Source organism: Pseudobacteriovorax antillogorgiicola, from assembly GCF_900177345.1.
GTDB lineage: Bacteria > Bdellovibrionota_B > Oligoflexia > Oligoflexales > Oligoflexaceae > Pseudobacteriovorax > Pseudobacteriovorax antillogorgiicola.
Genome location: NZ_FWZT01000019.1, coordinates 1 through 57,671, shown reverse-complemented (window position 1 = coordinate 57,671; position 57,671 = coordinate 1). Strand labels below are relative to the sequence as shown.

The 57,671-nt window shown below is 44.8% G+C and carries 47 protein-coding genes (1 of these 47 running past the window's edge); 26 read left to right on the top strand and 21 right to left on the bottom strand.

The window, feature by feature from the left end:
- Positions 1-507, bottom strand: the 5' portion of a protein-coding gene (locus tag B9N89_RS21735) for a prepilin-type N-terminal cleavage/methylation domain-containing protein (RefSeq protein WP_132322591.1). It extends 222 nt beyond the left edge of the window; the window shows 507 of its 729 coding nt (coding positions 1-507); the start codon lies at positions 505-507; the stop codon falls past the left edge of the window.
- On the bottom strand, positions 488-1,063 hold the full coding sequence (locus B9N89_RS21730; protein ID WP_234996145.1) for a type II secretion system protein: 576 nt from the start codon (positions 1,061-1,063) through the stop codon (positions 488-490). The genes B9N89_RS21735 and B9N89_RS21730 overlap by 20 nt, the downstream gene beginning before the upstream one ends.
- A 249-nt stretch (positions 1,064-1,312) precedes the next feature.
- On the opposite strand from B9N89_RS21730, the gene B9N89_RS21725 reads away from it, so the two are divergent.
- Together B9N89_RS21725 and B9N89_RS21720 are read left to right on the top strand one after the other, a co-directional pair.
- Positions 1,313-2,881, top strand: coding sequence for a Hint domain-containing protein (locus tag B9N89_RS21725; RefSeq protein WP_132322587.1), 1,569 nt, complete (start codon positions 1,313-1,315; stop codon positions 2,879-2,881).
- Positions 2,882-3,219: 338 nt separating this feature from the next.
- Positions 3,220-4,788, top strand: a complete 1,569-nt coding sequence (locus B9N89_RS21720) for a DUF427 domain-containing protein (protein WP_132322585.1) — start codon at positions 3,220-3,222, stop codon at positions 4,786-4,788.
- Between the two features lie 38 nt (positions 4,789-4,826).
- Here the strand turns inward: B9N89_RS21720 and B9N89_RS21715 are convergent, their stop codons facing one another.
- Positions 4,827-5,264 carry a hypothetical protein gene (locus B9N89_RS21715; RefSeq protein ID WP_132322583.1) on the bottom strand — a complete coding sequence of 146 codons (438 nt, stop codon included), beginning with the start codon at positions 5,262-5,264 and terminating at the stop codon, positions 4,827-4,829.
- 277 nt (positions 5,265-5,541) lie between these two features.
- Between B9N89_RS21715 and B9N89_RS21710 the strand changes: the two genes are divergently transcribed.
- On the top strand, positions 5,542-6,159 hold the full coding sequence (locus tag B9N89_RS21710) for a glutathione S-transferase family protein (RefSeq protein WP_132322581.1): 618 nt from the start codon (positions 5,542-5,544) through the stop codon (positions 6,157-6,159).
- 271 nt (positions 6,160-6,430) lie between these two features.
- Positions 6,431-7,867 carry an alanine/glycine:cation symporter family protein gene (locus tag B9N89_RS21705; RefSeq protein WP_200820762.1) on the top strand — a complete coding sequence of 479 codons (1,437 nt, stop codon included), beginning with the start codon at positions 6,431-6,433 and terminating at the stop codon, positions 7,865-7,867.
- A gap of 88 nt (positions 7,868-7,955) precedes the next feature.
- On the opposite strand, the gene B9N89_RS21700 is transcribed toward B9N89_RS21705, so the two are convergent.
- From B9N89_RS21700 to B9N89_RS21685, 4 genes are all read right to left on the bottom strand, one after another.
- Complete coding sequence (locus tag B9N89_RS21700) at positions 7,956-9,296, bottom strand: DUF1552 domain-containing protein (RefSeq protein ID WP_132322577.1); 1,341 nt, start codon at positions 9,294-9,296, stop codon at positions 7,956-7,958.
- Positions 9,297-9,299: 3 nt separating this feature from the next.
- On the bottom strand, positions 9,300-11,165 hold the full coding sequence (locus B9N89_RS21695) for a DUF1592 domain-containing protein (protein ID WP_132322575.1): 1,866 nt from the start codon (positions 11,163-11,165) through the stop codon (positions 9,300-9,302).
- A 9-nt stretch (positions 11,166-11,174) separates the two neighbouring features.
- Entirely contained in the window at positions 11,175-11,885 is a 711-nt protein-coding gene (locus B9N89_RS21690; protein ID WP_159455544.1) for a c-type cytochrome, read from the bottom strand.
- A gap of 543 nt (positions 11,886-12,428) precedes the next feature.
- On the bottom strand, positions 12,429-15,674 hold the full coding sequence (locus B9N89_RS21685) for an ATP-binding protein (protein WP_132322571.1): 3,246 nt from the start codon (positions 15,672-15,674) through the stop codon (positions 12,429-12,431).
- Positions 15,675-15,967: 293 nt separating this feature from the next.
- Between B9N89_RS21685 and B9N89_RS21680 the strand changes: the two genes are divergently transcribed.
- Positions 15,968-16,348 carry a Cif family virulence factor gene (locus B9N89_RS21680; protein ID WP_132322569.1) on the top strand — a complete coding sequence of 127 codons (381 nt, stop codon included), beginning with the start codon at positions 15,968-15,970 and terminating at the stop codon, positions 16,346-16,348.
- Between the two features lie 120 nt (positions 16,349-16,468).
- Here the strand turns inward: B9N89_RS21680 and B9N89_RS21675 are convergent, their stop codons facing one another.
- The 9 genes from B9N89_RS21675 to B9N89_RS21635 form a co-directional block, all read right to left on the bottom strand.
- Complete coding sequence (locus B9N89_RS21675; protein ID WP_132322567.1) at positions 16,469-16,786, bottom strand: hypothetical protein; 318 nt, start codon at positions 16,784-16,786, stop codon at positions 16,469-16,471.
- A gap of 433 nt (positions 16,787-17,219) precedes the next feature.
- Positions 17,220-17,675, bottom strand: coding sequence for a YaiI/YqxD family protein (locus B9N89_RS21670; protein WP_132322565.1), 456 nt, complete (start codon positions 17,673-17,675; stop codon positions 17,220-17,222).
- Positions 17,676-17,736: 61 nt separating this feature from the next.
- Entirely contained in the window at positions 17,737-18,486 is a 750-nt protein-coding gene (locus B9N89_RS21665) for an amino acid ABC transporter ATP-binding protein (protein ID WP_132322563.1), read from the bottom strand.
- Positions 18,483-19,205, bottom strand: coding sequence for an amino acid ABC transporter permease (locus B9N89_RS21660; protein ID WP_234996143.1), 723 nt, complete (start codon positions 19,203-19,205; stop codon positions 18,483-18,485). Before B9N89_RS21660 ends, B9N89_RS21665 begins: the two co-directional genes overlap by 4 nt.
- Before the next feature lie 59 nt (positions 19,206-19,264).
- Positions 19,265-20,068, bottom strand: coding sequence for a transporter substrate-binding domain-containing protein (locus B9N89_RS21655; protein ID WP_159455543.1), 804 nt, complete (start codon positions 20,066-20,068; stop codon positions 19,265-19,267).
- 169 nt (positions 20,069-20,237) lie between these two features.
- Complete coding sequence (locus B9N89_RS21650) at positions 20,238-21,011, bottom strand: delta-class carbonic anhydrase (protein ID WP_132322557.1); 774 nt, start codon at positions 21,009-21,011, stop codon at positions 20,238-20,240.
- 36 nt (positions 21,012-21,047) lie between these two features.
- Positions 21,048-21,587, bottom strand: a complete 540-nt coding sequence (locus B9N89_RS21645; protein ID WP_132322555.1) for a hypothetical protein — start codon at positions 21,585-21,587, stop codon at positions 21,048-21,050.
- A 3-nt stretch (positions 21,588-21,590) separates the two neighbouring features.
- A complete protein-coding gene (locus tag B9N89_RS21640; RefSeq protein ID WP_132322553.1) occupies positions 21,591-22,748 on the bottom strand; it encodes a PP2C family protein-serine/threonine phosphatase in 1,158 nt (385 codons plus the stop codon).
- 10 nt (positions 22,749-22,758) lie between these two features.
- Positions 22,759-25,407 carry a 7TM diverse intracellular signaling domain-containing protein gene (locus tag B9N89_RS21635; RefSeq protein ID WP_132322551.1) on the bottom strand — a complete coding sequence of 883 codons (2,649 nt, stop codon included), beginning with the start codon at positions 25,405-25,407 and terminating at the stop codon, positions 22,759-22,761.
- Between the two features lie 166 nt (positions 25,408-25,573).
- Here B9N89_RS21635 and B9N89_RS21630 point away from each other — a divergent pair, with 166 nt between their 5' ends.
- From B9N89_RS21630 to B9N89_RS21605, 6 genes are all read left to right on the top strand, one after another.
- Positions 25,574-25,942, top strand: coding sequence for a response regulator (locus B9N89_RS21630; protein WP_132322549.1), 369 nt, complete (start codon positions 25,574-25,576; stop codon positions 25,940-25,942).
- A gap of 14 nt (positions 25,943-25,956) precedes the next feature.
- Entirely contained in the window at positions 25,957-26,442 is a 486-nt protein-coding gene (locus B9N89_RS21625) for a chemotaxis protein CheX (protein WP_132322547.1), read from the top strand.
- An 11-nt stretch (positions 26,443-26,453) separates the two neighbouring features.
- A complete protein-coding gene (locus B9N89_RS21620) occupies positions 26,454-27,065 on the top strand; it encodes a hypothetical protein (RefSeq protein WP_132322545.1) in 612 nt (203 codons plus the stop codon).
- Positions 27,066-27,275: 210 nt separating this feature from the next.
- Positions 27,276-28,526: a response regulator gene (locus tag B9N89_RS21615; RefSeq protein ID WP_132322543.1), complete on the top strand. Its 1,251-nt coding sequence runs from the start codon at positions 27,276-27,278 to the stop codon at positions 28,524-28,526.
- Between the two features lie 159 nt (positions 28,527-28,685).
- Positions 28,686-31,766, top strand: a complete 3,081-nt coding sequence (locus B9N89_RS21610; protein WP_159455542.1) for an efflux RND transporter permease subunit — start codon at positions 28,686-28,688, stop codon at positions 31,764-31,766.
- 3 nt (positions 31,767-31,769) lie between these two features.
- Positions 31,770-33,089: a TolC family protein gene (locus B9N89_RS21605; protein WP_132322539.1), complete on the top strand. Its 1,320-nt coding sequence runs from the start codon at positions 31,770-31,772 to the stop codon at positions 33,087-33,089.
- 119 nt (positions 33,090-33,208) lie between these two features.
- Here B9N89_RS21605 and B9N89_RS21600 read toward each other — a convergent pair whose 3' ends face one another.
- Together B9N89_RS21600 and B9N89_RS21595 are read right to left on the bottom strand one after the other, a co-directional pair.
- On the bottom strand, positions 33,209-33,784 hold the full coding sequence (locus B9N89_RS21600) for a hypothetical protein (protein ID WP_132322537.1): 576 nt from the start codon (positions 33,782-33,784) through the stop codon (positions 33,209-33,211).
- Positions 33,785-33,873: 89 nt separating this feature from the next.
- Positions 33,874-38,532, bottom strand: a complete 4,659-nt coding sequence (locus B9N89_RS21595) for a phospholipase D-like domain-containing protein (RefSeq protein WP_159455541.1) — start codon at positions 38,530-38,532, stop codon at positions 33,874-33,876.
- Between the two features lie 706 nt (positions 38,533-39,238).
- On the opposite strand from B9N89_RS21595, the gene B9N89_RS21590 reads away from it, so the two are divergent.
- The 7 genes from B9N89_RS21590 (at position 39,239) to B9N89_RS21560 (ending at position 47,070) form a co-directional block, all read left to right on the top strand.
- The gene (locus B9N89_RS21590) at positions 39,239-41,461 is read left to right on the top strand and encodes an Ig-like domain-containing protein (protein WP_132322533.1); all 2,223 of its coding nucleotides are present in this window, start codon (positions 39,239-39,241) and stop codon (positions 41,459-41,461) included.
- Positions 41,462-41,607: 146 nt separating this feature from the next.
- Positions 41,608-42,648: a coproporphyrinogen III oxidase gene (locus tag B9N89_RS21585; RefSeq protein ID WP_132322531.1), complete on the top strand. Its 1,041-nt coding sequence runs from the start codon at positions 41,608-41,610 to the stop codon at positions 42,646-42,648.
- Between the two features lie 85 nt (positions 42,649-42,733).
- Positions 42,734-43,729 (top strand): alpha/beta fold hydrolase, encoded by a 996-nt coding sequence (locus B9N89_RS21580; RefSeq protein WP_159455540.1) that lies wholly within the window; start codon positions 42,734-42,736, stop codon positions 43,727-43,729.
- 93 nt (positions 43,730-43,822) lie between these two features.
- On the top strand, positions 43,823-44,104 hold the full coding sequence (locus B9N89_RS21575; RefSeq protein WP_132322527.1) for a peptidylprolyl isomerase: 282 nt from the start codon (positions 43,823-43,825) through the stop codon (positions 44,102-44,104).
- Positions 44,105-44,330: 226 nt separating this feature from the next.
- Positions 44,331-45,509 (top strand): amidohydrolase family protein, encoded by a 1,179-nt coding sequence (locus tag B9N89_RS21570; RefSeq protein ID WP_159455539.1) that lies wholly within the window; start codon positions 44,331-44,333, stop codon positions 45,507-45,509.
- Positions 45,510-45,945: 436 nt separating this feature from the next.
- Complete coding sequence (locus B9N89_RS21565; protein ID WP_132322523.1) at positions 45,946-46,449, top strand: hypothetical protein; 504 nt, start codon at positions 45,946-45,948, stop codon at positions 46,447-46,449.
- Positions 46,450-46,572: 123 nt separating this feature from the next.
- Positions 46,573-47,070, top strand: coding sequence for a hypothetical protein (locus tag B9N89_RS21560; RefSeq protein WP_132322521.1), 498 nt, complete (start codon positions 46,573-46,575; stop codon positions 47,068-47,070).
- A gap of 34 nt (positions 47,071-47,104) precedes the next feature.
- Here B9N89_RS21560 and B9N89_RS21555 read toward each other — a convergent pair whose 3' ends face one another.
- Positions 47,105-48,211 (bottom strand): S1 family peptidase, encoded by a 1,107-nt coding sequence (locus B9N89_RS21555; protein WP_132322519.1) that lies wholly within the window; start codon positions 48,209-48,211, stop codon positions 47,105-47,107.
- A 694-nt stretch (positions 48,212-48,905) separates the two neighbouring features.
- Here B9N89_RS21555 and B9N89_RS21550 point away from each other — a divergent pair.
- From B9N89_RS21550 to B9N89_RS21530, 5 genes are all read left to right on the top strand, one after another.
- Entirely contained in the window at positions 48,906-49,556 is a 651-nt protein-coding gene (locus B9N89_RS21550; RefSeq protein ID WP_132322517.1) for a DUF6985 domain-containing protein, read from the top strand.
- 156 nt (positions 49,557-49,712) lie between these two features.
- Positions 49,713-50,240 (top strand): hypothetical protein, encoded by a 528-nt coding sequence (locus tag B9N89_RS21545; RefSeq protein ID WP_132322515.1) that lies wholly within the window; start codon positions 49,713-49,715, stop codon positions 50,238-50,240.
- A 175-nt stretch (positions 50,241-50,415) separates the two neighbouring features.
- Entirely contained in the window at positions 50,416-51,621 is a 1,206-nt protein-coding gene (locus B9N89_RS21540; RefSeq protein WP_132322513.1) for a leucine-rich repeat domain-containing protein, read from the top strand.
- A gap of 213 nt (positions 51,622-51,834) precedes the next feature.
- Positions 51,835-52,200 (top strand): cupin domain-containing protein, encoded by a 366-nt coding sequence (locus B9N89_RS21535; RefSeq protein WP_132322511.1) that lies wholly within the window; start codon positions 51,835-51,837, stop codon positions 52,198-52,200.
- 76 nt (positions 52,201-52,276) lie between these two features.
- Positions 52,277-53,239, top strand: a complete 963-nt coding sequence (locus B9N89_RS21530; protein WP_132322499.1) for a threonine dehydratase — start codon at positions 52,277-52,279, stop codon at positions 53,237-53,239.
- A gap of 198 nt (positions 53,240-53,437) precedes the next feature.
- Here B9N89_RS21530 and B9N89_RS21525 read toward each other — a convergent pair whose 3' ends face one another.
- Entirely contained in the window at positions 53,438-54,172 is a 735-nt protein-coding gene (locus B9N89_RS21525) for a pyridoxine 5'-phosphate synthase (protein WP_159455538.1), read from the bottom strand.
- A gap of 1,513 nt (positions 54,173-55,685) precedes the next feature.
- Between B9N89_RS21525 and B9N89_RS21520 the strand changes: the two genes are divergently transcribed.
- From B9N89_RS21520 to B9N89_RS21510, 3 genes are all read left to right on the top strand, one after another.
- Positions 55,686-55,868, top strand: a complete 183-nt coding sequence (locus B9N89_RS21520) for a hypothetical protein (protein ID WP_132322495.1) — start codon at positions 55,686-55,688, stop codon at positions 55,866-55,868.
- 368 nt (positions 55,869-56,236) lie between these two features.
- The gene (locus tag B9N89_RS21515) at positions 56,237-56,674 is read left to right on the top strand and encodes a hypothetical protein (RefSeq protein ID WP_132322493.1); all 438 of its coding nucleotides are present in this window, start codon (positions 56,237-56,239) and stop codon (positions 56,672-56,674) included.
- A 292-nt stretch (positions 56,675-56,966) separates the two neighbouring features.
- A complete protein-coding gene (locus B9N89_RS21510) occupies positions 56,967-57,347 on the top strand; it encodes a hypothetical protein (RefSeq protein ID WP_132322491.1) in 381 nt (126 codons plus the stop codon).
- A 16-nt stretch (positions 57,348-57,363) separates the two neighbouring features.
- Here B9N89_RS21510 and B9N89_RS32475 read toward each other — a convergent pair.
- A partial coding sequence (locus tag B9N89_RS32475; protein WP_143478128.1) for an integrase core domain-containing protein occupies positions 57,364-57,671 on the bottom strand: 308 nt, incomplete at its 5' end.

Sequence of the window (57,671 nt, the reverse complement as noted above, 5' to 3'; positions counted from 1 at the left end):
GTCCTGAGCACTTGCTTGTGGAATTACTAGCTCTCCACAGAAAAGCAATCGTTTGGCATTCAATCGATTTTCAAGACGCTGTCCCTGCCAGGACTCAGGACTGGAGCGGGAACGCCGGCAACGGCGAATTGATTCACTGGCAAGTTTGGAAGCATTGGACCCGAAATCGATATTTATATCTCCACCCTTCATGGCTGGTCGACTCCAGCGCACTCTTATACCATCTCCAATTTGGATATCATCATTCAAAAGTCCCGATATCTTGGCCGGCTCAGAGTTGGCCGCTAGAAAAATCTGCCTAAGTTTTTTGCCAGTTCGGTTCTTGATCGCCGAAATATATTGGGAGTGAGCATCTCGGCTTGTGGTCTTAAATAAGGCATTTTGAATCATATCCCGAGCATTATACCCTACTAACGCTACAACGCCGAGCAGAACACTAGCGACAAGAACTTCTACTAAAGTTATACCCTTATTGCAGCCTTTCTGTTCAGCGAAAAAAGTTAACATTATTCAGGTCACCTACCAATATTGTTTCCGAAGACACTCGTTTATGCCCAGACTTTTTAACTGGATCTACCAAAATAGTCTCCATTGTCACCGCAACTTCGCTTGCGTCCGCTCCTGGTTCGAAACACATCATGGTAGCCGCCGGATGGTCGACTCGTGATTCTTTCGAGGGGAAGTAGTGGACTGCATCTTGATAACCAATACGCACAATATGCCTGTTACCGACCTCACATTCTAGACAGCGGTCGAGGATACTGCTTGAGTCGTGATAATCAAGAGATGTAGGGGAGCAGATCGTTTCAATTGTCACATCACCATCAGGTAGCTGAAGTCTCAATTGTGATGAAGACACAATATCGATGGCTATCTGTCTTCGGAAGTAATGATTTACACGCTTCGTTATGCGCTGAGACATGTCGCGATAATTACGCTTTAGATCGCTACGTAGCTCCGCTTGACTCTGATTGCTTATCATTCGAGCAATACCAATCGTAATCATTGCCACCACTCCAACTGCAATCATAAGCTCAATGATCGAGAATCCAGCCTGTTTCATTTTCACACAAACTTCCTCAATTAACTGCTAAAGTCCTTATCGTCTGTAATCAGGTGAGACTTGAAAAGGCTCACGTAATTGTGAAATAGAGAGGTAGCCCCCTCTTTCGAATGACAGCAACATACTAATATATATAGCTATTTTTCTTCTCAGTGAAGAATTCAAGTTAAGCCTATAGACGCTAGTAGGGGCCTACCGATAACAGAGGAAACAATTCGAGTTTGTCAAACATGGTTTAGGTATAAGAATATGGTAGTAAGCCTCAAAGACCAGTCTGGTGTAGGTGTACTAGGGCTAGTACTCATTTTAGCTGGGGGTGTAGGACTCTATGCAGGGGTATCCTCACTTAAGGCCAAGAATAGTCTAAAAGCATCAGATTTGCAGAATGCTAGTCAGGAAGGCAAAGACATCAATTTCAACTCTCTTACCCTGGCTAAAGCCCTTGCCTCGGGAGAAAATCCTGCCATATACCCAGAGCCATACCTTCCGATTGTCAGATCCAACATGGAAGTCAACCCAAGCGCTAAATCGAAAAATAAGCTCTGGAGGGGCGGTAAGAATCGAGTCAACGTATACTCAAAGTCATATAACGGTGATCCCAAGGGCTCTAAATCCACAACCAATATAAAGTTTGGTAGACTGATCACTGGCAACAGCGATCTCCCCTATTTGATAACAGGTGTAGCGACCAAGGCTAGAACCAGAGTTAGCCAAGGCCTAGCCGACAAGAAAACCTCGATTATATCGGCAGCCGGCATTGCCATTCCTCCTCCTCCAGCTCCTGGCTGTAAAATTGAAGTAGATGGCAGAGAGACGTCACAACCTTTTAGTTGTAAAAAGAAAGATGCAGAGCAAAAAGTAGCAGTTAATGAAAAGACTGGAACTCCTATTGTCGATGAGGCAGGGAACCCCATTGTCATAACAGTTCCACCGGTTTACGGAGGATGTGCTGGGGCGGGTAAACCGTGGACATTTGAGACTGATGTTGGTCAAACTGTTACCTTAAAATTTATAGCAGATGGGGTTGTTGTAGACGCTAGAACGGGAAAGATGCCTGGTATGGAGTCCGAAGGAGCGATGGACTTCCCTACTGGTATGCTGGAAAAAACAAGTACTGAGCTTCCCTATCCCGAAGCCAATAGCATCTATGCGAAGAACGTTGAGTTACAGCAGCTTACATATACCGCCCAAAATAGCAATTGGGTTGAAATGAAAGTGCAAGGCCCTGATGGTAATGTGGGAACTTGCTTTGCGGGGATACACGTTAACAAAGGGCCTGAAGAAAATACTGAAGCCGACTCTTGGCATGGCTCCAGCCTAGTAGAGATGGCTGATCGAACGTTCAAACCTATGAAAGACCTGATGGCTGGAGACCTCGTTTGGAACCCAAAGCTAAAAAAGCCTAGCCAGATCATCTATGTTTTTAAATCCCTTCCGAATCAGGCTTTAGTGGAACTGAAAATGAGCAATGGAGTGTCTGTCCAAGTCACCGCACAACACCCCTTCATCACCGATGTAGGGATCAATCAAGCGGTTGACATAAGGCCAGGGGATAGGCTTCCATCAATCGATGGTAAGTGGCTCACGGTGTTATCAACAGGGGTCTTCAAATCGGAATCAGGTCAGCCTGTTTTTGATCTATTTCTAAATCCTGATATTCCGTTAATAGATCGAATGATTAATGTAGATGGCTTACAAGTACCTTCCTATAGGGGGCAAAGCTCTCTTTCTTTGGCCTTAAGTAGAGGCCAAAGAGTCAGCGGGATGGGGTTTGAAAATCCTAGTATTGGATTTACCTCTTCTAACTTGAGGCGATAGATTCAAAAATACTAGAAGGGAACACCGAGGCTGAGGCTATAGACAATTCCCTCAGTTCTTTGGTAACCATCCCTTTCTTCAATTTGAGCTATATAACCCCTGTCGAAAGATTCTCAATGATGTTTTAGTAGCTGAAGCTCCCAATCCAACATATGGAATAAGAAAAGTGTTTTCCCATCGCCAATTTTAACGAGCTAAGGAAGCTAATATTAGCCGCTTCATGCTCTGTTTTTACCCTTAATAAAATATATTAAACAATATTTACAGCCACTTACTTATCAATCATTCAGCCATCCCTACCCTTGTCGATAACGAAGAAGACTAAAGTCGGATGTGTCATGCAATATGAGATCCTAATCAAACCCTGCAAGGAGCTTTGCCTTGTGCTATACCGAGGCCGTGAGATCTGTCGATCGACAGATTGCGTGGTATTGCTAGAGGAGCGGCACCAGCCGACCATTTACTTTCCCATGAGCGCAATTAACACAAAGCAATTAGCTCAATCATCGAAGGTCACCTTTTGCCCGTTCAAAGGCAATGCCAGTTACTTTCATTTAATTGGTGATGATTGCTGTCAGTTGGATGCCATGTGGGGCTACCAAACACCACTTGACGAGGTTCGCGATATTGGCGGCTTCGTGTCGTTTGATGAGAATATCGAAGGCGTAGAAGTCATTAAACCGAAGAACTTCCTAAGTCACTACAGCTTAAAGCGCGCGCCCTACCCCAACCCAGTTATTGAATGGCTTTTGCAGAATATTGGAAAGCCTCCATCCAGCCAAAGCTTTATCAATTCTTTTTTTCAATGCTACCGCCAACACATCGATCCCGACGTCATTTTTTTCAATTTGGTGATTGGAACACTACATCCCCAGCTTACGGGCTATCGCTATTCCTGGCGGCTCGGAGATGAGAGTGTCCGTATGTTTCCTGTATCCCGAGAGGTTTTGCGATCCAAAGCATTTCTCAATAGCCCTGTGAAAGTTGTTCTTGATGGCAAAGGAGGAATACGTCAAAAGATCCAGCCTCTGGGTGAGCCTCAATCTTATCCTATCCTAGAGGAGCTTGCTGAATTGAATGGCACTGACTATGTAGCGCTACCAATGAATTTCTCCGATGGTCAAACTAACTTCATCAGCACTGCCACCAAGCAGGCCAGAGGATTTCGATCGGAACAGCTCGGCGCCTTGTATGAAGCCATGACGCTGGTCGCAAGAGTCTTAGAAGTAGACAACCTTCACACTCGTACCCATATTCTGCTGAGCACGTACCTTGGTCATGAAAGCTGCAAGCGAGTTTTAAGTGGTTCTATCCATCGCGATGCTTATGAGTGCATCGAAGCAGTGATCTTATACTCAGATTTAAGAAATTCAACCCAAGCTTCAAGTGAGAAGAAGCCCCAGGATTACCTGCGTTATTTGAATCAATACATGGAACTGGTGGCTGATCCTATCATCGAACACGGCGGCGAGGTCTTGCGCTTCATCGGAGATGCAATTGTTTCGATATTTCCCTATGGCTTCAATAGAAAGTTCCGAACCGCAGAAATGGCAATGCAGGCGGCCTTGGCATCGAGTACAAAGGCCACCGTTCAAACGGAGTCAAGAAACCAAAAACATATCGATCCCATTGCATTTGGAATAGGAATTCATGTAGGCGAAATCCTATACGGCAATTGCGGGACCCCGGATCGCTTAGAATTTACGGTGATCGGTGAACCAGTAAATGTCGCGGCTCGCATCGAAGATCAATGCAAAGTGCACGATCAGAAGGTGTTGATCTCAGCAGAGGCTGCAGCGCTAGCACCGGGTCAGCTGAAGTCTTTAGGTATGGTGGAATTGAAAGGCGTTGCTCGGCAACGAGAGGTTTTCACGCTTGAAGTAGATGCTTCAGGCCAGGCTGCATAAAGGCGTTGCACAGGTTGTACGCAACGCCTTTTATCATATCAACACTTGTTACTAGGCTTTTCATCTTCTGTGTCCGACTCATCATCATCCATCTCGGAGTACTCTTCGTCTGATTTTCCTTTTCTCTTGGAATTCCTTTCAGACTTCTTTCCGCCTCCTTCTTGGTCAACTTCATCATCAGACTCGTAGTCAGCTTCGTCTTCTTCATCAGCTTCATCATCATCTTTTTCTTCTTCATAGTCACGCTTGCCGTCTTCGTCAACCTTAGAATCCTCTCTATCATTATCAGGCTCCCCATCACCGTCTTCGTTGGGAGCCTGGCAAAGGTCGGGCTCCCCAGCGCCTACAGCCGGAGTGGCGTCAGCAGCCAATCGGCTATTAGAGGTTTCCTTGTTGCCCAAAAAGCCACTATCACTACAAGCCGATAGAAGGAGTGGAGTAGCGAATATAAGGCATATAAGTCGGAAGAAATTCATTTCTTTCCCCTAAGTAAAGATTGGATGATAGGGTTGCCTAACAGGTGTATCGACAGGCTATTTGGTATTCTTGATGTTTCCGATTAACACTAAGCTTGTCAGGCACATACTGCGATTATTTCACACAGCAGATTCCAGAACCCCATGATATTCTGTACAAAAGAGGCTGGCGTGCCACAGAAAAACTCTCTCCCCGGAATATCTATTTAAATTAAATGGCAAAGTCCCTATCGTATGGCTGTTTGCATGTTCGTCTCTTAAACTAGAGGTATTACCCATGATAAAGCTCCACCACCTCAACCAATCAAGATCTCAGCGAATTCTATGGCTCTTGGAAGAGCTGTCTGTAGACTACGAGATCATTCGCTACCAAAGACAAGCTAAAGACTCTCTAGCTCCCCCTGAGCTAAAGGAAGTTCATCCTCTCGGCAAATCGCCGGTGATCGAATTCGAAGGCAAGGTGATGGCCGAATCAGGGGCGATAACCCAGTTCTTAATCGATCGCTTTGCCCCGGACCGCTTAGCGCCGCCATCAGGTAGTGCATCCTGGTTCGACTATCTTTACTGGATCAGCTTTGCAGAAAGTTCGGCGATGATTCCCCTGCTGCTACAACTGTTTATTCATAAGGATGGCGCTGAGACAAATTTTATTCATCTGTATGCTCAGGATGAAGTCAACAAGGTCTTATCCCATCTGGATCAATCTCTGGAAGGCAAGCGATACTTGGTTGACGATCGGCTAACCGGCGCAGATATGATGGTGTCATTTGTTGTTGATGTACTCAAGCGGCGCGAAATTTTGGGGAAGTACCCAAATATCGAACGCTATAGCCATACCCTCTCCGAACATGAAAGCTATCAAAAGGCCATAGCCATCGAAGCACAGAATTCATAGAGTCGTTTTTACAAAGTTTCGCCTCAAGGACGCACGCAGCTTTTCCCTACCAAGCCTAAATTATTGCCATACCATGGTGTCACACATCAGCCCAGGCTTCCGATCTGGGCAATATCACATTGCAAAAATCCCGCAAAGATTCTATCTAGCTAGGTCTGAACTGTCCTGTTTAACCAACGATACGAGCCTGAACTGAATTCTATGGCATGCCCTACCGTCCACAAGACACGATCCACCCATGCTAATTCAGATAAGGAAAGGAGAATCATCAGTGACCGAATTTATAGGCCTTCTTAAAGATATTATCTGGAGCAATGCCCTCATTGCCTTATGCCTCGGAGCCGGGCTTTATTTTAGCTTACGAACCCGATTTGTTCAGCTACGTCATGTCCGAGACATGTTTAAGTTACTCACCGAGGTGAAAGAATCAGACCGAGGTGTCTCATCCTTCCAAGCCCTCGCCATGTCTATTTCTGGCCGTGTGGGTACTGGCAATATCGCAGGTGTGGCCACAGCCATTGCTTTCGGAGGACCCGGAGCAATTTTCTGGATGTGGGTCATCGCATTTTTTGGCTCATCTTCGGCCTACATCGAATCCACCCTCGCCCAGCTGTATAAGGTGGAAATAGACGGGGAACTTCGCGGTGGTCCTGCCTATTTTATTGATCGTGGCCTGGGCTGGCGCCCGTTAGGAATCGCGTTTGCGATTGTCACATTGATTTCAGCAGGTTTCTTCTTACCCGGTATCCAAGCCAACAGTATCGCTATTGGAATGGAGAATGCTTTTGGCATCCAGCCGTCAGTCACAGCCGTTGCCCTGCTAATCGGTCTGGGACTTATTATCTTTGGTGGTGTTAAGCGCATCAGTCACGTTGCCGAGAAAATTGTTCCCTTTATGGCGGTCGCCTACGTATTGCTTGCTATTGGCGTCATCATGGTAAACATCAGCGAACTACCCCGAGTGCTATCTTTAATCATTAGCAGTGCTTTTGGGATGGACTCCACCTTTGGCGGTATCCTTGGGTCAGCGGTTAGTTTCGGGGTAAAACGAGGCATCTATTCAAACGAAGCTGGGCAAGGAACTGGGCCCCATGCAGCTGCGGCGGCAGAGGTGAGTCACCCAGCCAAGCAAGGCTTGGTGCAGTGTTTTTCAGTTTATATTGACACGCTCTTCATCTGCACAGCTACAGCTTTCATGATCCTTCTCACAGGTGCTTACAATACTTACGAGGGTGGTGCTACAACTGGTGCTAAGATTTTTGATGGTATGGGGGACATCGTTCCAGGGCCAGCCTACACACAGCAAGCGGTTGAAACAGTGATTTCTGGTGCTGGAGCACCTTTTGTAGCCATCTCACTCCTTCTTTTCGCCTTTACAACTCTCATGGCTTATTACTACATCGCCGAGACTAATGTGGCCTATCTCACACAACATATGAAGAACCATAAGCTCACGACACTACTTCTTAGGGTCGCCCTTCTTTTCTCCGTCGGTTATGGTACAGTGCAAACAGCCGGTATGGCTTGGGATCTTGGTGATATTGGTGTAGGCTTGATGGCTTGGTTTAATCTGATTGTTATTCTCATATTTATGAAACCCGCGATCGAGGCCCTCAAGGATTACGAGGCGCAGCAGAAGGCTAATAAAGATCCAGTATTTGATGGTAAAGGCTGGAATCTGGGTGATGACTCTCCTTGGAAAGAATAAGATTCGCTCCGTGGCTAAGCCGCGGAGCTTCAGCAATTCACTTATAGTATATCATTCTGCGCTCAATGCGCCTCCTCGGCAAAAGCCTTCAAATCAACCCAGAAATCGCTCCAGTTCCCAGAGCAGGATCTCCAAAACTGCTATCGTTAATCCCCACACTATTCAGGATGGTCACCAAAAGCTTATTATATGAGGTATCACCCTGTAGGATTTGTCCACCTTTGATACGCCCCCCTGCGACGAAGCAAGGGATATCTTGAAAGTTGTGAAGATTCGAGTCCCCTAATTCTGTAGTAGCAAGACATGCCATGGAATCTAATAGGCTCTTGCCACCAGCAGACACACCATCCAACTTTTCAAGAAGTGACGCCATCTGCGCCATATGCCAGCGCTGACAGGTCTTGAACTGATTCGCAGTTCCGCCATTTTCATCACCACCATAGTGAGACAAGTCGTGGTGTCCGCTACCTATGGCAGGGCCCTTGGTGAAGTTGAACACAGTGGGGCTTACAGCGTGAGACCACTGCATCAGACCCACGTTGGTCACGCCGCAAGACATAGCCTGCACCATAATATTGATCATAATTTCCGAAATGAGGCCGTAGTGCTCGTTTTTCTCGAAAGTCTTGGGATAACCTGTTTCTTGATCAGGGAAGTTGATTCCATTGGCATCGAAACTGGCATTACACTGAGCCATGCCACCGCCGTTGCCGCCACCATTATCACCTCCACCACCGTTGCCGCCTCCCATGCCATTGGCAAGATCGATGCGACGCTCTAGTTCACGAAGAGAATCCATGTGACTATCAAGCTTTTCCTTTTCTATCTGACCCAAGCGAGTTTGCAGAGCTTTAAGCTGATTCAAGGAAAAGTCTAAAACACTTTTATCATGATTCATCACCGCATTGCGTTGAACCCGGTTCAAGCTACTACCAAAGATATCCGTGAACGCTGCCTTTGGGTTATCCTGAATATTGGCTCCAGCGCCACCACTTAGATAGCTAACCTGCTTGTCAGCACCTGTCTGGAAGTTGGCGCCAACACCCAAACGTAGAGTCCGTATCAGGGTATTCGCACCTAGTTTTTCACCCAAATAGGTATCAATGGAATGGCTCGATTGCCCTGCTTTGCCGGTAAAGCAAAACTGGGCTCCACCTTCGTGGCTACCTGCTGTGAGGTACTCTAAGCCTCGAACAAACGATACTTTCGAACCTACAGTCGAGAGCGGTGCTGAAACCATAGGAAAGTTTCCTGGTGACGTGGGAAAGAAGGCATTCGCAATATTGCCATTAGGATAATAGAGGAACAGGGCCTTTGGACCACTCGCCACCTGACCAAATGCTTCGGTTTCTGCAATGACTCGGTACAAAGGCAGGCTCACCGCGGAGGCATAGATATTTCTTAGAATTGTTCTACGGGTCATTTTCATCGTCTACTTCCTTTTCGTGAAGGCTGGGCTTGCGACCAAGTCCATCCAGATCTGCTTCAGGTTGCTGCGGTCAATAAATTTCTCTTGTAGATTTTCTATGGCACATTTATCGCGATCTTCATCGATCAAACCATTGGCATAGCGATAGACTTGGGTCACATAACATAGCTTGCCTTGGGTACTGTCGGCCACTAGCTCAGATACCCGACTCACTCCGGAGTAATCGATCTGCTTGCCATCGATAAATAACTTGCCAGAATCATCTACCGGCAAACTATTTTCTGTTGAGCGAAAGCGCCCAATCGGATCGAGTGATTCAAAGCCGAAGCCAGCACCATCCAGTTTCACGTGACAGGCTGCACAAGCCTGATTTTCACTATGAGCGGCAAAGCGCTCCCGAGTGGTTGCATTAGGATCACGCTCTGGCGGAACCACGTCTAAGCTAGGCGGTGGCGGTGGCATGTGATCACAGAGGATTTTTTCCAAGAGAAATACACCACGGTGAATGGGCCCTGTTTCATAGGCTGAAGAGTGAGAAGCTATCACACTACCATGACCCAAGATCCCTAGTCGCTCGTCACTCGGCACTTTGATCTGATTGCCGTTAGCTGTTCCATTGTAGAGCTGAGCCAATGTTTGATTTCCATAGGTATAGTCCGCCAAGAATAAGTCTTCAAATGTTCCATCGGCAAAGAAGAGGCTATTATAGAATGTGTTGGTTTCCTGATAGAGAGGCTCTCTAAGAGTCTCAAAATTAGGGAACATATCGGAATCTTTTGTAATGGAAAGCACCTTGTCATGCTCTAGCCAAGCTCCTAGAAACTCTTTTTGAATATCTTTTGCGGCGTTCGTCTTCAACAAGCGAAGGGCTTGCTCTGCTAAAACATCTTCGCTAGCTAGGCTCCCAGCCTTCGCCAAATCCATCAAGGCTTTATCAGGGGCACTACCAGTAAAAAGGTAGGATAATGCATTTGCGATTTCAAATTGATCCAGGTGACTCACTCCATTGCGCTTCACACCAATCTCTGAGCGATAGATAAACTGTGGAGACATAAACATGCCCCGTAGTACCTGAGTCACAGCTTGTTTATGATCAGTAGCTGGGCGGATATTTTGGTATAGTTCCTTCAGAGAGGACAACTCTTCATTAACTAAACGCTTACGCCATATCTGTTCGCCAAGTAGATAGAACATATTTTCCAAGCAAGCTTGATCCATTCCACCTGAGCAATCATAGTTGCTAATAATACGATCAACGATTGTGGTGGATGTGCTGCTAGCCAAGTCCCAAAAGCCTTTGACATGCTCGAACGTCACAACGTTGATATCTGATATGTTCTTGAAGCCTTCCACTTTTTTAGCAGCTGGAAACAGATTTGATACCGCACTTGCTTGTTGCGTTAAGTCAGCGATTGTGCGCTCTACTTCTTTATTTGAAAGAAGCTTCAAGACCCGACGCCCCACTCCAGAGTCATCGCAGACCGGTGAGAAAACCGGGGTACCATCCTTTTTACAAACGTTGACAGCAATTCGGTTGGGTCCCGACTCTAGGGTGTAGTAATCTGCTTCAGCACAGTATTTCGTGCTAGCAAAGATACTATCTCCTTGGAGAATATCCAGTTCAAAACGGTATTCAGACGGGTGTAGGGATAGGGAGATTTCGCCATCACTACGTGCTACTTTGTCTTTTTCTACAACAATGTCATCGCCAGAAAAGACTCTCAAACTGAAGTGATCGTAGTCGACTTCTTTCAATTCTGAGACAGTTATACTAGCGAGTTCGGTATTCTCTCGATCGCCCATGAGTGGGATCTTAGAGCAAGCACTCATCAAGCTGACAAGCCATATGAATAAGAACATAAACTTCATCAGGAACTCCTAGAAATTAGCTTGAATATAGTCAAAAATCTTTTCGCCACAGCTTTGGTCACAAGAACCTGTCTCTCTCGGAGGCATTGTCTTGGCAGTAACAGATGCAAAGCTTTCGCGAGACGAGCAACTTTTGCAGGCTGCACCTTTTAAAGGAAGGTCGAATGGCTCAACTCCTTCTGCTTCGCGACCATGGCAGCTTGCACACTGCTCCTTGTAAATAGCAGCAGCATTGAATGCTGGTTTTTCTCCTGGTTCCTGTAGTACAGGCTGGATGATGACATCAGCATTGAGTTTCTCACCGTTGGTTCGGCAGACGGGAATCGAAACCCTATTCATTCCGGATTTAAGAGTTTGCATGCGATCAGCTTGAACTTGTTCAGAACAAAGGCTGGTTCCTGCTACAACCCCATCGCTACCCTGGTAGCTCAAATAGAAATAGTAGCGACTCGGAAGAAGACTGAAAGCGATATCACTCGTAGCTTCAGCAAAACTTTCCTGAAAAGCGATGGTTCGATCATCCTGCTCAAGTACCTCAACATCCACTTCAGTATAGTCGGTGAGCGAGAAGCGTGCGATACGAACATCAGCCATCGACCCATCGTGATCTTGGTCCGGTTGCTTATATGAGGCGCTTTTAATAGGAATCAGTGACTCAGGATAGCGGCTGCAGGAGATAGTACTCGCGGCAATAATAAGTGTAATGACGATGTGCTTCATGAAGGCTCCAAACAATAGACATTTCGCAGCAAAGCTACTGCAAGGGGAAGGCCTTCGCGGAGTGGTTTCGAAGTCATGACGATTGTTCAGGATTTTGATTCTTTGGCCCGGCTGGTCCATAGGCCAAGACAGCATTGACTCTAAATGGAGCGCTTAGGAAAGCTCTATATATTTGTAATTATAAGATAAACTTTTGGATCAGCAGCGACACGACGCTAAAATCGAGGAGCAGCACACAGCAACTCCTCTAGGCTACTGATATAACTTAGACTTTCGGGATCAAATCCTTACCAAGAGTAAGAGTTCACAATCGAGAACCCAACCAGTTTCGGCAAATAGATTTGTTTAATTCATTCGTGCAGACCTATAGGATCGTCATTTTTACCTTTATCTTTAGGTAAATAGCATTGTTTTCTAGAAGCATTCGCTTTCCCTGGGGGAATGGATCTTCCTGACTAATTGAAGCACTGTGACGCATCAATTTTCACAAAATCCCTTTTCGGAATCATGGGCTTGCAGCGGCCAATTGTTTCTAGGTAGCTCTTAATCCGTTTTATCAAGTCTGCGTGATTGCAGCTGCTGAACGCATTGAAGGATGAAAAAGGCATAATCGTCATTGCCTTTGCGATTCCGCCACAGTGAATTTGCTCGTTCAAGGAGGTGTTCCTTCATGGTTTCCGCGGAACCACCTTCAGCAAGGCTATCTTTGATATCACCGATCGTTAGTTTACGGCCTTCCGGCCCTCGATTTTCCATAAGCCCATCAGTATATATCATGAGGTAATCCCGATGAGTCATTTGGAAATCCAAAATACCAAACTGAGGCTTACTCGTAACCCCAAGTGGGTCACCTGGCTTGCTGAGTAGGGTATCTCCTTCACCACTATGTAAAAAGACCCCATGATGGCCAGCATTCAGATACCAACCCTGACCCGTCTTGATATCCAGACCCACAATAGCAACAGACATGTATCGCCTTACATCCTGATTCCCATCTATCAGCGCCTCGTTGATAGCTTTAGCTAGAAGAATTAGTTTCTGTGATAAGCCGATACTGGCTCCCGCTTGCTTAACAATATCAAGTGCTGCCCGACAGGCTGCAGCAGCACCAACTGTGATAAATGAAGCATTGATTCCCGAAGCCCCAACATCTCCCATGAAGAGAAAGAGTTCGTTGCTATCGGCATGATAGGCAACCCGCGACCAGTCCCTACTCATGTCGCTAGCCGCTTTAAAGTAGTGGCTAAGCTCAAAACCTGGAGGTTGCGGCACTGCAGGATTTACAGGCGCAAACATCGCTTGGGCCGCCTCCAAAGCTTCCCGCTCTCCTGAGTGTTTGCTCGTTTTTTGCCGTTCTAATAGGTTATGGACTCTTAATATGAGTTCCTGACTGTCTACCGGTTTTGGCAGATAGTCATCGGCTCCAATATCCAGGCCATGAAGCATATCACCCTTTGATGCCCGCGCCGTCAATAGAATTACGGGCACCTCTCGCAGTCTCTGATGTAGTTTCACATTGCGCAATACATCTTCGCCAGAAAAATTAGGCATCATCAAATCAAGAAGCAAAACATCTGGAGGATCAATCTCCATCATGCGGATGCCTTCATACCCATTGGTGGCATACCTAACATGAAAACCACAGTTGCGGAGAATATCAGCCTGCACTTCACAGTTCACATCATTGTCATCGATAATAAACACCTGGCCATCATTATGCTTTTCCAGCCTAGCAATCATTTCTAAGTGATGGGTATCTTCAGAAGGTTCTTCCAGCCCCGAGACAACTGTCTTAACCTCATCGATTTCTTGGCTAGTTGTTTGTAAAACAACCTTATTATTTTCCGGAATAATCACTTTGAACGTTGAGCCTTCTCCAGGTTTTGATGTCACACGAATATCGCCACCCATGAGCTTAAGAATCTCTTTTACCATGGCGAGCCCCAGGCCCGTGCCCTCAAAGGATCGTCGGGCACCCTGATCGACCTGCTTAAACTCTTCAAATATATGGGGGACACTTTCTTCAGGAATTCCAAGACCAGTATCCGACACTTCGATATGGAAGGCATGGGCTGCATCCAACGCGAATGAGACTCTCACCTGATTTGGCTGCCCCGACTTTGCAAACTTAAAAGCATTGCCAATCAGATTTCTTATGATAGCAAAGGCTTTTTCCTTATCAGTAACAAAGGATGTGCTTTCATTCCAGTTCCAACTGGTTTCGATCTCAAAGGATGCTGTATCGTATTTATGAGTCAGCCCCTCGCCCAAGCTTTTAGTATCATTCACTAGCTCATTGAGGGATATAATGGAAGATCGTAGCTCCATCTGACCTCGCCTTGATTTAGCAATATCGAGTATCGTATTCACTTGTAGCATCAGGGATTGAGCCAGACGCTCGATCTTACCAACCTGCTCTTTAACTTTATCGGAAACAGTACCGTAACCTCCTTCAACCACAAGTTTCGAAAACCCAATAATGCCGTTGAGTGGTGTCCGAAGTTCATGAGACACATTATGAAAGAACAGAGTCCGAGCCTCTTCTTGTTCCTTGAGCTGTTGATTGAGGTGGATGGTTCTTTCATAAGCACTAGCGAAGAGCTTAGCCACTACAAAGCCTTGGGCTAGAATCAGGCCCACAATACCATAGCCCATGATAAACGGCACGCTTAACAAACCCATAGTCACTGCTAAATCCACGAATGATGCGGCGATTACGACGAGGATTCCCATAGCTAAAGTTATAGCACCAACAAATCCATCTTTCGCTGCTCTTATAATCCCAAACACTGCGTAAAGAGCTACAAGGACTAGAACTGGGTTGGTATACTCTAGGATCGGACGATAAAACTTCGCAGAACTCCCTAGGACGACTAAGCTGTAGACAGCAGCAAAGACCCACACCCCGATAGAGACTGAAAGCTTAATGTAGCGGCGATAATTATTTTGAGCGAAGGAGACGAAGGCAGCGACGGAGAGATTGAAGGGTAGAAACTCCATGCGACGGAAGAACTCATACTGGCTGCTCGTCATGTTTGGTAAAAGATCTCCAAGTAAGAAGCTCATGGCAAAGAGGCGAAACGATTGTAGTAGACAGAAAGCAGCTAGAAATAGAGTCGACAGATCATCCCGCCGTCTAAAATGAATAAATAAATTATAAAGCCCCATGATGAAGCACATTGCGATCACTGCGACTTGGCTATGTGATTCAGCCATGTGCTGTTTCTGCATCTGATGATAGACGCCGATCTCTGGGTTTTCCCAAATACCGCCAGCACTAAAGTGGAAGTTTGAGACATGGATCAGCAAAATATAATCTCCGGCCCCCTGGGAGGGAATTGGTAAGCGAAACAGCCCCGTGCCAAGCTGAGGTCTTTCCCGGCCTTTTTGAGCAGCTACAGTTCCCCAAGAGCCAATTCCATTAACTCGACCTTCCTTAAGATCTAGCAAGTACAAGCGGTAGGCCGAATCTGCCCGAAGATGAAGCCCTAGACCTCGGCCTTTCGGGTCCAGGTTCTTCAGGCGAATCATAAAGCTACCCATAGGCCTAGCCCCTGGCAGCTTGGTGTTCAGGCTCTGAAGTGAGCCCATTTCCGGATTCTTAAGAATATCGCTGGGGTTCGCCAATTCACCGATCAGCGCCCTGGTCTGCCCTTGAAATCGAACAGATCGTTCGAATGTCTGTCCAGACAAATCAACTTGGCCACCCTTGAGCTCCAAGTCCAGGCGCCCTCTCCCACAGGACAGGAGCCAAGGTATCAACACTAGTATAAATAGCCAGTACTTCAAGGAAACCTCAAAAACGATTCTTCAGTTCTTCCATCGGTCGCCGATCCTCAAATTTCAGAAACCTCGGATCTATTGAATTTTAATTTTTAAATATCAAATGGTTATCTGGATTCAGGGATCACTTTGGAATATTATAGACCCGTTTCCTACCAGAGAGTTTAGTCATTTTGGTCAAATAGGCTTTCGCCTCAAGATTCCAACTCAGTTTGTAGAGAAACCATGCTCAAGTTGATTGCTTCTCACTGGAAACTGCGTTACAAAAATTGCCCAAACCTTAATAAAGAGTGAGCCTCATGGAATTCAAAACTGCACTAGAACAATTTCTCGATGCCATAAGCAAAAAGCAGATGGCGACAATCAGAAAATTTTTACCCAAATCGGGACCCATGGCAGGGATCATGTGCGATGGCACGATCTTAGACACCGTTGAGGATTTTCTTGAGTTTTTTGACGATTGGTTCGAAGACGATCAATGGTCGATCACCCACGACCTAGTATTTGTTGAAGAGTCTTCAGAGATGGCATATGGCGTTACGGAAGGTGACTATTTCGACAAGGATGATGATGGAGAACCATACAGCCTTAGCCTTATCACAACCTGCATCATGAGAAACATCGAAGGCCAGTGGATCGTAACTCTGTTTCAGCAAACTGAAGCGAACCTTGACGACTAGCGATGGCCGGTCTCAAAGCCTGTTTGCTAAAAATCGCAGATCTAGCGCCTGGTTTGTCTCTACGGAGTGCGCGGCGCGAATCAGCTCATCCCGAGACACTGACTTCGCGCCACGTTCGACTTAGGGAGAGGTTTTAAGATAAAGATGTGAGCTTAATCCTTCAAGACTCATCCTGACACGACCATCGTTATCACTAAATAAGTTTGATTCGCGACCCAGCTGCCCATCTAAAGACATATTAGGCTCCATTTTGAGATCAACGTCTTGTTCTTCGTCGCTGGAATTGATTGCGACTAAAGCAAGCTGAGAATCTAATTTTCGGGTGTAGACTACGACTCCTCTATCGGCATACAAGACATCAAGTTCGCCGCTGCGAAAAAGTTTACGGCTCTTGAACTTAAGTCTTAACACATCCAGATAAGGGATTGGACAAGTCATCCTTTAAACTCCATTCGTGAAAAAAATCTACGTCACTCCATAGTGACTTAACATGATCAGTTATATTTTCTAGGGATTCAAGATCAACTTGCCAGGCTGGGTTGTTCGCAGAATAAAGAACACCTATGCGCTTGATCTTTCTTTACATATCCGTACTCAATCAAGTCTAATTAATGTTGGTTAAATTCAAGATTCAAAATTTAGAAATCTCAGCTAGTTTTTAATAAGTATTATAGAAATCCAAGCTCCAGGAACCGAAATTCTCTCGCTACATTCTAGTAACACAGACCCTCATTTACGAAGTTTTTATGATTTCTACAAAGACATACTAGCGACGCAAGTTAGTACCATTAGGGGAGCAAGATGAAAAGAATTGAATTCTCAAGTGACCACTGACTATGTTTTGGTGCAGGTCCGCTAAACTAAATTTAGTTTAGCGGCGTAAGGTTTGCGTTAGTAGTTTATCAAAACCATTTGCGAAAGCCTGGATATCTTTCGCACCTAGGGGTGCCGGTCCCCCTGAAATCATTCCCGTTGAACGCAAATCATCCATGAAGTTCCTCATCGATAAAGCTTCCTTAATGCTGGCTTCGGTATAGACCTTGCCACGGGGATTGATAGCAGCAGCCCCCTTCTGAACGATCAGATCTGCCAAAGGAATATCGGCCGTGATCACAAGGTCGATGGGCTTACAGTTCTCCACAATATAAGCATCAGCAACATCGGCTCCCTTATCCACCACCACAAGAGCTGCTAATGGGCTTTTGGGGATCCGCATCTGGCTATTAGCAACCATCGTAACAGGAGTTTGGGTGCGCTCCATAGCTTTAAAAACAATCTCTTTCACTTGAGCGGGACATGCGTCCGCATCAATCCAAATTCGTGTCAATCTATTAAGGCTCCTATAAGATTCGCAGCCGAGTCTCGCCTGCGGTCAATTTTAACGAAACTTAGGTGTGGACTTTGTTAAGGAACTGTTGCAAACGCTCCGTTTTTGGAGACGCAAATAATTCCTGAGTCGGTCCCTGCTCTAAAATTGTCCCATGTTCCAAAAACAGGGTCCAATCTGAGATTTTCTTAACGAAGCTCATCTCGTGGGTCACGATAATCATGGTAATGCCGGACTTTGCGACATCAACCAAAACATCACATACGTCGTCCACCAGCTCAGGATCGAGAGCGCTAGTCGGCTCATCGCAAAGTAAAACCTTTGGCTCTAGAGCCAAAGCCCGTGCAATGCCCACCCGTTGCTGCTGACCACCTGACAATGAATCAGGATACTTATGTTGATGATCCGTAAGGCCGACTCGAATCAGCAAATCGGAAGCTCTAGCCATAGAGTTTTTCTTACTAAGCCCTTTTACCTTACGAATGCCCAAAGCCACGTTCTCTTGGGCTGTGAGGTGGGGAAAAAGCTCGAACCTCTGAAACACCATCGCCGTGTTCTGACGGACTTTGTGAATTGGGCGTTTAGTTGTGCCATAGTGAATACCACAAACCTCGATATCTCCGCGATCGATAGTTTCCAAAGCATTGATACTACGAAGGCAGGTGCTTTTACCACCACCTGATGGCCCTATGAGGCATACAACCTGACCTTCTTTCACCTTGAAGTTAATATCTTTTAGAACTTCTACAGGCCCTTTCTCCGATGGAAAGCTCTTGAAGACTTCCTTGAACTCAACAATGGTTTGACTCATGCCACCCTTAACTTTCTTTCTAAATAACGACCGTAGCTACTCAATATATAGTTGAGTGCAAAGTAAATCACAGCAACGACGAACCAGGTTTCAAAGCTGCGAAAGCTAACCGAAACTACATTGAGAGCCGATTTGGTTAGATCAGCTACAGAAATAACCGATACAAGAGACGAGTCTTTCACCAAACTTACAAACTGCCCAACCAGTGGTGGCAGCATCCGGCGCAGCGCTTGAGGAGCAATCACCGAGCCAGCGATTTGTATCGAAGTGAGGCCCATACTTTTCGCAGCATCCACCTGCCCCTTTTCAAATTCTTGGATCGTGCCTCGGAAAATATCGCCAACATAGGCCGAGCAAAATAGACTTAAAGTCAGAACACCGGCGGTTTCCGGCTCTAATTCTAAGGCCGTGCCCACAATAAAGTAAATCACATACAATTGGACTAATACGGGCGTGTTCCGAAAGACATCCACATAAAACACAGCGACCCGACGAGTTACGGGCTCCTGGCTCAGCAAAGCCAGCCCGAGAAGGACTCCCATGATTGAGCCCATCACGATACTGATCACGCTAATATATATGGTGCCCCAAAGCCCCTGTAGGATAATCCCTGGCTTACCAGACTCCGAAAGCCAAATATAATCCCACAAAAATCCGAACTCCCAATCGTAGTCCAGATTCCAGAAACTATAGACAAGAAAGCCGATGGCTGAACCCACCGTAGCGAGTGCTAGGAGGGTATAAAAAAACGGAAGACTTTTTTTGTACATGGGGCGCCTTAGAATAAATTAGGAAACTTTGACTTCCAAGTCATATCAATGAAGATTTTTTTATAGGTATAATCGTAGCCGCCGGTTTTATCAGCCTTCCATTTAGCGAGAAATTCATTAAACTTTGTCACGAGACTCTGGTCCTGCTTTCTAGCTGCCAACCCGAAGTACTCTTCTGACAAAACATCCGGCATCAGTGAAACTTTTCCTTTCTTGCTTTCGGCATATAGTTCGAGATAGGGCTTGTCATAGATGAAGGCATCCATTCGCCCCAGCAATACCGACTGCGCTGCATCAGCCTCACTATCTAATTTACGAACCTTGGCTTTGCTGATACTCTTACCAACAAAAATATCGCCTGTGGTACCAAGCTTCACAACAATCTTATGCTTCTTTTGATCCAGATCCTTTAGATTGCGCACCGTCTTCGCTAATTCAGGCCGCATGAGCACCTTCAAACCAGCCTTATAATAGGGCTCGCTAAACAGAACTGCCTTACGTCTTGCTGGGGTGATCGTCATACCCGACACCACAACATCATATTTTTTCGCCATCAAACCGGGAATAATTCCATCCCACTTGGTGCTGATAAACTCTGTCTTAACCCCCAAGAATTTGGCGAAGGCGTTCATCATTTCTATGTCAAAGCCAACATACTCACCAGATTTGGTTCGCATTTCAAAGGGCAAAAACCCCGGTTCCATACCGACTTTAATGACACCCTTTGACTGGATGTCCTTTAAGGTGTCAGCTTGTGCTGGAATCGCGAGGGCCACAAGAAGAAAACAAAAACTTATCAGTCGACGAATCATTGGGAACCTCATCTGAGTCAGGTCGTGAATCCCGTAAACGTAGACATTTAAAGAAATAATGACAAGCGCTAATTCTAGGGGAACATGGCGTGGTAAGCCTAATGGAGGCATGAAACCTGGAATTATGCAGCCGATTAGGCTGCACCAAGGCTAGAGACAGTCCCGAAGCTTAATTAATCGGCGAAAGAAGCTCTTCCTTGCGTACGATGTTTCTCACACCGTGGGCGTGATCCTCTTTAAATACGTTATTTTCACACCATCGATCCAGACTAGCCATGCTCAAAGGCGAACACTCGGCACCTACACTCCAGCTCACCTGAAATGGCGAACATGACTCTTCTGTATACTTCGGACCAGTCGTTGAACCAAGGTAACGCACCAATTCCTTGGATTTTGGAAGACTCTTGGGCTGATTGCCCTTGACATCATAGTTGGCGAAGTCTAGCTCCCCGGCTTTTCCATCGGTGAGATAAAAGACTCGCGCTTCAACCCGTAGGGTGGGGTTCTTACACTTTGGATTGAAACAAGAGTTAAGAGTCGCACCAGGCTTGACATTACAGGAGCTAAAGACCCAGTGAACTTCAACCGTGTCACCAGCAATCACACCTTTGCAACCTTTGCCATCCTCGCTTCTCTCTGACAGCTTGAGCTTAGGACGCGTGTTTTCACAGATATAGCCGCGATTCTCATCTTCGCCACCGAGCCTTCCAAATGCGGGTGATTTATGCTCGGCAAAACGATGGAAGTGAATGTTACAGAGATTCATATCTTTATATTCTGGTGCAAAGGCCCACCGGCTAGAATTGCTCCCTTTCTCAATGGTAATGTCCCGCGGTGACTGGGGCCCAGCACCCTCACAGGAGCCATCTGCCTTTTCGTCTGCAGCCCATCCCCCACTCGCTAAAATCAACCCAAATCCAACAAGTACCGTCTTTCCAAACATGTCAATACCTTCTTTCCTAATGAGTCAACAAACCACTTATAACATTTCCAGGTCGTGAAACTCTTCGCTACCAGTTTCCGACTCTGCGATTCGATTGAGAACGTCCGTTTCTTTAAATGCTAAACCGCAGCCAAAGCCAATACGTGTTTTGTTGCGCTTTAATTCCCAGCAGAACTGTTGGGTGTAAGCGTTGGTATCTAAAATAAAGTAGCTTTGGTAGCCTGGAGCGATAAATGGCAAGCTAATTCCCAAGTCCAGGCCCTGCAAGTTCAGTTGGTTCTTGATCTTACTAGAGTAGATATTGAGATATTCTTTGAAAATGTCAAGCTTTACTGATTTATCAAGAATCTTCCTAGGATCCTTCGTTAAAACCGATGCATCATCAGACCAAAAGTGCACCGTCAACAGCACCTTGTTCTCTGAAGAGCCGATGACCATAGTCGCCAGGTACTGATAGAATGGCAAATCATCGACACCAAGGATGGTGGTTTCGAATTGCAGATTGGTAAAACTCTTGAGAGAGTTACTCGACGTTTCTACTAGGAAATCTTGGAATTTTGGATTAACTGCACTCACAAGTTACCCACCTTCCTTTGGATCTCGGGTTACGATAACAAAAGCCACATCATCATTGAAAGGGCTCACACAGTCCAGACTCTTCACGAAGTGGCGCAATTTATTGTATTTGAGATCAGGCACATTGCGACCGCCTAGAATCAAACGCAGGTCACGAGAGGTCAAACGCTTGCCACTGATATCTTCATTTTCTATGAGTCCATCCGTATAAAGAAAAAGTGACTCGTCCTCGGGCAAATGGAAGGCAGTACCCTGGAACTTTTGGTTCTCGGTCACACCAATGGGCCCATTTCGATTCAGTAGTCCTTTTACTTTGTTTTTACCAAAGAGCATCACACGGGGATGACCACAGCTCACGTAGTGACCATCACCAGTGTTAAGATCAATTTCGATGATTGCCAGGGTCAGTAAGCGATTGGCTCTTTGCAGGATATCGTAGATCCCATTGTTCAAACTGCTTGCAAACAAATCCAAACGTTTGCCATCAAACTCCGGCGCTAGAAGTGTTTTCAATACCCCACGAAATAAGCCAGCGACACAGCCAGTAACCATCGCTGCCGCGGTTCCATGACCATTAACATCTGCAATACACACAATCAGGCGATTCCGTTCTTCATCAAAAAGATAGTCAAACCAGTCGCCACCGGTAGCTTCAGCAGATTCATAAACCCAACGAAGGGTAACCCCTTCAACTTCGAAAGATACGGGTAATAGAGCTTTTTGAACCGTTCGAGCGCTGAGAACACTAGATTTTAGGGTCACCGTTTCCGTTACATCATCTCCCAAGACTACAACGATAGGCGTTCGAGCGTTCGGGCTACGTATTACCAGAGATTTCCAGTTGATATATTCCTCTTCGTTTTGCTCAATGTAAGATAGGCTGAGGCTGGGATCATGTTTCAAGCCTTCGATATAATCAGAGAAACTCTGCCGCGCATTTTCGGAGACCAATTGAGTAAGGTTTGTGCCGACAACGTCATATTTTTTACGATAGAAGTACTCCTCACCATAGCTATTAATTCGAATGATCTGCCCTTCCACATTGGTTAGAATACAAATCAGTGGCAACTCTTCTATGAGGTCATCAGTGAATAGCGCCGCTGATTCGAACGAGGCAAATAGTTCATAAAGTGCAATTAAGTCATTTGGAATAATAGCCATAGTGTTTCCGTTACGCTGACTTTAACTTCATGCCATCTTGGTGCAGCTTCAGAGTGAAGCGAGTTCCCTGCCCTCTTGTCGAGGCCACTTGGATATCTCCTCCAATCTCTTGCACTGCAGTTAGTAATGCTCCCATACCAAACCCACGGCCTGAGATCTCGGTCACGCGATCGCGGGTTGAAAAACCATTGTCAAATATCAATTTGAGAATTTCATCTTCGTTCATTTTATCCAATTCAAGCTGGGACATCAGCCCTCTACCTATAGCTTTGCTTTTAATTTTCTCTTGATCGAGGCCCTTGCCATCGTCTTCCACTACCAGCCGAATCTCGTCGTCGTGTTGTTCGACTTTGATAGTTAGACTGCCAACAGGTGCCTTGTCGCCGCGCTCATCAGGAAATTCGATGCCATGATCCAAAGCATTCCGCACTAGATGAATCAGATTATGAATAATATTCTGTACTAGCTGGGGGTCGACGAGAATATCGCCACCGATAATTTTGAAGTCAACCTCTTTACCCAGCTGCAAAGCGAGGTGTTTCACCACCTCTCTAAAATGAGAAAGCAGAGAGAAAGCCGTTACTTTCTGGATGTCTTTCAACCAGTAATCCACAATCTTGATAATTTTGACGTCGGCCTTTTCTGCTTCGAGACGATCACGTAAAAGCGCAATACTTCCTTCCGATAGGGCATAGGATTTTTCACCGTGAAGCTTGCCATCCAAGCCTATCACTTCTGCATGCTTATTCATAAAGCTTTGTAACATGGATTGGATTTCACGGACGTCATCCACATGAGGATGGAGCAGACTTTCAAGCTCGTGGATATATGACCCTATATCTTCCAAGCCGAACGAGTAAAAGTTACCCTTAAGTGTATGAAGAACCATTTTGAAATGGCTACGATCTTTATCCTTCAGATGACTACAGGCTAGATCAACCCGTTCCTCAGCATCGATTACGAACGATTTGAAGGCTTCCTTTTCCCGCACGATTTTCAAGAGGCATTGATTCAAATGGGCTTCTTTCTCGGCACGAAGCACCGGACCAGCATCAGACACGCTATAGAGAATCGATTCGACGCTATTTTCCCCGTCACGAATGACCGCTCCTTCTAAGTCGACGGCCCCGTGGTGCAGAATATAGCGACGTGCAACCTGACTCAATGCTGCCTCTTCAGGGAGCATATCATCAAATATTTGGGTTATCGCAAGACTAAAATGTTCTGTTTCTCGCGGATCGAGTTCTAAGATCGTAGCAAGGCTGGTTCCGGATTCCACTTTTTTGTGGAAAAGGTCATCGCAAGATGCAGTGAAACCTTCAAGGACGTGTCCATCATGATCAACCCGTAAGAAGCCTGTCTTGACGTTATCATATATGGTCCGGATCGTTTGGGTTCTCTCTTCGACCTTGCGCTCTAGATTCTCGTTTAAGACTCTAATTTTTCCCTCGGCGACCCGTAGCTGCCGGTAGTCAGCAGCAAAGCGCTTGGATAGAATAGCTGACTGAGAAAGGATAAAACCAAGGAGTCCCCAATGAACAATTGTTGCATTGATGGCGGCACTATTTTGAGATAGAAGAATGTCGTTGACGACTCCGAAGCCCAAGGCACTGAAACCCACGAGGAATATCAGGCTACCATCTCGTTTCTTTCTCACCACATTAACCAGGGCTGTCACAACGCTTAGTAGAATAAACACAACAACCAGTTGAAAGTAAGGGAGGGATTGACCAAATATCTTTGGCGAGGTGACTAAGGCCAAGGCTGTAAAAGCCAACGACGTCCATACACCGAGCTGAACGATCCAGCGCCAGACTTCCTTATTATATAACAGGTTAAAAAATCTTATAAAGGTAAGTACTCCGAGTCCAAAAGTCATGTATTCAACCTTCGAACTCCAGATGATATCAGGAGTCTCGAATACATGGTGGTGCCAAAGCCCATTAGAACGGACAAATGTACGGACGCCGATAATCAAGCAGAAAAGACCAAACCAAAGGGGTGCCCGTTCTTCACGCCTCAAAAGGTACAGGATCAGATGATAAAAACCCATCATCACAATCGCACCGACCAAGAATGCATCGGTGATGATATCGCCCTTCCGCTTCTTGATGATCGCTGGCTCAAGACCTAAGTAAGTTTCCAAAGCTGAGAAGCGCCTATGAGTCGCAAAATTAGAGTTCTGGATAAAAATATCGAAGGTGGCCTGCTTCGGAGTAAAAGTCAACAAGGACTCCCGCTGCCCAGGCACTTCCTCGGTGGCTGAGGTTCCTACAATGCCGCCCTCACTCAAGATCACATCATCGACTATAATTTTATGACTAGAGAAAATTTCAGCAGTCCAAAATGTGAGTTGGCGTGGTGCATCCAAGATTACTCTAAGGTGAAGTGTCCCATAGCCATCAATCCCACCGGGAGTCACATCAGCCATCACAACCTGGGCATCTACAGTTTCAGGGTCGCTAGCCTGGTTAAGACTACTTGAATCGATGAGCTGCTTGTCGTAGTAATGCCAATTCTCAGAGATCGCAAGCAAATCATTTTTTTGCCAGTCATGCCCCCGTAGATCGAGGACACCTGGAGTGTTGCTTTGATTTTCTGCTAATGACAGCTCTGCAAGTACCAGGGTACAAACAAAGCATCGAAAGACAATGTTCATATTTTTTCTATTTCACCAAAGATACAAGATTCTTCTCAATCTGATATCGGAAGATTTTCATTTTTCTGAATGATTCATCAAGTAGGTTGCTATAGGACTTGATCTAGAACAGGATACGCAAGTACCATTAATAAGGGTTCAATTTTCTACGAGATCGGAACACATCATGGCTACAAAAGTTCTTATCGTTGATGATTCAAAAACTGCACGAAAAGAAGTTGTTCGGGTTGTTCACAACCATGGTATCCTCACCATCGAAGCTCAAAATGGCAAGGAAGCCCTTGCCAAACTGGAAGAAAAGGAAGACATCAAGCTCGTCTTTTGCGACGTAAACATGCCCGAAATGAATGGCATTGAGTTTCTTGAGGCTGTAAAAAAACAGGACAAATTCCAAAATCTACCCGTTGTTATGCTAACAAGCGAAGCAACTCAAGACGTGATGAAACGAGCCAAAGAGTTGGGAGTCACAGGCTGGATCATCAAACCAGCAGACCCCAAGACGGTGAACACCCTACTCGATACATTTTGCGCATAACGAGAGGAGACAGCGTGAGCTATAACCCCAAGTTAAAACAAATCATCGTGGATGGTTTTTATGATTTTTTTAAAAATCGATTTGACGAAGATATGGTCTTTGAAGAGAATGCTGACTTCGATTTCACCAATTGTTATTCTTCTCGGATCAAGGTCAAAGGCAATCACATCAACGGCTACTTGATCATCAATGTGGACCCAGCAGCACTAAAGCACAGCCACCCGGAACGTAAGTACGGCGACGAAATTGTCGAGGAAGATTTGATGGATTGGGTTGGTGAAATTGTTAATCGGGTTCTCGGCAACATCAAAAACGACCTCTTGTCCTTCGACTTAGACACCACTTTGAATCCTCCAAGCTCTCAAAATAGTCCCTTTGAGAAAGCCGACGACGTCAAAACAGAACCTGAGACATATGTGTTTAGCAACGGTACGTATCAACTTGGAATTACATTCCAGGCGGATATTTCTGAAAGTGTAAAATTCGATAAATCAGCTTAAGGAATCATGCTGTGACTGAAGCGAAAAAACTTTATGATGGCAACGACATCAGTATGTTAAAGGGCGCCCTACGGGATGCGGCCTCCAACCGACTCAAGAGCGTAATCCCAGCGGCTGGATTCCAAGCCATCGAAATGGAGTCTCATCCAGCACTGTCAGAAGATGATTGGATGGTTAAGATCATCGTGGAATCTGAAGACTTGATATTCACCTTTCGGGTGTACTACCAAGTTGACGACGCCAAAGCCTTTGCTTCTCAAAAGGCAAGCTTCAAGGGTAAAAATATCTCGCCATTTCTTTGCCACGACTTCATCCGGGAATACTGTAACCTTACTGCTGGTGCGTTGAAGATTTGGCTTCAAAGTAATTATTCAGCACTGAAAGAATCTGGTGAACTGGTCGTCAACCTTCCCAACCAGAAGCCCGCCCTCTCAGAACCTCTAGCATTTAAAGAGGATGAAGAAGAAGAGATTTACGACTTTTGGATCTTTACCTTAGATAATGCCCAAATTCTCTGTAGTTGGGATGTAGAAATCCACGATTGGGCCGGCGTCACAGAAATGCTGAAAAGCACGTCATCTCTTGCTGAGCAAGACGACGGCGGCGACGTAGACTTCCTCTAAATGATTTAGTACAAACGGCTCAAGGGTGCAAAACTCTTGAGCTTTCCCACTTTCAGGGAAAAATAACCTGGCCACAAGGCCACGTGAACTTGCAGTGACTCCCCAGAAAAATCCCCCTAAGAAAGCTTACTTCAAATTACCAAGCCCTTCGCCGAACGGGAAATAACAGACGTACTTGAGGCTAATTTTTTCAATCCATGCGGAGGGGCCGTGACCACCAACACGGGCAAACGAGTTGCAGTTATGGATGCAGATCTCCACTATCGAGAGATTCTTACCCAATACTGTCTTGAAGAGGGATACCAGGACGTCGCTGAATACGAGTCACCAGACGATCTCGCTAAGGCTCTGGATACCGAAAAGTTTGATCTCTTCATCGTCGATTGGTCAGCCAAAGGGCAGATCACCGGTGCTGGCATTGTCAACCGCATACGAGCCAAACAGGCAACGGCTTTAACTCCCATTTTGGTTTTCTCGGGCGTTATTAGTGAACACGATATGACGCTTACGGAAGAGTTCTTCTCGATGGACTTCCTCCAGAAGCCGGTCACCCAATCCATATTTCGCACTAAACTTCAAGCAGTGAATAAAGAGTACCAATGGTATCAAGCCAATTTTCGGCTTATTGACAAAGCCTTCAAAAAAGGCTGTGAGAACCTTCAGGCAATTAAGTCGATTCTTAAATTACTGGACAAAGCCCCTAATCCGATTCCACTAGGCCTTCTGGTTTCAGACGTTCTTTTAGAAAAAAACCAGCTTAGCGCTTGTGAAGCTGTACAGAAAAAAATCCTAGCTGTAGATAAGAAGAATATCAGGGCACTGAGCAATCTAGGCAAAATCGCATTGGAGCGGAAAGAAAACCATAAAGCCTATCAGTTCCTTAAAGCAGCCGATAAGATATCGCCGGACAATCTAGGCCGGATCTGCACCTTAGGCCAACTAGAACTTCAAGAGCAAGAGTCTCAGCTAGCCAAGGACACTTTTGCTAGGGGGCTGGAAATTGATAGTCAAAGCGAAGCAGCAAACGCCGGCGCAATTATCGCTCAAAATCTAGATGAATTTCTTTGCTCTAAACCACCTTCGATTTCAAAACCGTTTGCGTGCCTCATGAATTCAATCGGGATTTCAAAGGTGCAATCAGGCGCTATAGACGATGGAATTACACACTACCAATCGGCACTATCGTTTTTAAACAACCGCCGTGATAAAACCAAAGTGATGTTCAACATCGGTTACGGTTACTTCCGCCAGGAAGATTATGAGAATGCCATGGCCTGGTTCGAAAGATCTTTTCAAGAGAGCCAGGATCGATTTGCGAAGGCCAGCACCTATGCAGAACTTGTTAAAAAGCAATTTGGCATCAAGCAAAACCTAATGACACTTAGCAATGCAGACGATCTCGATCAGAAGTTTCCAGATAGTAGTGAAGATGTCGATGAATTCTTTGAAATGATCGGATAGGAATCCATCAACTGCCCGCGCACGTTCGAAAGAGGGGCCAAACCGGTTCCTCTTTTTTCTTTTTTATCTACAAGCAACCGCTCGCAATCAGAAATTTCCCTTCTCATTATATGTGCCATGGTATAGATTTCCCATGATACGCAATCCAGGAGCTATACCTTGCAGAGTTTACTATCATACTTCTCTCAGAATCATCGGCTGACAAACTTGCTATTTGGCCTTGTCCTTCTTGGTGGAATCTTATCTTGGTTTCACATCAAAAAGGAAGAGATGCCAGAGTTTGAATCCAACTCAATTCGCATTAGTGCCTCATATCCAGGCGCCAATGCAGCGGATGTCGAACGTCTGGTCATCTTTGAAATCGAGAAACGCTTGCGGGGACTCTCCGGCATTGAAACCATTAGCAGCGAAGCAGGCACAGGTAGCGCCTCCATCTCGGTATCACTCCTAAACAACCTGGATGACAAGCAGGTCGTTCTACAGTCCATACGCGAGGCTGCACTCGACGCACCGTTGCCTGACCGCGTTCGCGAAACCATCAGCTTCCGGCAATTTAAGACCAGTGAGAAGGCGATTATGGACATTTCCCTGTCTCACAGTGAAGCCCACCTTTTGAACTTCGAAGATCGGCGCATGGTTCAAGACCAAGCCCGCTCACTCGAAAATATGCTCGTCGCGTCACCATTGATCAGCTCTGTGAGCCAACGGGGGTTTCTTGAGCAGGAGATACAGATCCTTGTTGAGCCCACCAAGCTAGAGCAGTTCGAAATCCCAATAAGCCAAATTGCAGCATCAATTCGCAATAATAATATCCGTCTTCCAGCTGGCGCCCTAGAAGATACGGGTGAAACCAAAGTAACGATCCAATCCGAGCTTGACCAGGTTGAGAAGTTTGAGAATCTCACTGTGTCCAGTAATTTTGGAGGCCGCAACATCCGACTCAAGGACGTAGCAAAAGTGTTACGGATCTTTCAAAAAACACGATCCATTCAAAAGGTTAATGGCCACGAAGCTGTGATCATCAATATTCGTAAATCAGTTGATGCAGATATTACAGAGGCGCAAGAGGCAGTATTAAAGATTCTCGATCAATTCAAGCAGAGTCGTAAGAACGCCAAGCTTAAGATCATAGCTCTGGACGACGAATCCTATGTGATCTCCAACCGACTCAAGATCATCGCCAGCAATGGCATTGTGGGATTCCTTCTAATTCTCATTTGCCTCCTCCTTTTCCTCGACCTTAGGTCTGGGATATGGGTTGCTATGGGTATTCCGTTTTCCCTGTGCTTTACCTTGATTATTTCCAACTACCTTGGCTTTACTGTCAACAACGTGACCCTCGCTGCCGTAATCATCGTCTTAGGAATCGTTGTCGATGATGCGATCATTGTGGCTGAAAATGTATCCCGGAAAAAGTCTTTAGGGCTATCGGAACTCGATGCCAGCGTCGAAGGCACAAAACAGGTGATGCTACCCATTATTGCTAGCATCTTAACCACTTGTGTTGCCTTTGTTCCCTTTTATTTTTTCGAGGGCCGATTCTCATCATTTGTGCTTTATATCCCATCGATCGTCATCATCATGCTCATGGGAAGCCTACTTGAATCCACCCTCATACTTCCATCTCACCTCCAAGGCTGGAAACTCAAAGAGCAAAAAGAAGCGGGGCACTGGTTCTTTAAATTCGAAGAACGTTTTGCCAAACTTCTCAAAATCGTGCTCCGATTCCGGGCGATCTACGTCCTCGTTTTTATCGGTATTCTAGCCGGCTCAGTCTACATCTTTCAAAATAAGCTCAAATTCGTCCTCTTCCCCCAAGACGAGAATTCAGAGATATTCATTAGAGCAACAGCAAAGGATGCGCAAAATGCCATTGAAACGGCAGAATTATCACGGAAAATCGAATCTATGGTGCTACAAGATGAAGGTCTGGTAGTAGGCATTCGCAGTAGCATTGGCCAAAGCCGACGAGGCCGCCAGAGCTTGGCCAATAGTATTTCTTACCGCATTGAGCTGACTGCAAAGGAAGAGCGAGCTGAGAGTTCGGAAAGTATCTCAGACCGTTGGGCGACGAAGCTCAAGGAAATGACTGAGTTCACCAAGGCTCGCGTTATCAAGGGTCGATTTGGATTTTCTAGTGGCAGCCCACTGGAGATAATGATTCAATCAAATCGCGATGGCGAACGTCATGAGATTGCCCAGCTTGTAAAGGCCGAGCTTGATAAGATCGAGGGAGTTCATAACAGCGAGATTGAAGCTCCGCTGCTAGAAGACACTTATGAGATTGATTTCCGAAAGGACCGTATGGCCCAACTAAATCTCGATCCAAAAACAATTGCTGAGAGTATTCGGATATTTGTTGAAGGACAGATTCTATACACCCTTCCCGAGGGTGATCAAGAGATTGAAGTTCGGCTCACCAATTCCGTGGATTCTCGTAAGAAGATCGAGCAGCTACTAGAGAAACATATTGGCAATAGTGCCGGTTACCTTGTGCCCTTGCGAGAAGTCATCGAAGTTAAGAAGCTTCAGAAGCCCGCCAGTATCTCTAGGGTAGACTACCAGCGAACCACCATGGTTTACGGCGATCTGAAACCAGGTAGTAAACTGACCTCTCTTGAAGTGGCTGAAATGCTGGAAAGTGGACCATTTCCTCGGATCCTAGAAGAGCATCCAAATAGCATCATCACCTTTCGAGGCGAGGTTGAAGAGTCAAGAAAGTCCAGTAGCGGTTTTTCGACATCGATACTGATGGCAGTTGTTATGATCTACACGATTTTAATCCTGCTCTTCAATAGTTTTACCACCCCATTCTTAATCCTTGCGGCGATTCCCTTTGGAATCGCTGGCGTTATTTTAGCCTTCTTTTTCCATCAAAAAGCCAGCTTTGGTTTTTTTGCCGTTGTCGGCGCCATCGGTATGTCTGGGGTTGTTATCAATGACTCTATTGTTCTGATTTCAACATTCAAAGAAAACCTTAGCTGGCAACTTGATGGCCTCTTCGATGACATCGCTCGTATTTCATCCACCAGGCTTCGAGCAGTTCTTGTCACAACGATAACCACAGTTGCTGGCCTGTTTCCTACAGCTTACGGCTTAGGAGGCTACGATGCCATGCTAGCAGAAATGATGCTGGCTATGGGCTGGGGACTTCTGTTTGGCACAACCATCACCCTGGGCTTGGTGCCAGTACTCTTTAGCTTCTACGCTTCTATTCGCATTCGACTTTCGAGGTCTTAATTTATGATCATTCTACTTCTTTTAGGTATATTTTTCAATTCGTGGACTGCTCAAGGTGCCGATTCAAAACCATTTTTGAAGTATCTGAAGGCTATCCAAGAGCATGATCCGAAACTCAAAGATATTGAGAAGCAGTACCAAGCTCAGGACGCCTTTTTTTTAAGCCAGACTCAAGAGTGGAATGTCTCCATAAGTCTTACCCACGAGGAAAGTGATGAAAATAGCCCCGCGACGAACTCAATCATAAGCTCAAGCATTCCCGAAACTGGGAGTTCAGTAAGTATAGGCCGGTCGATAAGTCGAAGCAACTCAGTGGCTGGCATCACCACTACGGACAACTTAGAAATTAGCCAGAAAGTTTGGCAAAATGGCTTCTCAAGACTCTATAATTCGGAGCAAGATCAGTTAAAGGCCAAGGTCACTAGAAATCATCTAGAAAGAGATGAAGCACTAGAAGCTCATTGGTTTTCTAGGGTTCAACTCTACTTGGATTGGCTGCGGCAAATACTGGAGCTTGATATTCAACAGGAGATATTGAATGAAAGTAAAAGCCTCTATGGATACGTTAAGAAACGCTTTGAAAGCAGCATTGCTAGAGAAAGCGAACTTTTAGAGGTAGAAGTCAGTGTCATTGAGCAAAAGGCGAACATTGCCGCGATTCGGGCTCAGATCAAACAGATTGAACAAGACATTGAGCAAATGACAAGGATCAAACTTCCAAATCGGATCTCTGAGCAAGGCTTACCGCGCCTGCCAATCAATCTGGAACAATCTGCTTGGCGATCGTTTCGAATCCTTGCAAGCGAGACTTCTCTCGATGAAATGGAGCTTGATGACGCTAAAGAACTTGAAAAAACAGATGCTGATCTTTATGTTGGAGCTCGGCGAGTTCAAAACAATGTCACCAGCTACGAAGAGTTCTATGCGGGTGTCAGCCTTCTCTTGCCCGTTCGTAATCATAGCGTTGCAAGCTCAGTCAAGTATCGGGAAAGTCAACTAGAGTGGACTAAGAGCAAGAAAGGCTCCCTACAAATTGAAACTCAGCAGCTTGAAGCTGAGTTAAAAGCCTCCATGAAGGCTTTAAAAACTCAAATTCAATCAAGCAAAGAGGGTTTAAAGCTTCTAGAGCGAATCAAGGTCCTGCGGTTAAGCCGCTATCAAAATAGCCGAATATCGTTTCGAGAGTTAGCCGATGCTCAAGCCAAACTTAATTCTCAGCGCCTTAAACTTCTTGACTTGAAACTCAAATTAAAATCGGAACAGCTACGCTTTAGTCGCGACACGGATCAGCTTCTTCTATTTATTAGGGCTTGGCTTGGATAGCAGGCATATCTAGCTGTTCTTTAGGAAGATAGTTATCGCGTTGGATAGCTTCGAAAAGAATAAAAAAATACCTCTGAGAGAGCAAAGCCCCATTAACAGAGGTATTTACAGTACCTAGATTACTCTGCTTCTTCGACACACAAAATATTGGCCGGCTGATCTTTGACCCGTGCTGCAAGGTTTAGGTGGGTCTCACCCTTTGCTACTTCTTCATAAGTTTCGTCGATCTTTAAAACATCAACGCTGCCATCAGTTTGAACCACCCGTAAAATCGATACATCTCTATTTGATGGCTTGTACCAAAATAAGAATTCGCTTGCATATTCATGATCGGCTGATTCAATCTGAAACTCTGAAAACTGACCAGCATAGATACCCGCTAGTTCGTCAACGATTGCTTTAAACGTGGAGTAGCTAGGCAGTGTTCCTTCCGTACAGACTGCGTCTGATTTCGCAACATATGCAGTTGCTTGCTGACTTTCAGGAGATTTATTCTCAGGAGTTGCAGACGGCTTAACTTCTGTACCTTCTAAAGATTTCAATTGACTAGAATCGTTCTCCGACTCGGGTTGCCCCTTAGGAGACTCCGCTAGATCTTCCGGTGCATGCGGAGGTGTTCGATTCGACGACTTATTATCCTTTCCACAAGCTGATAAAACTAGAATGGACGAGAGCAATGCAATGGTTAGTTTCATTTCTATTCCTTTTGATCAGGTTCAATTTAATAAAGAGAATTGTAGATGCGTCCAGGGCAAATATATTGCCCCAAAAACATTGTTTGTGCTTAGTTTGCCTCAACGGAATACTGCCAGGTAATCGGCAAGTCTGCTTCCTTGGTCGCTAATTCATTAAACACGTAATCAAATTGGCTAGTGAAATCAATCACTGCCTGCTCAAGCCCAATCAAATAGTAGTTCTCGAAGTTAGTCTTGAATGCCGCGTTCGTAAAGTTTCCAGCTCCGGTAAATACCTGACCACGTCCGTCGTTATATCTGAAGACCATGTATTTATTGTGATGAAGCTGATAGCCACCTTCTTCCTTACGGTGATTTGATTCAAGGTAGCGAACCTCAAAGATTGGATCACCGTTTTCATCAAGATTCTGACTGTAACGTTCTACCAATTGCTTGACTCCTAATCGGCTCCCCGCACCCAAATACTCATGCTCATAGATAAATGCACAGTTCATGTTCCGCTGCTGCTCAGTAGATTTTCCATTTTTGCATGAGTTGGTAGCATCGTCATAAGCATATTGCCGAGTATTACCAAGATCGACGTAGTTACCAGTGGTTGTACCAACCCAGAAAAGTTCATCATCTGCGATGAGACGGACTTTCGGAGGGTTACTAGATCTCAACCTTTGATCAAGAATAGACATAATACTCTTCATAGAGAGATGGTGGATAGCAATGTCAATCTCATCCGCTTTTTTGAGTTCATTTTCTAATACTGGCCGCATATCTGCTTTATCAGCGGAATATGGAATGAAGAAACTCTTTACAGAAAGGCCATCTTGGTTCTCAAGATTCTCTTCTGCTAAGCACTTAGAAAATTTACTAGTGAAGCCTTCGATTTCTCTGCTATGACTCGATCTTCCAGATCCTTGTTGCCTAACCATTGGAGAAACCGAATCTCTAAAGCAAATATGCCTTTTCGCAAGCTTCGAATCTTTATCTACCTTTAAAAAATTCCAGTTTTCATGATTGCGCCATGTTCCAGAAGAGGAAACATTCGCACTTTGAAAGCTAATGAGTAGCTTATCAGAAAGCTCACTATTATGTGAACCTGATTCAACAATGATTGTCTTTGCGTGAGCAAGAGTTCCAGTTTCACCAAACTTATCCCAGTAGACAAGCTCATATTTACCGTTAACGTCACAAGACCTTAAATCGTTGAGGTCACTATTGTTAGAATCAACAAAGATCTTAACTTCGACCCCAACTCTAAGAGCTTCACAAAGCTTTGCAATGACTTCTCCGCTGCTAAAGCTCATACTAGCAATGAATATCTTGTCACCACTCTCTGCTGCCCCAATAATTTCCTCAACACGTGTAAGTGGGCTATCTTTGTCACGAAGACCAGCCTCAGCTCTGGAAGTGGAGTTTGCAAAATCTTGAGATCCACATCTCACGTTTGCTTTGATATGAGTTTTGCTTCCCCCACCGACAGTCGGAATCCCGTCAACGAAAATTCGCTGAGGTTGCGCCGGAAAAGAGTCTAGCGTTGAGTCTTTTCTATCCCCAGAATATGGAGGAACATAGCTGACGATTTTTTGTGGTGGACATACCGGGTTAGTAAAAAGAACTTCAAAATCTATATCACTCTCTACAACTGGATCAACTGGATCAACTGGATCAACTGGATCAACTGGATCAACTGGATCAACTGGATCAACTATCTCAATAGAACCTAAGGCTTTGCTAGCGTTCACCATCACTCCACTCTTGGTGTAAGGAGTGATCTTCCCAACTACTTTTATAAATTTCGCCCCAGAGTTTGAAAGCCGACTCTTGGCATCCGCTTCGTCCAGTTCAAGACCACCCAAAAACACACGAACGAAGTCTTGATGATCTAGTTCAAGAGTAATGACTTTATCATCTTCTTTATTGGCATCTTTCAATCTTAGTCTCGTTAGTCCAGAAGCGTCATAATTTTTAATGGACGAATATGCTAAGCGGCCCTCAAAACCAACACAATCGAATAAAGAATCGGTCGAGGAAGGCAAAGAAAAAACTTCGTTTACGTTTAAAGGGTCCTGTTGCGTCCCACACTTAATATCTTCCTGAAGAAGCTTTACCCCTTTCGTGTCAGCAACAACAAAGATTGGGCTCCCATCTCTATCTCGAATCAAGATACCCCTCGCCGAAATCTTATTACCTTTTGTGAATCGAATTGCTGCCTTAATTTTTTCTATTCGCGATGATTGATTTGCTCGCCCGAATATGGCGAAGCCGACACTAGTTTGGTCAATGATGATGGCCTTTTGGCCACTATCATCGATAGGCTCATTGTCTAACTCTAAGCACGTACCGACCCAAGTATCCCCTACCATAGAGATATCGCTTTTCGCTCTATAGCCATCGCAAGTTGACTGATCAAGCTCGTAGACTTCCTTGTAAGGAGGGAGAATAGATCCATTTCCGCTAGTGCTGGTTTCAACTGAATCGAGAGTCAGATCGATCCGAATCGGTAAATGATCTGAATATCCAATACCGAGATGGTCATATTTAAAGTTTGGATTTTTATTAGAAACCATCCACCTTTTCGGAAGCCCTACTTGATTTTTTAATATCCAGCGAGCTAGTTCGTAATTTTTAGCTCCGACAACTTGAAAACTATTATCCACATAACTCAAACCGTTCTGATCATAAAGCCTGGTGTTTACAAGGATGTGATCCAGCGCGGAGCCATACCCTCGATACTCAGAACTATAGCGCTTATTAGACAATTCAAACCATGTGTTGTACAAGCCGCTACTCTTGCCATGAAGATAGCTGGGTTCCCTTTCTAGAATTCCTAGGGATGTTACGATTTCGGGCTCTTTAGCATCCTCTCCGACTATATGTTCTAGTGAAACATTAAAGTCCCCTGCCACTAGAATATCAAGATCTGGGAACTTTCGATTCCAATCAGAGACTGCCTGCCCTATTTTTCTTGCAAGTTGTTCTCTTTTACCATCAGCTCCACCCTTCTGGCTTAACCAATGAGAGTTCACAACACGTAGCCTTTGCCCTGCAACTAAAACATCTGCTACTTGAATGTTTCTGATACCAGCTGACCTTGAGTCCGGAAGGCGAGTGGGGATTACCGACGCCAAGGATGTGTCTATGGGGAATTTACTAGCGATAGCGGTTGTCATGTTGGATGTTGAATCATCCGCAACATCGACGATAAAACCATTTTCACCGAGCTTATAGTTCTTCTGATCACCAACTGAAAAGTATCGATATCCAATTTTTTCTAGTTCAGGTTTAAGCTCGTGGAAAGTAGCCTCATCTTCGAACTCCTGCATAGCAACAATGTCAGGGTTGCCAGAAAGCACTAATGCATGGGCAATTTTTCGCTTTTTTAGTTCCTGAAAGTCCGACCAGTTACTTTCAGAGGATCGATATTGAGCGATCGAGTTTCTTTCCCCAGATGTCGATCTAAAGTGTTCCACATTATAAGAGGCAAAGCTTAAATTTTTCACAGCAGCCTGATCGATGATTGAAATCGGAGCTTCGAAGACCGAATTGACTCGAAGATTTCCAGCTTCAATCATAAGTTTTGCCTTTATTACAAGGCGCCCTTCGATAGTCCAAATACGCGCGGGAGCAGAGAGGCTTAAAGTTGCTTTTTCATCTCCCAAGCTGAGCACTAGGGAGCTTTTCCCAGACAATAACTCGTTGATTTCAGGCAGGGATACCATCTCACTCACATATGGACCTCTGTTTGTTATTCCAGAAACCTTCACCAGAGTTTTGCTATACTGAGGATTGAAGACATCACCTGAGAGGAGCACTTGAACTTTTTGAGCCGACGACTGAAAAAGAATACCAGCACGTTGAATTCTAGAGCAAAAATCCTTCACAGATTCATTTTGAGTACAAACAATTTTACCTAATTCAGCACCACGAAACTCATCAAGAGAACTAGTAAGCGCTTCCTTAGATGCCTCAATTTGCTCGGCAGAGGCCTCAGCATTACCTAGGAGAGACTTTGCTGCTTCAATAGCTTCTTCCAAGTCTTCAATTGATACACTTTCATGACTCGCAAGATCTTGAGCTACCAGCAGTTCTGATTCTGCCTTATTTAGAATTGCAGATAGTGCAGAACGATCTGGTGTAGATGGATTAGCCCCACCACCATCTTCTGTTTCATCTTTTTCATCCGATTTGCCATTACCTATGAAGTCAATGCGTGCTCTTTGCACGTTCTCAATAGCGGCTTTAATATCATCAAGATCACCTTCTGTCGCAACGGTCTCGGCCTGTCGGGCGATCTCGGTTAACATTTCGATTTGCTGCTCATTATGGCTGCTACTGCTCAAAGCTTCGATAAGTAGTGTTTTTGCTTGCCCTATTTCGCTTTGGAGTTGGGATTTAGCACCATCGAGGATCGATTTTTGGTATTCATCATAAGCACTTTTCAATCGACTATAGGCTTGCTCAACATCTTTCTGGCTAGCTGTATCGCTTCCTAGAACTCTCTGCGCAGCTCTGAGAGAGTCTTGCAAATCTTGGTATTCATCAACCGTATCTTGAGAGAAGATATTGTCGAGAACGAGATTTTCTTGACCAACCTGAACTACCAGCTCTGTCAGGCGACCCTTACTAACTTCAGGTACTTGATCGATCTGTGGGTTGGGTTGTTCCTGTTGTGTTGGGAGTTCCGAAGACTTCTTTGTTTCACACCCTCCAGCAGTAAGCAAGGATATGATAAATATAGTATAAACACTCTTCATAGTTTGTTTCCTAACTTGAAAATATGTTGATAGAAACCAAGAGGTACGACCAAGTAGCATATTAATATGACATATGTCAATGCGAACCATAAGATATTACGCTAAATTTAATGTCCTTTGAATTCAGATAGATATGGATAATTCTGGTTCGGGTACACCAGGACTCTATAATCAGCAATCTGTAAATAGCTAAATATATTATTATTTTTTGGTTCTTATCGTTTGACGAACGTGCTTCCAGCCTGAAAAGCCAGGCCATCAGGAATCTGCCGTGGCGTATTTTTTAGGCAAGAGATTTCAATTTGTGAGTCATTAAATGGATTTAGCTTCGGAGACAGAAGATGATTGGCTCTCGGAAGCAGGCAAATCACCGAACCCTTTTTAAAAGCTGACTCAAAAGTCAGAAAGAGAACATTTCCCCAAAATCACGAACAAGGTTCGCATCTGGATAACCATGGAGCTAGAACTCTCTGATAAAACCAGGTTAATCTCTGCAAACCTTCAAATCTTACCGCAGCGAAATAGCGAATAAAAAAATTTTTTTCTGATCCTAAGCAAATATTACTAAACGTATCAATTCGCATTATCACACTGTTTCTAAAAGGAATTAAAATCGTTTTTTGAGCTTCATTAAAGAATTTATATTTAACGGGGGAAAAGGTTTCAGTGTGCATCAGGTCGCGCACTTAATAGAGGGGATCAAGTTATGAAAAAATCAGCTGGGCTAGTCATAGCTCTTGCGGCTCTGTCCGTCTCGTGCTCCGACATGGGTGGACTCGGTCGTGTTGAAGTCAGCGACAACCGACGTCAGGTTTCGTTAGACGCCTCACAACCACTTTCCGTGGAACCATCTTGGGTTTTCCAAACCTTCGAGGATCAATCCTTTCAAATGGATATCCTTGCCAACCAATGGAAAACGACAGCGAACATTCAATTGCTAGAAAAGCCGGAACTGGGAAGTTTGATCTACGACTCTGGCAAGTCTTCGTGGGTTTACCAACCCAATGCAGACGTTGCAGGGGAGGATCGCTTTAGTATCGAACTGCTGGATAGCAGTGGCAAGCGCACGGTGCAACCAGTTGTTGCAAATATTCTTGCCGTCAACGATGCTCCCAAAACCCAAGACATCTTGCTTCGCTTACCTGAAGATAGTTCCATCGAATTCGATATCCCTGTTGAAGACCCAGAACAATCACCTGTTAGCCTTAAACTGACGCGAGAAACCTCGAATGGTTCGGTCGAAGCCGTTGGCGATGGCAGCCTCAAGATTCGATATACACCAAACGCAAATTTTAGCGGTGAAGACTCCATGGTTGTCACCCTCAACGATGGTGAGCTTGAAAGCCAAGCAACCGTGACATTTGAAGTAATGGCCATCAATGATGGCATCATCGCCGCTGACGGCTTCTTTGAGACCAATGCTGGCTCGGCCTTTAATGGTAGCTTAAACTGGGTCGATCCGAATTCCAACCAACCCATCACGAATATTGAAATCATTCGGGATGTAACAGAAGGGGATCTAGTCATCGATCCAAATCAGGGAGACTTCGTCTACACGCCTCGCCCTGGTTATGAAGGGGATGATGAGTTTCATTTTCGAGTTATCAAAGGCACCCGAAGATCAAATATCGGTAAGATCCGCTTTCGTGTAAACTATACCAACCAGCCGCCAAGCAACTGCTACCCCAATTGCCCGCAGCCATGCCCAGGGGGAGATTGTCCCAGTCACCCACCATCGTGCCCAGGGGGAGATTGTCCCAGTCACCCACCATCATGCCCATCTGGAGATTGCCCGGACTACCCTTCTTGTCCATCAGGAGATTGTCCCAGTCATCCACCATCATGCCCGTCTGGTGATTGTCCGGACTACCCGTCATGTCCGTCAGGAGATTGCCCAGATTATCCGTCGTGTCCATCGGGAGATTGTCCCAGTCATCCACAGCCCGGCCACCCCAACCAATGGGATGTTAGCATCACGTGCCCACGAACGGGAGCATGTTATGGCCAGATTCATGCCGAAGACTTAGAGCATGACAAGTTCTACTATCGGTTCGGTAGCAGCCCTCAGTTCGGTGATATCACAGACTGGAACCAGCACAACGGAACCTTTACCTATCATCCTCACGGTGGCAACAATCATGTCAGTGAGGATCACTTCACCTTCTGGCTAGAAGACTGCTATGGCAATCGTTCTCGTGACTACACCTTTGGCATCATCTACGAGGAGTACTCGTGGACTTTTCTCCAAGACTCCTTCGAACGTCAACAACTCTTCAGCCATGATCCAGGCTTTCACTGGCGTTTCCTACTAGATGACAATGGTAAAGGGATTCAAGAGAATGACCAGGAGTGCAAGGATCACATATGCGCTAAAATCTTCGGCCAACATCCCTACGGATTCGGACCCATGGCGGATCAAGACAAGTCTTTGTTTATGTTTGGTCGCGAAGGGCAGTCCACTCATAAGATTTTCTTAGTTTCCAAAAATTTTGACCTGTCTCAATACAGCAAAGTCGATGTCAGCTTTAAATACCTGATCATGGACATCGGTGATAACGATAGTCGCCAGCATGAGTACACGGAAGAGTACTTGAAAGCCGAAGTCTGTTTGTTCGGTGATTACGAATGCGGTTTGAATCCAGTAGATCCCTATCGACTAAAATCGGACCGCTGGAAGACCGTCTTCGTCAACAATCGAGAGACAGCCAAAAATGATTTCAACGGCCGCAATCATAGCCGCCACGATTGGAAACACGCTAGCTTTCAAGTAGACCTCAGTCACCTCGAAAGCCAATACCCAGGCTGTCACCGATCAAACTTTGTATTCCGATTCAAGTCTCGCTTGCAGGACGGATTCCGCAACAACAACTATTACAAAAATATCGAAGATGCAGTCGCTATCGACTTCGTTAAGATGAAAGCACAATAGCGCGCGCCCTCGGGCGCACACTATCCAGCCATAGCCAAAGCCCTCGGCCTAATGCAGGCCGAGGGCTTTTTCTTTGCAATCATCAGGATCTGGTGTATTTTAGCTTCACATCGGGAATTTGATCCACAACATTGGAGAGGCCAGCTTTGGATTCTAGAACCCCAGCCCAATCTGATTCTGCAACAGCTGCATTGAAAGGGATCTGCTCCTTGCAGGACCACTTCGTCCACGAACTCGAAATACTCGCCAAAAAACAGGGTCACTCAGCTTCATTTCAAAAAGTGTCATGGCTCCGGGAGCAAGGCAAACATGGTGGGGGAGTTCGCTATGTTGCTCCTGAGGACTCGATCTTCAATCGCGGATCAGTCAATATGTCGCAAGTCCACTACGATGATTTGCCCGAGAAAAAACTTGGCTCGGCCTCCGCGCTATCAACCATCATCCATCCGCAATCCCCTCACCTCCCTTCGGTTCACATGCATATTAGCTGGACAGAGATGAAAGGTGGTCGAGGCTACTGGCGAATTATGGCAGACTTAAATCCTGCAATCGAACGGAATGAAGATCGCGAAGATTTCGAAGCAGCTCTTCGGCAATTTTCAGGATCTCACTACGGAGAAGGCACGGAGCAAGGAGCGCAGTACTTCTTTATTCCTGCTTTGAATCGGCATAGGGGAGTTTCCCATTTTTACCTTGAAGGATACCATACAGACAGTTTTTCTGATGATCTCAACTTCGCCATGACATTTGGCAAGGGCATGATCGATTGCTATGTGGCCATCCTAGACCGTGCATTATCGCGCAAAGAAGTCATTGAAGACGATCATCGCAAGCAGCAGCGCGACTACCACACCCTTTATTTTTACCAGGTGCTCACTTTGGATCGAGGCACCACTTCAGGTCTCTTGGTGCACGATCAAAATGATGTGGGCATATTGGGTTCTCTACCCTCTCACATCGATCGTCACCTATTCGCCTCTTGGGCATCAAAAACAGAGGCGCCCCAAGATGAACTGGTGCGCTCCCTTTTAGATGCGCTCCCAAGTGATTCCATCTGCTCAGTTGACGAGCCGCTCAAAGCTAGCCTCGCGAAGGTTATTCGAAAGCATTACCGAGAGCACCCTCAAGGGATCGACAAGCAGGCCAAAGGCAAGATCGTACCGCCGACCGTCTCGAATCATAGCTGACCGATCGCCTCCGTAGGCTCCTTCGAGTATAATACTAGGAGAGACAACAAAGTAGCGTTGTTGAGTCTGAACTGGAGGATAAATCGTGCGTTTCTTTTCGCTGTTCGCGATTTTTGCCATATTTGAGCTTGCCTATGGGATACCTGAAGAAAGCTACCTAGCAGAGCACGCTCGCTTAGTAGAGCCGTTCTATGAAAATGGTGAATCGGGAACTGTGAAAACCAGAGATGATGTCAGCATTTTCTACAAAATATTTTCTCACCCAGATGGGAAAGTTCATGTACTCATTTCCCATGGCTGGACAGAGGATACGAAGAAATATGATGAGGTCGCCTACGATCTTTATCAGCATGGCATTAGCACTTACATCCTCGACTACCGTGGCTTCGGGCAGTCACAAAGAATAACTGAAGACCCTCACATTAGCTATATTGAATCTTATAGCGACTACCTCAAAGATCTGGATGCGTTTATCGGCAAGGTGATACGCCCCCGGATCGGAGATGCACCATTGATGGCGCTTGGTCACTCGATGGGCTCGAATATTCTATCTATTTACGCTGTTGAAAATCCACAATCCTTTCGGAAAATGGTCTTAGTGTCACCGATGCTAGATATTGTGACCCCATACCCTGAAAGGATATCCTGGCTAATCTCTGAATTCTTCTCGGTTATAGGCCTTGGAGATCAATATATCCCTAAGCATGGGCCCTATAAGGGGGATCGACCAAACTTGGTTACCAACAGCGAGGTTCGATTCAATAAATGGATGACAGATATGCGGGCAAACTCAGCCATGGCAGTCTCAGGAGCAAGCTTCGCTTGGTCCGCAGCAAGTCTGGAAGCCACCTGGCGAATGAAAGACGATGCCAGCAAACTCAAAATACCCCTTTTCATTCTGCAAGCTGGAGATGATGCTCTTGTGGAGACTGAGGGGCAAGACTATGTTTGCAAGCGTGCCCGTAACTGTTTCAAAATGGTGTTCCCCAATGCCAAACACGAGCTGCTCCATGAGAAAGACATCGTTAGGGACAAAGTGATCGCAGAGGTTGTTGACTACCTTCTCAATTTCAATTTCTGAGTCTGAATCAACTATTGAGACCGACTCTAGTTTTTTTCGTGAAATTGGACTACTGTTCTAGTTTTAAAGACGCCTAATCAAGAGGACGAAACCATGAAAAAAGCCGCTGCTCGGCATATTTTAGTCGAATCAGAAGAACTTTGCGTATCCCTTAAAGACCAAATTGCAAATGGTGCAAACTTTGCGGATTTAGCGAAAGAGCACTCAACCTGCCCATCTGGCAAAGGTGGTGGTTCCCTTGGCACCTTTACTCAGGGACAAATGGTTCCAGAGTTCGATCAAGTGGTTTTCAGCGCTCCTCTCGGTGAAGTCCAAGGCCCCGTTCAAACTCAATTTGGCTACCATCTCATTGAAGTAACTATGCGGAACGATTGATCGTCACGGATCAATCAAATTATCTCCTACATTTTGGTAGGAGATAATGAGCCAATCAAGAGAATTTCTCCCTATTTCACGACCCAAGCAACGTTCCTCTGCCCTAAACTGCAATGGTTAAGAGACCTAAACCACTTAATAAGTGTTCCTAATTTGGCAAAGCCTGACTCCCTTGATAACTAGGCTCAAGTTTTTCTAATTACAATTTATGTCAAAGGGAATGACAATGCTACGAATAGTCTCGGCTCTTGTAGCCGGAACAGTCTTAATGTCATGTGGAAGTCATGAGCCACAGCACAGCCATGGATCGTCATACGAACTTGAGTCTGTTGATGAATTGCGAAATTTTTTCGGCAATCCTCTCAAGCCTAAGGAACGCCCCACTCAGACTTATCGCGGTGAAAGCGTACCGGTTATCGATATCCACCTTCACCCGGGGACGTTTGAAAGTATGGGCCCCTTGGGTCAGGACTTTGTAATGAAGGCCATCAATGTGCCCTGGCTACCTGATTCGATCAAAAAGCTCGGCCTATCGGTCCTGTCTAAGTTTATGATCAGTCCCTATGGCTTTGGCATTGGCATCCAGCAGGAGTGCTTGCGGGCTAAGATCAGCTACTGTGGCTTGTTCGCGGTACACGCACCAGAGACTTGGGGGGTTACCAGCAACAACGATATTATCAAAGCCCTCGATGATCGTAAAAACTATATGTTTGGCGATTCGCCATATTTCTTCGGACTCGCCACAGTAAATATGCAGCAGTGGATTGATGACCCTGCTCAATCAGCTGAAGAGCTGGCAGAAGCGTTACAGCACCCATACATCGTCGGTATCAAGCTTGCATTCATCCACAACAACTGGCCGCTCAATGATCGAAGATTCGATGGCGTGTACGAGCTTGCAGCCCAGTATGATATCCCCATCTATCATCATACAGGCTCATCACCCCTTCGCAACCTTGATAGCTTTGCAACCGAAGAAGAGGCGCAGCGTTATCTGAGTAGCTACGACCCTAGTGGTCTGAAAGAGATTGTTGCAGCACACCCTAGAACCAAGTTTATCATGGGTCACATGGGATATGATTTCACAGGCGAAGGCAATAACTTCATGCCGATTGTTCTTGATCTTGCCGAATCCTATCCCAACGTTTACCTGGAAATGTCTGCTTTCGGTAAAAAAAGTCACGATCCTGATGGCAGTTTCTTCAGTGGAGTCTTAATAGAGGTCAAAGACCGTGGTTTGGTGGATCGGTTGATCTATGGGTCTGATGGGCCCGGCTTTCCAGGGGGGACCAAGTCTTACATGGAAACAACTCTGGAGGCATTAGATCGCGCTGATTATTCTTACGAGGAAGCATACCAAGTGCTCTATAAAAACTTCAAAACTCTAAGCCAACTAGAGGGCTAGATCCTTTCGATACGTATCAATTCATCGTTTGCCAACTACAGCAAACGATGAATTCCCTCCCCCATAAGGATCATTCGACTATTACTCCTTCCTTACGCCCATATTAGCCCATGCAAACGGCTGCTTAAAATGCCAGAGCAGCACTTCGCCTAGCCTCCTGAATTCAAGACCACTATCGTTGTCATTTAGTAATCCTTTATCTTCCAGCCACTTTTGTCGAAACGAGTCACGTTATTGAGAATTCGAAACACAAAGGTGGAATATGAAACTTACCAATGGAATTGTTAGTCTATTGATCTGAAGCACTACTTTCTTAGCCGTTGCAGAAACTAGCGAGACAGAGAAACCGGCTGATTCTTACATCCGCTTCAACCCGTGGAGTAGTGTTTGGACTCCTATTCTAGAGCTTAGCGAGGGGAGTATCTTTGCTCAAGAAGTGAGCCTTGGCCATTTAAAGCAGGATGGTAGTATTTGGGAGTTCGGTCTTATCTACGGCAGCGGAGAGTATGAAACCCTATCTTTTGGTAGCAGCGACGAAGAGAACCGTACCATCAACGAATCTACAACTAAAGGGCTTACCCTAACCTACCTTCATCCAATGAAAGAAAATGGCTCCGTTAAACTTTCCATGGGGCCAAGGTTCGCGTATTCGGAAGAGAGCGATACTATAACAAATAAATATAGCAGTGAATCCATAGAAACAATCGAGTATGTTACAACCCAAAAGCAAAGACACGGGATGCTAGGCTTAATTTTCCAAGCTGACTATGCGATCGATGCCCAGCTTTCCTTCGGTATTCGCTACAGCCTTAACTATCGCCGTACTTTGAAGACCTACAGCTCAGAGAGCAACCTTTCAGGCAGTTTCGGTGAAGGGGATGCTGCAGACACACTTGTTTACACAGCATTTGATGGAGCGCATATCACATTCAGATATTAATCCGCCAAACCTAGCATTCATTACTATGGAGCCCTCTCAATAGCCATCTAAATGCTGGGGTGATTGACCAAGCTGACGCCCTCTAGTAAAGACTAGACCTTTCTACTAGGGGACAAAATCAACATGGGTCATCTAAACATTTTAGCTAGATTTTTACTATCCCTAGCCATTGCTATAGCTCTCATTTCTTGCTCTGTTGACAATACCAGTAGGGTCGCTGAAAGGATTGAAACTGGCGGTGTTCCAGAAAACTCCAGTAAAGCGATTCAATTGGGTGACGAGGATTCATTCTCACCGAACGATCCGGGAAATCAAAACCCTTTTCCACCACCTTCTTCGGGCATCTGCAATCAATCTAGAGCAGGGCTATTTCGTATCGAGTATGATCGTCGTGGGGAACTGATTCAGGAATCACTTCGCTTTGATATGCCTTGCCGGGATGCGATGGTGGAGTGTAGCAATGCGCTTAGAAACTATTGTATCAACTCTCAGGCATGCTCCGGCTTTCGATGTTACTATCAAGAGCGCTTCGATGAGAACTGGCAACCTATCCAAGACCTGCCCAACGAGGTGCTCGTGCTAGCGAGTGGCAATCTGGGGCAAGGATGTGAGAAGCCATAGCGAATAGAGCTGTGGCCCCATCCATAGTTCGTGCTTAGTTGTTAGAACAAAAGTTCCATTGGTCAGAACATTGGGTCTGAAGGCAGTGGCGTTCATTGTCACTGCCTGGCACTGCACGGCATTTGGAGCCCCAGCAATCGACGAGTACCATCAGTTTATTGCGAGCCTCAATACTGCCATCATCGATACAAGCGGTCGCACATGAGCCATCCTCAGTATCGCCACACTCATCGAACATGCAGCTAATCATATCGAAGCAGGTGTTTTCTGCACAAACAGCATCATCGCAGTTGCCCATCGCTGTACAGGCTGCGTCACAAGCGCAGCGGCTTTTATCACTACTACATGGCTCAAAGGTGTCTCCTACTTCAGCGGCAATCCAATCGTAGAAGCGATCAACTCTAGTGTGCTTCGTACCATTAGAACAAATATTACAAGTCCCACCTTGGCAACCAAGTGACGCAGAGGTCACCCCTACAATATTCAGTTCGCCAGCTACCTGCACCAAGCCCGGCCCCCCAGAGTCGCCCGTGCATAGGCCCTTATCTTCGAAACTCGTGCTGTAGGTAACATCATCAATACGCGAGATGGGAAGAGTGACCTTGCGTTTTATACCAAGCCCCAGAATTGCAGACTCGCCACTGGTGCTCCCATATCCTAAATAAAGGACATCGTCCCCTAAGAGTGGCTCGATAGCCTCTCTACTATATAGGATCGGTTCTGCCACTGATGATGGAACCCCTTGAGCAAGTTTGACAAGCGCAATATCGTAAAGTGAGCCAACTGGATTGGGGTAATAGCGAGGATGCTGGATAGCTCGTTCAATGGAGTAGGTGTTGCCTCTTTTAGCTTCGGGTCCGATGGCAAAGACCAATTTATCGACACCATTCTTAACACAATGAGCTGCCGTCAGAAGCCATTGCGGCTTTATAAGGGTAGCTGTACATTGATGCTGGCGGGAAAACCAACTCTGCGTCAGCAGCGACCCCACGGCCGGAAACCCCGACTCCTTGACTCCATTTATAACGTTGGGTCGGGATGATTCCACATCGCTTTTCTGACAAGAAAATAGGGCCGCAAGTCCTATGCAAAGACCAAGTTTCGCAGCAAACGCACGCGTCTTTCTGAACTCTTTTCGCATAAAATCCTCTGTTTTTTAGGGTAAGTTTTAGGCCCCGACGCTATCATCAATGGTCCCTGAGTCTCAATGGGTGAAACGTTTATAGGCCAATTTATAGGTATGGAGACTCAGGATTGGGAATGTCGCGACCACAGTCCTTTCTAAAGCCAGCCGTGATAGCTCTTAAACAGCTCTCTAAGAATTCTAATCACGATATCTTGAGCCAATGAGTGAATCATTCATGATGCAAGTTAAATATGATAAAACACCCATTAATAACTTATCTTCACTTTCCCGAAAGACAGCCCGTAGGGCCTATCTCTAAACTGCTAACCCTCCTATGAGGAAATGTGCGTGATCTGAGCACGCGTGATTTTTTGTAAGTCACTGTATATACATGCGTTTCGTAGGTTTTTTGCGTTTGCATAACCATCGAATAATATCCAGCAATTTGGGTAGCCAAAAAACTACTGTTTATTGATCACCCAAGAGAGTACGTTGTCGCGCCTATCTCTCATAGGTTTCTGCAATAAGTTTGATCAGGTAGTGTCACTGCCGAGGCGGAGTGAATCCAAATAGATTCAGGGAGTGATTTCAATTTGAGCGTGCCAGAGATCACCTGGTTTTAGAAAAGTCGCTTTTTGAGATCCTACTGCCGAAAGTAACGTGAAAGAAATCTTATATCGAAATGTAGAGATGAATTGCCGAGGTTTTAGTGGATAAGTTTATTGATAGACTAGTGCAGGATCAAGACATAGAGTCCTGGTATGTTGCAACTTTTGATAAAAAAATTTTCAAAGATTCTGGTGTTTACCTGTCATTCAGATGTGATGGATATTGTGACCTAGACCCTGACTTTGAAATATCTGAAGAAGTTAGCGTCACGGCGATTGATGACATGGGGTCTGGACCTAGCTTGATCCACGAAAAGGCTTGGCGAAATTTTTTGGAGCACGCAAAGAACTATGAAAAAGAACTCATAAGAAAGCTTTGGGCCATAGTCAGCTCGGAAATTGATCTCTTGGATTTCCAAGAGGAGGACCTAGATCCAATGAACGGTAAGAAGCAGAATTTTTGGGATCAGTTGAGAGTGAAGCTGGATCTTAGCTCATCCGACTGTCTGAAATCTCAAGTTCATTTAGAGTCCATCAACTTGTTAGATCATGGTCTTAGTGAAATAGGGATCATTGTTTTTGCCTTCTCCGTAGGCTGGGATGACGAGCATGGTGTTGAAATTGCGATGCATGAAGGGCGGGTTTTAGCAGCTAGCAGTTCTGGCGATCTTACCACTCGAAGAACCAACATCATAGAGCATTTGAAATGTATTCAAGAATTTAACTTTGATGAGGGAGACTACCGACTTTAGATGGAGAGAATCGCATGCCTCCGTCACAGATCAGGTAAGATCAAGAATCCAGACTTTGAAATCCAACTGTCGAAGGTAACGTCTACCTATAGATAACAGGTTGAAAGGTCAAAGACAAAGGTTTACCAATCTCTCAGATTAAGGAAAAATTTGTTCATGAAAAAGATTCTACTAACATCGATTGCATCAATATCTATTTGTTTTATATCCTGTGGAAGTCATGAAACGAACGACTCAAATGATACGTCTAACCCTGATTACGGTTTTCTTATCGAAAATGAGGGAATAGATTCATCACTAGCAAAGAACTTTACCGTAACGAAAAATGAGCCTTTTAAAATCACTATTGTCTATCATTCGAATAGGAAACTTCGTATGCAAGTTTGGTCTGTAGAAGAACAAAAAATGCTTGATACTATACCTAGAACGAATGGTCAGAGGATAAACAAAAGTAACATTCTTACCTTTGAGGCTAGAGAAAAAGAAATGAATTTTATTGTATCTGGTTTTAGTAAAGAAGAATGCGATGAATGTGAATGGGAACAAATTCCTGTTAGCTTCAACAAAGATATAAGAACGTATAGTATTACTTCCCCTCATCCCAAAACCGATGGACCGAGTGCGGATATCAGTCTCACAGTTACCTGCCTGACTGAAAATATGGATAGCTGCCTCTTCCGCTAATCATTGAGGTGATCTCTTCGAGATTCCACAATCCCATGTGCTGGCTCAGTGAGCTGCTGGCAACACGCAATAAATCAGGTAGCTTTGACTCCTTCAGACTGATGGTTCTCAATCAGGAGAGTGACCACCTGCTAGGTGAAATGGGATTTTTGAGAAATTTTAAGAAGGCAGCCATATGAAGATCTCTAGTACAAAGCTTCTTGTTCATTTAATGTTCTCCATGCTTGCTCTGACTAGCTGCGATCGCTATGATTCTGACAAGTCCTCGTCGGAGGAGCAAGGTCAAGAGCTTCCTCTGGTGAACCCTAAGCAATGCAGCGCAGTTGAGGTTTTCGACGGTCAGAAATGTCGAAAGAAACAATTTTTTGACTATTGCGAAGACGAGAATTCTAATGCAGAGATAAAGCGAACTGTTCAAATATTATTGGATCATGTTGGAGCAGATAACTGCGCTGACGCAAATAGTTCCTTGAGAGAGCTGACGACCATTACTATCCCGGATAAAGACATTGTCGATATTAGTCCTTTGTATGGACTCTCCAAGGTTGTTTCAGTGGATCTTGATGGGAACAAAGTTAAAGATATTTCGGCGCTTTCAAGCTTTTCCAAGATGGAAGATCTTCAATTATACGATAACAATATTAGCGATTTGGAACCTCTGAGCCACTTGAAAAACCTGAAAAATCTACACTTAGAGTCCAACGCTATCGAAGACGTGTCTCCTCTTGCAACGCTTAAGGTGACTGCTCTTACTCTTAGCAACAACAACATTAGAGATATTGGGCCGCTGGAATCAATTTCTTCCTTGGCATATCTTGACCTACGATCGAACAAGGTCGAAAATTTTTCCGCCCTTAAAGGCCTGGGGCAAATCAGAAAACTGTTGCTAGATGAAAATCCGCTTGACCAGACATTCCAAAAAACTAGTAAAAACTGTCCGACTGGAAACGATGTGGCCAATGAACCACTTAAAGAGTGGTGCACAATCTACAGCACTAGCGAAGAGAGTTTGATTGGAAAATGGAAATCTGACACTTGTGAACTTAGCTACGGTAATTGCTACTATACTATGGTGGAGTTCAAGCCAGATCTGAAGATGGACATATCTTTTTGCTCTAACGACTGTCAACAAATTCAAGGCCCTTATAGCGGCAAGTTTGCAGCGATTGCTCCGGCAACTTCATTTGAAGGATCACTTATCAGAGGTATTGCCCTTGAACTCCCCGCTCCTCAAAGAGGGCTTTTCGTGCGAGATATCAGCCGAAACAAGCTTAGATTACATTTTTCACAGGCAAATCTTATGTTGACAATCGATGAGATACTAGCAAACTTTCAGGGGTTTCAAGACACCGAGCTCTATTCTAGAATGCCGAGTCAGTAAGAGGAATTCACGATTCCTGATGATATCAGGATAGCAGAAAAGTAGCTTGTTTTATAGGTCAAGTGAGTCCGTAGATTGCCATAGCTGAGATCGGAGGATTCATCCTTGAATCCTCGAAATCTTGAGTGAATTGATGGAATTGTTGGATTATCATAGATCAGGCTGGAGAGGGAGATCGTTTTTTTTAAATTTCTAATGCCGAATGTGAGTCCTATGAACAATAAAAAAGTCAACTTGCTAGATAAATTTGAATTGCTCGGCGAAAACTGGTCACCCCGAGTTGTAGCAGAACTAAATCAATACCAGTTTAAAATAGCATGGTTTGAGGGAGAGTTTGTTTGGCATAGCCATAATGATACTGACGAAGCTTTTCTCGTGTTAGAAGGGCACATTAAGATCCATCTAGAATCACAGATTGTTGACCTAAGAGAGGGCGAACTATTTGTTGTTCCCAAAGGAATTAGTCATAAGCCCGAAGCGATCATTCGGTCTAAGTTACTCCTACTTGAGCCTAAAGGCGTCATCAATACCGGAGAGGCGCAAAGTGATCTTCGCGCTGATAACGATGTATGGATCTAGGCTAACCTAAAATCCAAAGCCATGAGTATGGTTTGTTGGTAATCCATATCATCGACGAACTAGTGGAGTTTTCAATATGTTTGATTTTAAAAAAGAAGATATCGAAAATGCAGTTAAAATTGTGAACAAATTTGTTCAGCCCACTGCACTGCACTGCTGGCCACTCTTAAGTGCTCGAGTTGGTTGCGAGGTTTGGGTTAAGCATGAGAATCAAACTCCTACGGGAGCTTTCAAGGTGCGGGGTGGCATTAATCTTTTACATCGCCTATGCCGGGAGAATTCTTCCTTGAGAGGCCTAATTACAGCTACAAGAGGTAATCACGGCCAGAGTATTTCTTTTGCAGGAAAGCGTTTTGATATTCCTGTCACAATTATCGTTCCAGAGGGAAATAGTGCAGATCAAAATAGGAGTATTGAAGCCCACGGGGCTAAACTAATAATCCACGGAAAGAATTTTGAAGAAGCTAGGCAGTATAGCAAGAATATGCAGGACGAGTTAGGACTGCGCTATGTGGATGCTTTTGAATTAGATTTGGCTGTTGGTGTAGCAACTTATGCTTTAGAAATGATGCAAGCTATCCCTGATTTCGATCGGATCTATGTTCCTGTCGGTATGGGATCAGGAATTGTAGGTTTGATTAAAACAAGAGATTTGCTTGGTCTGAAAACTGAAATTGTTGGGGTTGTGAGTGCCGGTGCGCCGGCATGGAAGATTTCCTTTGATCAAGGAAAGATATCTCCCATTTTCGATGTGAATACAATTGCTGACGGAATTGCCACCTCAGTTCCTCCCGATGAAGCTTTTGAGGTTGTTAAGAATGGTGCACAGCGTATTATTTCTGTGAGTGATAATGAAGTCGCTAAAGCTGTAGGGTACTATTATATAGATACTCATAATCTAGCCGAAACAGCTTCATCGGCAGCGCTAGCAGGACTAATGAAGGAGTCTGGAGTGAATAGAGGTAAAAAAATAGGAATCATCATGACTGGTAGCAATATAGACCAATCCTTGCTCCTCAAATGTCTTGAACAAAACTGACATCTGAGTGGACCACATGAATAGGAGCAGTGACTCAATTAAGTATGTAAGGTCTGGGCATCCCCTACTAACGCTTCAAACATGTCCTTACGGCTATATCCACATAGCTAGGGGGCAGTGTTGCTTGCAAGGCTTTCAGAAGACCGCGACCATCTTGCACATGTAAACAATAACCTTGTCAAAAAACCTCTACAGAACTCAAGCAAGCTGGTTGGTTATCTCCAAATATCTTCTTACCGCTTCATCGACTCCAAGATAGATGCAGTCTTCTGTAAACGCATGCCCAATGGAAACTTCCTCAATGACTCCGAGTTGTAGAAAACTATTGAGATTCTCTAAAGATAAATCATGGCCAGCATTTCCTTTCAGGCCAATAGAGTTAAGCAGGGAGATGCTTGCCTCAAAGGTTCTAGTTGTTTCTTCTTCTCTCTCAGATCCAAAGTCATTTGCATACTTACCAGTGTAGATCTCAACTCGATCCACGTTCAACTCCTTTGCAAGAAGAAGATCTTTAGTTAGCGGTTCACAGAATAAAGATATTCTTGAAGGAATCTCTCTTAATCGTGCAACAGAAGATTTTAGAAAGTTCATGTCATTCGCAATCTCCCAACCATGGTCTGAAGTGAGCTGGTGAATAGAATCTGGAACCAAGGTGACCTGATTTGGTGCGTATTTGGAGACTAGATTCAAGAATCGATCACTTGGATAACCTTCAATATTCAGTTCAACATCTTTATAATTAGACAGTAGATGATGTAACTCTTTCACATCATTGTACCTAATATGGCGTTCGTCTTCTCTGGGGTGGACTGTAATACTATTAATTCCAAGGTCGATCAGCTTAAGTACAAACTTAGCAAGGTTGGGATGATTGGTTCCTCTAGAGTTTCTTAAAAGAGCAATTTTGTTAACATTTATGCTCAGCAGAGTCAATTCAATCTCCTTTCTGGATATCACCCTATTTGGCCTGTTCTACTAAAAAGGCCTTTAACCCTGATACTACTTGTTATTCTGAGATTCATCAGTAGAAATTCCACTTTTGATCAGGTTTTCTGAAAATATAGCCAGATTTTCATGATCGGAGGGTGGGTTTCTAACTGGAAGCTAGTTTTCTTATCGAAACAGGTCTAAATTCAGATTTTGAGCGCACACCACCATTCCCGATGATATCAGGGTAGCTGAATATTTCCTTGGGTTTATAGGCTCAAGTGAATCCGTAGATCGTCATAGCTGAGACCGGAGGGTTCATCCTTGAATCCTCGAAATCTTGGGTGATACTATGAAATTGGTGGATTATCGCCGAACAGGCTATGAGAGGGGAATCGTTTTTTGAAATCCTATTGGCGAATACAATAAAGGTAGTACAGATCATTGGTACACCTGCTTTTTAGCCTTGGTCACTGATCAGTTTATAGCAAGTTGGTGTTGCTTTGTCTCTAACTTCCACATTGGACGATCTGGGGATTATTGGACACGTTCCTTTCTCCGGTAGGACATACTTTTATTCGGTCCGATTCGAAATTTCCTTTCTCAGCATCTCGAACATCAGAGTTTTCCAACAATTTTGGATTAGGCCACTTCAAATCTAGTTGGATATCGTGACATCTAAAATACACTTTCTTGGTGAACTGTTGATCAAGAATCTCTACCCATTTACCATAGTTTTCCGGTGAGCAAATTAGGCTTGATCCTCTTTCTCCAACGAGTTCGATATTGCCGCCTTTATCGATACAAGTTGCTATTGGAAAGCGAACTACAGAGTCATTGATTGCTTTTATGCTATGGGTTTGAGGTATAAATCCTGTGTTGGAGCATGAAAATCCTTTAACCCACCTAGACCCAAAAGATGGGGCATTGTCAGCATAGCAAGTATATAAAGTCTGGCCTTCAACCTTGGTGGATTTTGGGCTGCATTTTTTATCACCGAACATCTTACACGAAGTAATAAGCGCTACAACCAAGCAAAATATAAACTGTTTCATGATGTTCTCTGTCTGACCTTACAACTGGATTCACCATTAGAAATTCCACTTTTGATCGAGAAAAATGTGAAAAATATGTTTTTCAATCGATAAAAAGTTGGGCTGGATGCGCTGCTTAGTTTTTGATCATAAATTTTGCACTTAACTAGATATCTAAGCGTACATCACCATTCCCGATGATACCAGGATAACAAAATACTCCCTTGTTTTGTAGATCAAGTGAATCCGTAGATCGCCATAGCTTTGCTGAAGGCATGTCTGAGACCGGAGGGGTATCTTTGAATCCTCGAAATGCTTGGGTTTTATATGTACGGACAACTATTTCTGATCAGGAGATGAAAAACGCTTAATAAAACCCTACTTCCGAGAAGTAACTAGTTACTCCACATAAGATAAACTAAAATCAGGGAATCCAAAATCCTAGAAATTGTAAACTTGCGTCATCAGTAGTCAAAAGGCTTGTTATGAAGATACTTCTACCATTTGCGGAATCAAGAGGTAAAGCTCTCAAGAGCGGCCTCTATTATGGCGCGGAACTAGGATTGCTGATCGGTAAAGAGTGGGGTCTTAACATGGCGTACGGCGCCTACAACGGCATCCCCGTTTTACAATTGTCTCTTGGACTATTCTTTGGAGCAGAGGGCTGAGAACCTGCAGATCAGGTAGGATTCGAAAAGACAGTTTTTAGAGTTCATATGGTGAATGTAACATTGATAAGACGGAGCGGCTCGAATTCCATTAGGACCAGAGAATGACGATTCTCGCTAAAGGTCGGATATATGGTAGTAACCACACACCCCTCATCGATTTTGCTTGTAACGGCGGCGTATCCATATATGGTGAAAGTAACATTTTTGTTATTAAAATTTCTGCAATATCTTTGACTATTGTTAGTCTTTTTGGCTAATCATTAAGGACCGAGCATAAAGCTCACCTTGCCTATGGGATAATGGTCCCAATTGAAAACTGCGCGTGTTTTGACCTCAACCTTAATTCTCTGGAGAAAACTATTAGTATGAAATTCGTAAATTCATCAATCCTTGGAGCTATGATGCTGGCTAGCAGCCTTTCCAATGCTGCAAGCGACCAAAAACAAACTGTGGAAGACTTATGGCAAAAAGCGAATATAGAGTTTGGAATTATAAAACAATTAAGAAGCAAGATTGACGAAAATTTTGATTTTCTTGGGAGCTTTGGTTCTGAAGTTGAAGTTAAGCTTTGCGATTTTGATCTTCAGCCAACCCTCATCACCCCTGAATCAGACTTCTACTTAGATCTAGTAGAATTAGCAGACAATCGACGAATAATAAGGTCTCTCTATAAGTCAAAAAGAGCCTGTGATAAGTCCTCTCTCGACGATCAAGGAACTTCGGAAGCATGCACCGAAGCCGAAACTCAGGTTCTTAGGGTAATCAGTCAGTTTGATGTATTTGTTGGGTTCACCATCTGCTGAGTTTCACCAATTGAAATTCCACTTTTGATCGAGAAACTTGAGAAAAAATCTCTTTTCAATCGATCAGGGGTGGGGTCTCGATACCCCGCTAGTTTTTGGTCCGAAACTAGCACTCAACTAGAAATCCGGGCGCACAACACCATTCCCGATAATATTAGGATAGCAGAAACGTAGCTTTGTTTTATAGGTTCAAGTGAATCCGTAGATCGCAATGGTTGAGAGCGGAGGGTTCACCCATGAATCCTCGAAAACTTGGGTGACATTTTGAAATTGATATACAGACAACAATACAATGAAGCAGTGCTATATAGGCTTGGAATTTCATACTTGCAGAAGTATCTACAAGTCATGTGATGATAAGTCTCAACCTATAAGAAAGCCATGTAATATTTACTCGGAAAGCAATCTCGCTGAATACGTCACACAAAGCCATAGTAGATTCGTCGAAAAAGAACAAGAACTACTATCAGAACTACTCACATATATCAGGTATGCATCGAAGAATGACTTCGGGTGCTACGTAGCTACTGGTCTAAGTGAGTTTGAGCCCGGTACATTCTTCAGGCACTTCATCGAAACTGGTGCTGAACACTTCGAAGAAATTCACGGTGAAAACCCATTGGCCATGAATATGGAGCGGAATATGTCAGGGTGTTTGAGACAATTAGGGTGAAAGTTTAGTATAACAATCACCCCAAAACGGGTATAGACTTCCTTACCACCGGTACATTTATACCCACAGAATCAGCGGGTACTGGCAGTCTAGGTCCGGACTTTGGAAACCTTTCTGGATAGGCTTCAAAAGCTTGCTTGAGAACCGCAGCTCTCTTCTTAGCTACAGACTTATCTTTACCTTGATGAACAGTTTCAGGCGTCATCAAGCCAAGATTTATGTGTCGATGCTCAGTGTTGTACCAACCAAAAAACTTTTGCAAGCATTCACTAGCATCTTCTGGGCTCTCATACCAAGCTTTGAAGTAGCGATGGTATTTGAGTG

What these genes read in the sequence shown, in the direction of transcription:
- B9N89_RS21730 (WP_234996145.1), bottom strand. Translation starts at nt 1,063, where the DNA reads ATGAAACAGGCTGGATTCTCGATCATTGAGCTTATGATTGCAGTTGGA.
- B9N89_RS21725 (WP_132322587.1), top strand. Translation starts at nt 1,313, where the DNA reads ATGGTAGTAAGCCTCAAAGACCAGTCTGGTGTAGGTGTACTAGGGCTA.
- B9N89_RS21720 (WP_132322585.1), top strand. Translation starts at nt 3,220, where the DNA reads ATGCAATATGAGATCCTAATCAAACCCTGCAAGGAGCTTTGCCTTGTG.
- B9N89_RS21715 (WP_132322583.1), bottom strand. Translation starts at nt 5,264, where the DNA reads ATGAATTTCTTCCGACTTATATGCCTTATATTCGCTACTCCACTCCTT.
- B9N89_RS21710 (WP_132322581.1), top strand. Translation starts at nt 5,542, where the DNA reads ATGATAAAGCTCCACCACCTCAACCAATCAAGATCTCAGCGAATTCTA.
- B9N89_RS21700 (WP_132322577.1), bottom strand. Translation starts at nt 9,296, where the DNA reads ATGAAAATGACCCGTAGAACAATTCTAAGAAATATCTATGCCTCCGCG.
- B9N89_RS21695 (WP_132322575.1), bottom strand. Translation starts at nt 11,165, where the DNA reads ATGAAGTTTATGTTCTTATTCATATGGCTTGTCAGCTTGATGAGTGCT.
- B9N89_RS21690 (WP_159455544.1), bottom strand. Translation starts at nt 11,885, where the DNA reads ATGAAGCACATCGTCATTACACTTATTATTGCCGCGAGTACTATCTCC.
- B9N89_RS21680 (WP_132322569.1), top strand. Translation starts at nt 15,968, where the DNA reads ATGGAATTCAAAACTGCACTAGAACAATTTCTCGATGCCATAAGCAAA.
- B9N89_RS21675 (WP_132322567.1), bottom strand. Translation starts at nt 16,786, where the DNA reads ATGACTTGTCCAATCCCTTATCTGGATGTGTTAAGACTTAAGTTCAAG.
- B9N89_RS21665 (WP_132322563.1), bottom strand. Translation starts at nt 18,486, where the DNA reads ATGAGTCAAACCATTGTTGAGTTCAAGGAAGTCTTCAAGAGCTTTCCA.
- B9N89_RS21655 (WP_159455543.1), bottom strand. Translation starts at nt 20,068, where the DNA reads ATGATTCGTCGACTGATAAGTTTTTGTTTTCTTCTTGTGGCCCTCGCG.
- B9N89_RS21650 (WP_132322557.1), bottom strand. Translation starts at nt 21,011, where the DNA reads ATGTTTGGAAAGACGGTACTTGTTGGATTTGGGTTGATTTTAGCGAGT.
- B9N89_RS21640 (WP_132322553.1), bottom strand. Translation starts at nt 22,748, where the DNA reads ATGGCTATTATTCCAAATGACTTAATTGCACTTTATGAACTATTTGCC.
- B9N89_RS21635 (WP_132322551.1), bottom strand. Translation starts at nt 25,407, where the DNA reads ATGAACATTGTCTTTCGATGCTTTGTTTGTACCCTGGTACTTGCAGAG.
- B9N89_RS21630 (WP_132322549.1), top strand. Translation starts at nt 25,574, where the DNA reads ATGGCTACAAAAGTTCTTATCGTTGATGATTCAAAAACTGCACGAAAA.
- B9N89_RS21605 (WP_132322539.1), top strand. Translation starts at nt 31,770, where the DNA reads ATGATCATTCTACTTCTTTTAGGTATATTTTTCAATTCGTGGACTGCT.
- B9N89_RS21600 (WP_132322537.1), bottom strand. Translation starts at nt 33,784, where the DNA reads ATGAAACTAACCATTGCATTGCTCTCGTCCATTCTAGTTTTATCAGCT.
- B9N89_RS21595 (WP_159455541.1), bottom strand. Translation starts at nt 38,532, where the DNA reads ATGAAGAGTGTTTATACTATATTTATCATATCCTTGCTTACTGCTGGA.
- B9N89_RS21590 (WP_132322533.1), top strand. Translation starts at nt 39,239, where the DNA reads ATGAAAAAATCAGCTGGGCTAGTCATAGCTCTTGCGGCTCTGTCCGTC.
- B9N89_RS21575 (WP_132322527.1), top strand. Translation starts at nt 43,823, where the DNA reads ATGAAAAAAGCCGCTGCTCGGCATATTTTAGTCGAATCAGAAGAACTT.
- B9N89_RS21570 (WP_159455539.1), top strand. Translation starts at nt 44,331, where the DNA reads ATGCTACGAATAGTCTCGGCTCTTGTAGCCGGAACAGTCTTAATGTCA.
- B9N89_RS21560 (WP_132322521.1), top strand. Translation starts at nt 46,573, where the DNA reads ATGGGTCATCTAAACATTTTAGCTAGATTTTTACTATCCCTAGCCATT.
- B9N89_RS21555 (WP_132322519.1), bottom strand. Translation starts at nt 48,211, where the DNA reads ATGCGAAAAGAGTTCAGAAAGACGCGTGCGTTTGCTGCGAAACTTGGT.
- B9N89_RS21545 (WP_132322515.1), top strand. Translation starts at nt 49,713, where the DNA reads ATGAAAAAGATTCTACTAACATCGATTGCATCAATATCTATTTGTTTT.
- B9N89_RS21540 (WP_132322513.1), top strand. Translation starts at nt 50,416, where the DNA reads ATGAAGATCTCTAGTACAAAGCTTCTTGTTCATTTAATGTTCTCCATG.
- B9N89_RS21535 (WP_132322511.1), top strand. Translation starts at nt 51,835, where the DNA reads ATGAACAATAAAAAAGTCAACTTGCTAGATAAATTTGAATTGCTCGGC.
- B9N89_RS21530 (WP_132322499.1), top strand. Translation starts at nt 52,277, where the DNA reads ATGTTTGATTTTAAAAAAGAAGATATCGAAAATGCAGTTAAAATTGTG.
- B9N89_RS21520 (WP_132322495.1), top strand. Translation starts at nt 55,686, where the DNA reads ATGAAGATACTTCTACCATTTGCGGAATCAAGAGGTAAAGCTCTCAAG.
- B9N89_RS21515 (WP_132322493.1), top strand. Translation starts at nt 56,237, where the DNA reads ATGAAATTCGTAAATTCATCAATCCTTGGAGCTATGATGCTGGCTAGC.
- B9N89_RS21510 (WP_132322491.1), top strand. Translation starts at nt 56,967, where the DNA reads ATGAAGCAGTGCTATATAGGCTTGGAATTTCATACTTGCAGAAGTATC.